General features: G+C 62.0%; 49 protein-coding genes and 6 pseudogenes (2 of these 55 cut by a window edge). 22 read left to right on the top strand and 33 right to left on the bottom strand.

Annotated features, from left to right (window positions below):
* Both E0W60_RS35025 and E0W60_RS35020 read left to right on the top strand, forming a co-directional pair.
* Nucleotides 1-109, top strand: partial view of an enoyl-CoA hydratase/isomerase family protein gene (locus E0W60_RS35025; protein ID WP_135707417.1) — the 3' end only. Its footprint begins 695 nt before the window's first position; 109 of the gene's 804 nt are visible here — the last part of the coding sequence; its start codon lies beyond the left edge, outside the window; the stop codon is at nucleotides 107-109.
* A 102-nt stretch (nucleotides 110-211) separates the two neighbouring features.
* Nucleotides 212-1,171 carry a tripartite tricarboxylate transporter substrate-binding protein gene (locus E0W60_RS35020; protein WP_135707416.1) on the top strand — a complete coding sequence of 320 codons (960 nt, stop codon included), beginning with the start codon at nucleotides 212-214 and terminating at the stop codon, nucleotides 1,169-1,171.
* Between the two features lie 111 nt (nucleotides 1,172-1,282).
* Here the strand turns inward: E0W60_RS35020 and E0W60_RS35015 are convergent.
* Nucleotides 1,283-2,448, bottom strand: a protein-coding gene (locus E0W60_RS35015) for an IS3 family transposase (protein WP_135706549.1) whose coding sequence is annotated in 2 segments (ribosomal slippage) — nucleotides 1,283-2,184 and nucleotides 2,184-2,448 — 1,167 coding nt in all. Because the reading frame shifts where the segments join, the coding sequence is not laid out codon by codon here.
* Nucleotides 2,449-2,620: 172 nt separating this feature from the next.
* Between E0W60_RS35015 and gcvA the strand changes: the two genes are divergently transcribed.
* Complete coding sequence (gene gcvA, locus E0W60_RS35010) at nucleotides 2,621-3,526, top strand: transcriptional regulator GcvA (RefSeq protein WP_135707415.1); 906 nt, start codon at nucleotides 2,621-2,623, stop codon at nucleotides 3,524-3,526.
* A 134-nt stretch (nucleotides 3,527-3,660) separates the two neighbouring features.
* Here gcvA and E0W60_RS35005 read toward each other — a convergent pair whose 3' ends face one another.
* From E0W60_RS35005 to E0W60_RS34990, 4 genes are all read right to left on the bottom strand, one after another.
* Nucleotides 3,661-4,086 carry a PaaI family thioesterase gene (locus tag E0W60_RS35005; protein ID WP_135707414.1) on the bottom strand — a complete coding sequence of 142 codons (426 nt, stop codon included), beginning with the start codon at nucleotides 4,084-4,086 and terminating at the stop codon, nucleotides 3,661-3,663.
* Nucleotides 4,087-4,196: 110 nt separating this feature from the next.
* On the bottom strand, nucleotides 4,197-5,606 hold the full coding sequence (locus tag E0W60_RS35000) for an MmgE/PrpD family protein (RefSeq protein ID WP_167884697.1): 1,410 nt from the start codon (nucleotides 5,604-5,606) through the stop codon (nucleotides 4,197-4,199).
* A 902-nt stretch (nucleotides 5,607-6,508) separates the two neighbouring features.
* Nucleotides 6,509-6,733 carry a DUF2798 domain-containing protein gene (locus E0W60_RS34995; protein ID WP_135707738.1) on the bottom strand — a complete coding sequence of 75 codons (225 nt, stop codon included), beginning with the start codon at nucleotides 6,731-6,733 and terminating at the stop codon, nucleotides 6,509-6,511.
* Between the two features lie 5 nt (nucleotides 6,734-6,738).
* Nucleotides 6,739-7,158 (bottom strand): ester cyclase, encoded by a 420-nt coding sequence (locus E0W60_RS34990; protein WP_135707736.1) that lies wholly within the window; start codon nucleotides 7,156-7,158, stop codon nucleotides 6,739-6,741.
* A 117-nt stretch (nucleotides 7,159-7,275) separates the two neighbouring features.
* On the opposite strand from E0W60_RS34990, the gene E0W60_RS34985 reads away from it, so the two are divergent.
* Nucleotides 7,276-8,151 (top strand): LysR family transcriptional regulator, encoded by an 876-nt coding sequence (locus E0W60_RS34985; RefSeq protein WP_135707412.1) that lies wholly within the window; start codon nucleotides 7,276-7,278, stop codon nucleotides 8,149-8,151.
* Between the two features lie 126 nt (nucleotides 8,152-8,277).
* Nucleotides 8,278-8,584: pseudogene (locus E0W60_RS38495) on the top strand (IS5/IS1182 family transposase); the annotation flags it as partial.
* A gap of 630 nt (nucleotides 8,585-9,214) precedes the next feature.
* On the opposite strand, the gene E0W60_RS34975 reads toward E0W60_RS38495, so the two are convergent.
* The 7 genes from E0W60_RS34975 to E0W60_RS34945 all read right to left on the bottom strand — a co-directional run bounded on the left by E0W60_RS34975 (nucleotide 9,215) and on the right by E0W60_RS34945 (nucleotide 17,648).
* On the bottom strand, nucleotides 9,215-10,384 hold the full coding sequence (locus tag E0W60_RS34975; protein WP_135707411.1) for an iron-containing alcohol dehydrogenase: 1,170 nt from the start codon (nucleotides 10,382-10,384) through the stop codon (nucleotides 9,215-9,217).
* Nucleotides 10,385-10,411: 27 nt separating this feature from the next.
* Nucleotides 10,412-12,043, bottom strand: a complete 1,632-nt coding sequence (locus E0W60_RS34970; RefSeq protein ID WP_240746160.1) for an acyl-CoA synthetase — start codon at nucleotides 12,041-12,043, stop codon at nucleotides 10,412-10,414.
* Between the two features lie 62 nt (nucleotides 12,044-12,105).
* The gene (locus E0W60_RS34965; protein ID WP_135707410.1) at nucleotides 12,106-13,284 is read right to left on the bottom strand and encodes a CaiB/BaiF CoA transferase family protein; all 1,179 of its coding nucleotides are present in this window, start codon (nucleotides 13,282-13,284) and stop codon (nucleotides 12,106-12,108) included.
* A gap of 20 nt (nucleotides 13,285-13,304) precedes the next feature.
* Nucleotides 13,305-14,078 carry an SDR family NAD(P)-dependent oxidoreductase gene (locus E0W60_RS34960; RefSeq protein WP_135707409.1) on the bottom strand — a complete coding sequence of 258 codons (774 nt, stop codon included), beginning with the start codon at nucleotides 14,076-14,078 and terminating at the stop codon, nucleotides 13,305-13,307.
* Entirely contained in the window at nucleotides 14,078-15,250 is a 1,173-nt protein-coding gene (locus E0W60_RS34955; protein WP_135707408.1) for an acyl-CoA dehydrogenase family protein, read from the bottom strand. Before E0W60_RS34955 ends, E0W60_RS34960 begins: the two co-directional genes overlap by 1 nt.
* Before the next feature lie 36 nt (nucleotides 15,251-15,286).
* Nucleotides 15,287-16,360: a phosphotransferase family protein gene (locus tag E0W60_RS34950; RefSeq protein WP_135707733.1), complete on the bottom strand. Its 1,074-nt coding sequence runs from the start codon at nucleotides 16,358-16,360 to the stop codon at nucleotides 15,287-15,289.
* Nucleotides 16,361-16,400: 40 nt separating this feature from the next.
* Nucleotides 16,401-17,648: an ABC transporter substrate-binding protein gene (locus E0W60_RS34945; RefSeq protein ID WP_135707407.1), complete on the bottom strand. Its 1,248-nt coding sequence runs from the start codon at nucleotides 17,646-17,648 to the stop codon at nucleotides 16,401-16,403.
* Nucleotides 17,649-17,846: 198 nt separating this feature from the next.
* Between E0W60_RS34945 and E0W60_RS34940 the strand changes: the two genes are divergently transcribed.
* Nucleotides 17,847-18,605 carry a FadR/GntR family transcriptional regulator gene (locus E0W60_RS34940; protein ID WP_240746158.1) on the top strand — a complete coding sequence of 253 codons (759 nt, stop codon included), beginning with the start codon at nucleotides 17,847-17,849 and terminating at the stop codon, nucleotides 18,603-18,605.
* A gap of 12 nt (nucleotides 18,606-18,617) precedes the next feature.
* On the opposite strand, the gene E0W60_RS34935 is transcribed toward E0W60_RS34940, so the two are convergent.
* Nucleotides 18,618-19,523, bottom strand: a complete 906-nt coding sequence (locus tag E0W60_RS34935; protein ID WP_135707405.1) for a LysR family transcriptional regulator — start codon at nucleotides 19,521-19,523, stop codon at nucleotides 18,618-18,620.
* 185 nt (nucleotides 19,524-19,708) lie between these two features.
* On the opposite strand from E0W60_RS34935, the gene E0W60_RS34930 reads away from it, so the two are divergent.
* The 3 genes from E0W60_RS34930 (at nucleotide 19,709) to E0W60_RS34920 (ending at nucleotide 22,602) form a co-directional block, all read left to right on the top strand.
* Nucleotides 19,709-20,242, top strand: a complete 534-nt coding sequence (locus E0W60_RS34930; protein ID WP_431189938.1) for a 2,4'-dihydroxyacetophenone dioxygenase family protein — start codon at nucleotides 19,709-19,711, stop codon at nucleotides 20,240-20,242.
* Nucleotides 20,243-20,368: 126 nt separating this feature from the next.
* Entirely contained in the window at nucleotides 20,369-21,682 is a 1,314-nt protein-coding gene (locus tag E0W60_RS34925; RefSeq protein WP_346769579.1) for an MFS transporter, read from the top strand.
* Nucleotides 21,683-21,783: 101 nt separating this feature from the next.
* Entirely contained in the window at nucleotides 21,784-22,602 is an 819-nt protein-coding gene (locus E0W60_RS34920; protein WP_135707403.1) for an alpha/beta fold hydrolase, read from the top strand.
* A gap of 25 nt (nucleotides 22,603-22,627) precedes the next feature.
* Here E0W60_RS34920 and E0W60_RS34915 read toward each other — a convergent pair.
* The 4 genes and pseudogenes from E0W60_RS34915 to E0W60_RS34900 all read right to left on the bottom strand — a co-directional run.
* A pseudogene (locus tag E0W60_RS34915) lies at nucleotides 22,628-22,878 on the bottom strand (DUF779 domain-containing protein); the annotation flags it as partial.
* Nucleotides 22,879-23,301: 423 nt separating this feature from the next.
* Nucleotides 23,302-23,949: a 4-carboxy-4-hydroxy-2-oxoadipate aldolase/oxaloacetate decarboxylase gene (locus E0W60_RS34910; RefSeq protein WP_135707402.1), complete on the bottom strand. Its 648-nt coding sequence runs from the start codon at nucleotides 23,947-23,949 to the stop codon at nucleotides 23,302-23,304.
* A 26-nt stretch (nucleotides 23,950-23,975) separates the two neighbouring features.
* The gene (locus tag E0W60_RS34905) at nucleotides 23,976-24,959 is read right to left on the bottom strand and encodes a Bug family tripartite tricarboxylate transporter substrate binding protein (protein WP_240746157.1); all 984 of its coding nucleotides are present in this window, start codon (nucleotides 24,957-24,959) and stop codon (nucleotides 23,976-23,978) included.
* A 31-nt stretch (nucleotides 24,960-24,990) separates the two neighbouring features.
* Nucleotides 24,991-25,665, bottom strand: coding sequence for an RraA family protein (locus E0W60_RS34900; RefSeq protein ID WP_135707401.1), 675 nt, complete (start codon nucleotides 25,663-25,665; stop codon nucleotides 24,991-24,993).
* 86 nt (nucleotides 25,666-25,751) lie between these two features.
* Between E0W60_RS34900 and E0W60_RS34895 the strand changes: the two genes are divergently transcribed.
* Entirely contained in the window at nucleotides 25,752-26,678 is a 927-nt protein-coding gene (locus E0W60_RS34895) for a LysR family transcriptional regulator (protein WP_135707400.1), read from the top strand.
* A gap of 17 nt (nucleotides 26,679-26,695) precedes the next feature.
* Nucleotides 26,696-26,785, top strand: a pseudogene (locus E0W60_RS34890) (AMP-binding enzyme); the annotation flags it as partial.
* 257 nt (nucleotides 26,786-27,042) lie between these two features.
* Here E0W60_RS34890 and E0W60_RS38490 read toward each other — a convergent pair.
* Nucleotides 27,043-27,343 (bottom strand): annotated as a pseudogene (locus tag E0W60_RS38490) (DUF3422 family protein); the annotation flags it as partial.
* Nucleotides 27,344-27,544: 201 nt separating this feature from the next.
* Here E0W60_RS38490 and E0W60_RS34880 point away from each other — a divergent pair.
* Nucleotides 27,545-28,513 carry a Bug family tripartite tricarboxylate transporter substrate binding protein gene (locus E0W60_RS34880; RefSeq protein WP_135707399.1) on the top strand — a complete coding sequence of 323 codons (969 nt, stop codon included), beginning with the start codon at nucleotides 27,545-27,547 and terminating at the stop codon, nucleotides 28,511-28,513.
* Nucleotides 28,514-28,520: 7 nt separating this feature from the next.
* On the opposite strand, the gene E0W60_RS34875 is transcribed toward E0W60_RS34880, so the two are convergent.
* The 10 genes and pseudogenes from E0W60_RS34875 to E0W60_RS34820 form a co-directional block, all read right to left on the bottom strand.
* Nucleotides 28,521-29,453 (bottom strand): LysR family transcriptional regulator, encoded by a 933-nt coding sequence (locus E0W60_RS34875; RefSeq protein ID WP_135707398.1) that lies wholly within the window; start codon nucleotides 29,451-29,453, stop codon nucleotides 28,521-28,523.
* A 33-nt stretch (nucleotides 29,454-29,486) separates the two neighbouring features.
* Complete coding sequence (locus E0W60_RS34870) at nucleotides 29,487-30,671, bottom strand: iron-containing alcohol dehydrogenase (RefSeq protein WP_135707397.1); 1,185 nt, start codon at nucleotides 30,669-30,671, stop codon at nucleotides 29,487-29,489.
* 246 nt (nucleotides 30,672-30,917) lie between these two features.
* Nucleotides 30,918-31,921, bottom strand: a pseudogene (locus tag E0W60_RS34865) (tyrosine-type recombinase/integrase).
* Nucleotides 31,914-32,873 (bottom strand): tyrosine-type recombinase/integrase, encoded by a 960-nt coding sequence (locus E0W60_RS34860; protein WP_135707396.1) that lies wholly within the window; start codon nucleotides 32,871-32,873, stop codon nucleotides 31,914-31,916. The pseudogene E0W60_RS34865 and the gene E0W60_RS34860 overlap by 8 nt, the downstream one beginning before the upstream one ends.
* Nucleotides 32,870-34,102: a tyrosine-type recombinase/integrase gene (locus tag E0W60_RS34855; RefSeq protein WP_135707395.1), complete on the bottom strand. Its 1,233-nt coding sequence runs from the start codon at nucleotides 34,100-34,102 to the stop codon at nucleotides 32,870-32,872. Before E0W60_RS34855 ends, E0W60_RS34860 begins: the two co-directional genes overlap by 4 nt.
* Nucleotides 34,103-35,098: 996 nt before the next feature.
* Nucleotides 35,099-35,656: pseudogene (locus tag E0W60_RS34840) on the bottom strand (tyrosine-type recombinase/integrase); the annotation flags it as partial.
* 50 nt (nucleotides 35,657-35,706) lie between these two features.
* On the bottom strand, nucleotides 35,707-36,858 hold the full coding sequence (locus tag E0W60_RS34835; protein WP_135707393.1) for a CaiB/BaiF CoA transferase family protein: 1,152 nt from the start codon (nucleotides 36,856-36,858) through the stop codon (nucleotides 35,707-35,709).
* A gap of 103 nt (nucleotides 36,859-36,961) precedes the next feature.
* Nucleotides 36,962-38,566 carry a class I adenylate-forming enzyme family protein gene (locus tag E0W60_RS34830; RefSeq protein ID WP_135707392.1) on the bottom strand — a complete coding sequence of 535 codons (1,605 nt, stop codon included), beginning with the start codon at nucleotides 38,564-38,566 and terminating at the stop codon, nucleotides 36,962-36,964.
* Between the two features lie 3 nt (nucleotides 38,567-38,569).
* A complete protein-coding gene (locus E0W60_RS38265) occupies nucleotides 38,570-40,135 on the bottom strand; it encodes an amidohydrolase family protein (protein WP_167884696.1) in 1,566 nt (521 codons plus the stop codon).
* Nucleotides 40,136-40,446: 311 nt separating this feature from the next.
* Nucleotides 40,447-41,433 carry a Bug family tripartite tricarboxylate transporter substrate binding protein gene (locus E0W60_RS34820; RefSeq protein ID WP_135707391.1) on the bottom strand — a complete coding sequence of 329 codons (987 nt, stop codon included), beginning with the start codon at nucleotides 41,431-41,433 and terminating at the stop codon, nucleotides 40,447-40,449.
* Between the two features lie 130 nt (nucleotides 41,434-41,563).
* Between E0W60_RS34820 and E0W60_RS34815 the strand changes: the two genes are divergently transcribed.
* The 9 genes from E0W60_RS34815 to E0W60_RS34775 all read left to right on the top strand — a co-directional run bounded on the left by E0W60_RS34815 (nucleotide 41,564) and on the right by E0W60_RS34775 (nucleotide 49,260).
* Nucleotides 41,564-42,520, top strand: coding sequence for a LysR family transcriptional regulator (locus E0W60_RS34815; protein ID WP_135707390.1), 957 nt, complete (start codon nucleotides 41,564-41,566; stop codon nucleotides 42,518-42,520).
* Between the two features lie 105 nt (nucleotides 42,521-42,625).
* Entirely contained in the window at nucleotides 42,626-43,048 is a 423-nt protein-coding gene (locus E0W60_RS34810) for a Zn-ribbon domain-containing OB-fold protein (protein WP_135707389.1), read from the top strand.
* Complete coding sequence (locus tag E0W60_RS34805; protein ID WP_135707388.1) at nucleotides 43,045-44,208, top strand: thiolase family protein; 1,164 nt, start codon at nucleotides 43,045-43,047, stop codon at nucleotides 44,206-44,208. The genes E0W60_RS34810 and E0W60_RS34805 overlap by 4 nt, the downstream gene beginning before the upstream one ends.
* Before the next feature lies 1 nt (nucleotide 44,209).
* Complete coding sequence (locus E0W60_RS34800; RefSeq protein ID WP_135707387.1) at nucleotides 44,210-45,022, top strand: SDR family NAD(P)-dependent oxidoreductase; 813 nt, start codon at nucleotides 44,210-44,212, stop codon at nucleotides 45,020-45,022.
* A 9-nt stretch (nucleotides 45,023-45,031) separates the two neighbouring features.
* Nucleotides 45,032-46,018, top strand: coding sequence for an NAD-dependent epimerase/dehydratase family protein (locus tag E0W60_RS34795; RefSeq protein ID WP_135707386.1), 987 nt, complete (start codon nucleotides 45,032-45,034; stop codon nucleotides 46,016-46,018).
* Complete coding sequence (locus tag E0W60_RS34790; protein WP_135707385.1) at nucleotides 46,015-47,010, top strand: Ldh family oxidoreductase; 996 nt, start codon at nucleotides 46,015-46,017, stop codon at nucleotides 47,008-47,010. The genes E0W60_RS34795 and E0W60_RS34790 overlap by 4 nt, the downstream gene beginning before the upstream one ends.
* A gap of 5 nt (nucleotides 47,011-47,015) precedes the next feature.
* Nucleotides 47,016-47,462: a MaoC/PaaZ C-terminal domain-containing protein gene (locus tag E0W60_RS34785; RefSeq protein WP_135707384.1), complete on the top strand. Its 447-nt coding sequence runs from the start codon at nucleotides 47,016-47,018 to the stop codon at nucleotides 47,460-47,462.
* Entirely contained in the window at nucleotides 47,459-48,073 is a 615-nt protein-coding gene (locus E0W60_RS34780; protein WP_260154487.1) for an NIPSNAP family protein, read from the top strand. Before E0W60_RS34785 ends, E0W60_RS34780 begins: the two co-directional genes overlap by 4 nt.
* Before the next feature lie 14 nt (nucleotides 48,074-48,087).
* The gene (locus E0W60_RS34775; RefSeq protein WP_135707383.1) at nucleotides 48,088-49,260 is read left to right on the top strand and encodes an acyl-CoA dehydrogenase family protein; all 1,173 of its coding nucleotides are present in this window, start codon (nucleotides 48,088-48,090) and stop codon (nucleotides 49,258-49,260) included.
* A gap of 435 nt (nucleotides 49,261-49,695) precedes the next feature.
* Here E0W60_RS34775 and E0W60_RS34765 read toward each other — a convergent pair whose 3' ends face one another.
* The 4 genes from E0W60_RS34765 to E0W60_RS34750 form a co-directional block, all read right to left on the bottom strand.
* Nucleotides 49,696-51,045, bottom strand: coding sequence for an acetyl-CoA carboxylase biotin carboxylase subunit (locus tag E0W60_RS34765; protein ID WP_135707382.1), 1,350 nt, complete (start codon nucleotides 51,043-51,045; stop codon nucleotides 49,696-49,698).
* 12 nt (nucleotides 51,046-51,057) lie between these two features.
* A complete protein-coding gene (locus tag E0W60_RS34760) occupies nucleotides 51,058-52,590 on the bottom strand; it encodes an acyl-CoA carboxylase subunit beta (protein WP_135707381.1) in 1,533 nt (510 codons plus the stop codon).
* A gap of 21 nt (nucleotides 52,591-52,611) precedes the next feature.
* Nucleotides 52,612-53,571 (bottom strand): Bug family tripartite tricarboxylate transporter substrate binding protein, encoded by a 960-nt coding sequence (locus tag E0W60_RS34755; RefSeq protein WP_135707380.1) that lies wholly within the window; start codon nucleotides 53,569-53,571, stop codon nucleotides 52,612-52,614.
* 104 nt (nucleotides 53,572-53,675) lie between these two features.
* A complete protein-coding gene (locus E0W60_RS34750; protein WP_135707379.1) occupies nucleotides 53,676-54,713 on the bottom strand; it encodes an FAS1-like dehydratase domain-containing protein in 1,038 nt (345 codons plus the stop codon).
* Between the two features lie 19 nt (nucleotides 54,714-54,732).
* Here E0W60_RS34750 and E0W60_RS34745 point away from each other — a divergent pair, with 19 nt between their 5' ends.
* The gene (locus E0W60_RS34745; protein ID WP_135707378.1) at nucleotides 54,733-55,230 is read left to right on the top strand and encodes a MarR family winged helix-turn-helix transcriptional regulator; all 498 of its coding nucleotides are present in this window, start codon (nucleotides 54,733-54,735) and stop codon (nucleotides 55,228-55,230) included.
* A 38-nt stretch (nucleotides 55,231-55,268) separates the two neighbouring features.
* Here E0W60_RS34745 and E0W60_RS34740 read toward each other — a convergent pair whose 3' ends face one another.
* On the bottom strand, nucleotides 55,269-56,534 hold the 3' portion of the coding sequence (locus tag E0W60_RS34740; RefSeq protein WP_135707377.1) for an acyl-CoA carboxylase subunit beta. Its footprint extends 315 nt past the window's final position; the window shows 1,266 of its 1,581 coding nt (coding positions 316-1,581); its start codon lies off the right edge, out of view — the gene reads right to left on this strand; it ends in the stop codon at nucleotides 55,269-55,271.

The following is a 56,534-nucleotide window of genomic DNA, read 5'->3' as shown; positions in this document are numbered from 1 at the left end:
CACCGCTCAGGCGAACCTGATGTGGGGCGTCCTTCGCGACTCGCAAGACCGTATTGAGGGAAGAAGGGCGTTTGCAGAAAAGCGAGTCCCCCTTTTTCACGGGCGATAGTTTTCAATGTTTTGTTAAGTGGGTGGGTGTCAACAGTGTGCTCGCCCATCGGTTTAAAACAGCAGCTAAGCCAAAGCAAGCCCGCTGTGGAGGAGAAAAATCGTGAAAATCCGATGGATACTTGGGGCTGCCGTTTGCATGACGGCTGCGTGCGTCTCTGCTCAGGAAGCTTACCCGAGCCGTCCCATTCGAATGGTGGTGGCGTTTACCGCAGGAAGTTCGACGGATCTGATGGCTCGTATTGTAGCCAATCAGATGTCTATCAAGCTCAAGCAGCCCGTCATTGTTGAGAACCGACCCGGCGCCGGCGGAGCCATCGCTGCTGGATATGTAGCCAAAGCTCCTGCAGACGGGTACACGGTGTTGGTGCATTCAGGCTCCTATGTGATTGCTCCATGGCTCTATAAGAACCTGCCCTACGACTCACAGCGAGACCTGGTCAGCGTAGCTGCATTTGGGGGGTTCCCCGGCGTGGTGTTGACGCCGGCGGGGAAATATAGAAGTCTTTCGGATCTCATCGCGGTCGCGCGAAAGGCTAATGGTGGGCTCAATTTCGCATCGGCCGGTACGGGAAGCTCAACGCACATGAGCGCTGAGAAAATCAACATGGTCGCAAAGATATCGGGTCAGCACATCCCCTTCCGAGGCACGCCGGAGGCGATTACTGATGTGGCAGCGGGGCGATCGCAGTATTTTGTATCGCCTATTAACACCGCCATGGGAATGGTTAAGGAAGGCCGCGTCAGCGCCGTAGCTATCACGTCGAAACGACGCAGTCCTCTCCTGCCGAACGTCCCAACTATTGCGGAAGCTGGATTGCCTGGTGCAGAGTACCCGCTATGGGTGGGTGCCTTTGTCTCAGCAAAAACGCCACCGGCTATTGTTGCGCGGCTGCATCAAGAAATTGCGCGTGCTATTGATTCTACGGACGTGAAGCGACAGTATGTGGCCAACGGTATTGAGGATCTTTCGATGTCCCAAGCAACGTTCGAGCGTTTCATTCGAGACGAGATCGTCTTATCGGGCGAACTTGCCAAACGTGCCAACTTGCAGCCCGAGTAAGTCTTAGATGTGAAGGTCGGCGAGGTTCAGAGTAAACCGCGACACCGCTGCGGCCTCAGGTCCTCCCCGACTACCCGGTGAGGTGTTCTGTCCAGCGCGGACACGTCTGGTTCATGCTGCAGCTAGTCGACTGAGGTAGCTTGCAGCGACTTCGCCTGGCGTTCGGTACCCCAACTTCGAATGGCGCCGTTGGCGATTGTAAAAAATCTCAATGTACTCACGGACAGAGGCCATGGCTTCCAGCCGGGTGGCATACCGATGGTGGTACACCAACTCTGCTTTCAGGCTGCCCCAGAAGCTTTCCATGGGCGCATTGTCGTAGCAGTTTCCCTTGCGTGACATCGAAGCCAGCATGCCGAACTGCGCTAGCAACCTGCGATAGCCGTGAGCACAGTATTGGCTGCCCCGGTCTGAATGATGAATCAGGCCGGGCCGTGGCCGCTTGCTGCGCACCGCCCGGAACAGCGCCTCGCCCACCAATTCCTGTGTCATTCTGGGCCCCATCGCGTAGCCCACGATCTCGCACGTGTACAGGTCCTTGATTCCTGCCAGGTACAACCAACCCTCATCGGTCGCGATATACGTGATGTCTGTCACCCACGCGGCATTTGGCCTGTCGGCTTCAAATTTCTGCTCCAGTAGGTTGGGCGCCACTGGCAGATTATGAGCCGAGCGAGTTGTCGCTACGAATCGACGCTTTTGCCGACACCGAATCCCCATCTCGTTGCGCAATCTGGCCAGCCGATCACGGCCGACCACGAATCCATCGCCAGCCAGCTCGCGCTGCAGGCGCCGCGTACCGTACGTCTGACGCGTGCGCTTGTGGGCTGCCCGGATCGCCAGACGCAGCCGCTCCTGTTCCGGACTGAGCCCGTAAGGTCTGTGTGTCCAGTCGTAGTAGCCACTGCGCGAGACCCCCAATACCCGGCACATCAACTTCACCGGATACACTTCTCGCCATTGACTCACGAACGCGTACCGGGCAGTGATTCCCTGGCGAAGTACGCCGCGGCTTTTTTTACAATATCGCGCTCCAGCCTCGCCTCGGCCAGCTCCTTGCGCAGCCTCGCATTCTCCGCCGCCAACTCTGCCACTGTCACGCCCCCTGGTGCCGCTGCTGTTCCAGGCGCCTTGGCTTTCGACACCCAATTCGTCAACGTGCCCTTCGGAATCCCCAGACGCTGCGCGGCCGACTGCAGCGTCAGTCCCTGTTCCAGCACCAGTCTCACGGCCTCTGCCTGAAACTCTTCCCCGTACGTCTGTCTTGCCTTGCTCATCTGTGCACACTCCTGATCCACGATCTTAATCTAAGGACCAAGCGTGTCCGCCTCGATCAGGCTACCTCACGGTTTGCTCATCACTGGGGCGCTGGCATCCGGTTTGCGGTCTATCCGCCTACAGCCAAAACACCTCTTGATTTCCTTCTTGAAGGGAGTCTTAGATTAGGCCATGGATCATCTTCCTCCCTTAAACTCAGTCAAGGCTTTTGAAGCAACTGCTCGCCACTTGAGCATTACTGCCGCAGCCGAAGAACTCTGTGTAACTGCGGGCGCGGTTAGTCGGCAAATCAAGGCCTTAGAGGAAGACCTGGATCTCCAGTTGCTCGTTCGTGGGCATCGCCAACTTACGTTGACGCGCGAAGGAACACTTTTGTATGAGGCAGCTGCGAGGGCTCTCAATGAAATAAGGGGGGCGTCATCGAAAATCCGTCGTAGTGGTCGACAAAAGCACCTCAATATCCGGGCATACACAACGTTTGCGATGCGCTGGTTAATTCCTCGGCTATCAAGTTTCTACTTAGTCAATCCTGGAATCCAGGTCAACTTGACGACCTCAGTAGACGAGGTTGACTTTCGAAAGGAAGATATCGACGGTGCGATTAGGCTCGGGGACGGAAAGTGGACAGGCGTGCTTGCGCACCGCCTCGTCGAAAATATTTTGATTCCTGTGGCGAGTCCGGATCTTCTTCGTCACACGCCTATTCATCACGTCAGTGATCTAAGGAAACATACGCTCCTGCATTCGGTCGCTCGACCATATGATTGGGAATTTTGGCTTAACAGTGCTGCCAAAAATGTATCGATCGACGCTCGAAGTGGCATGAGCTACCAAAGCTCGGCAATGGCTTACATGGCCGCGATTGGTGGGCAAGGCGTCGCCATTGCACAGCAATTCCTCGTTGAGGAAGATGTAGTAGCGGGGCGCCTAGCTGCCCCGCTGGTTAATGTAGTGAACATGCGCGAATTCACTTACTATTTGCTGGTCCCATCTCACCGACCAGAAAGCGACAACATGCTCGCATTTCGCACTTGGTTATTGTCCGAATTGGAGCTCAAAAGTTCAGGCACTAATTAATGTAGGACTTAAGAAGTGCAGGTATGAACGTAGGAAGAGCGTTTGGCCTATGCAACTTATCCTGAAAGCCATCTCCTCTATGTTGATGTCGGCGAAAGTTGGGAACGGCATAGCCTGACGGTGGAATAAAGCCGTCACGGTCCTGGTTGTACGGCTCGCATGAAGGCACCTTGTGCAGTGGCGATCAACTCCCCAGCCTCATTCACGAGTTCACTCGTTGCAAAATAGATTTTCCTGCCGGCTTTCGTGACGGTGCCAACTGCTCGCAGGGTGCCTCCCGAAGCTTTGCGCAAATAATTGATTGTCAGGGTCACCGTCACAGCGTTTTGAAGGGGCTTCCCAGTTGCCTCGTAGAGCCCAGCGTATCCGCAGGCGGCATCAAGCAGTGTTGCGATCACGCCACCTTGGAGGCTTCCTATCCTATTTCGATGTCGCTCATTCACGTCCAGAGAGAAAATAGCTCGCCCTTCACTAATTTCTTCCAGTCGGATTCCAAGGTGGCAAAGCGACGGATTATCTGCAACGCTCGCAGTGTCTGAATAATTTATAGCTTCCGGCATTCGTCTGTTCTTAATGCATTGGTCGCCGCGATATGCGGGCCGTGTAGCAAAATGCGCCCCGCTGCTTGATGGGGAGTTGTAGGTATATTGAATGGTATCTAAGATGGCTGCTATGTTTCCTTGCGGTCTTGAAGGGACAACGACGTCATCATGTCGGTGATGTTTTTGGAATTATCGATATTTCCGATTTGTCGATGCAGTTCCTTGGCGCGGTCGGTTCCAATGACAGGAGAAACTAATGCAAAAAACTTTCTATCCAGCTTATATTGCTGTGCCACGAGGTCGGTCATTGGCACGCTTGAATCATTTTCCTCAACGATGGAGGTTCCATCTATCAGCTCCACGCGCATCCTCGCCACTGGAACCGGCACATCATGGCAAAGTATAACGGTCACACGGGCCATTAAGTTTTTTGCCACCTCGGCGTTAAGATTCGCTTCCGATATCTGCGTTGGGTCACCTGTTGCGATTCCCAGGAGCGCAAAGGCCACTGCTGCTCGAAGGCTGAACTTGGCCTCGAACGCGTTATTTGGGTCCTGAATATTGCAAATATCGTCACAGTGCGCGTTCACCTCCACAGACACGGAATGTATGGCGTCGACACGCCCGCCAATTCTAGACCTTGCCTTCAAGGCGCATTCGATCGCGGAATGCGTCTCGTAGCACGTGGCGTGATACTTGAACAACGTTAGCTGCAGATGAAATGCCGCATCGGCTTCCTTCGAAAATTCTGGCGACAGAGAAAAATCGCTCACGCTTCTCGGGGCTTCGAGTCCGTATTGCAAGTTATTCCCTCCCCCGTGCGTAGCTGGAAAGCCAAGACGGTGATCGAGAACATCCTTTGTGGAATCGAAGCCTTGTTGCACGAGTAAAGCAGATAGGACGCCGGCCGAAGCAGCGTTACCCGCCTGTAGTGGCTTACAGGAAGTTCCAAAAACGGCCTTTAGCCCGGCCGCTCGAGTTGCCACAACTCCGAAGGTTGACTGGATCTGCTCAAGGTTGAACTTCAATAACTTAGCAGTAGCGGCAGCGGCACCGAAGGAGCCAATCGTCGCTGTTGCATGGAATCCCATGGTGTAATGCGTCGGCGCCATGGCAATTCCCAGCCGACAGCTCACTTCGACACCTGCTACGAATGCCTCAAGAAGCTCTCTGCCGCTAGAACCAATATCTTCTGCTACTGCCAGCGCTGCGGCAAGAACTGGGGCGGATGCGTGACCAGGAATTGCAAAATGAACATCGTCATAGTCAAGGGCGTGGGAACACAGCCCATTCATTAGAGCTGCGCTTACGCTTGGCAAGCGCAAAGCGTGACCAATTGTAGTGCACTTGGCGGCCCCGCCTTGGGCTGACAGGACTCGTGCCATGGAATGCACGAAATCTTCATTTGAGCCCGCCAACGCGACACCGACCCAGTCCATCAATGCCTGTCGTGCGACCGTCTTCACATCTGGTGGCAAGGAGCCGTAGGAAATTTCTTGCGTGATCGCCGCAAGCGCAGGGGTGAAAGCAGAGTTCATTTTCATAATATCGCTAGTGAAGTGCCACGACTGCGGGGGAGGGGCCATGCACGCCCCGTCCCTAGTTAATCTGATCGATCCGTGGCACCGACGATCTCATGACCAGCTATAGCGTCAGAGTTTGTCGGGTACAGTGCCAGTCTTAAGTATTGCACCTGGCTTGACAAGCGAGAATTTGTGGCTCTTGCTTGAGAAAAACGCAATCGTTGCGCTATACAGCGGTGTGCCTTTAGTTGTAAGGCTCTCCGAGCAATTGCACGGCAGTCATGAAGAGCCTCCTGGAAATGTCGCGGATGCCATCATGTGGAACGGAAATTCGCGAAATGTGACATTGTGTTTCAGCTTGAAGAAGAATTGCGCTTTACCGGCCGCAGAAATAAAGCTATCTTGCTAGCCGAAGAAAAAGTTCATATTTTGCTGCGTTTCATTCGACCATGTTTGGCTTTCGCCTTTCTTGGAGCTCCGTTGTTTTTGGGCAGGGTCGCAGCGTCAACGCGACGATCTCTCAGGAATGCGCGGAGCGCATCCAAACGGTGAGCTTGAAATTCCGGGTGCGTGAACGGCGTTACTACTCACTGCTCGTAGACCCGCAGTAACACGCACGACCGAGACCAGGGCGCCGCTAGAAGCACCCTCGCGGCGAGCGAAAGTACCCCGTGGCGCGTGGAACTTGTGGAGCAGGCGGAATACGGTAGAGGTACACCCCGTAGAGGCTGCGGGCGGTGAAGCAGGACTGCTCAGCTACGACAACGCCACAGGCGAGCGACGGACGACGTCAATTTCTGAGATTCCTCCCGATCTCGACGTACAGTCTGAAGGTCGACATCAGCGCGCATCCGACGACAGCTCCGCTTCGGGCTGCGCCGGCGAAGCGTTTTCGCGCAGCTGCGGCAGCCGGAGGCCTAGCGCGTTAGCACATTGACGGCACGTCGAATGGAGGGCGCGACCAGCAGCACGATTGGCAGTATGAGGGCCCACGACACGACGTAGGCGTTCAGCCAGTGCGAGATGAAAGTACCGCTCGCCAGAAAGGGCTCATTGGCGATTGCAGCAGTAATGGCGCAACTGATGGCAGATTGGATCGCGCCGAACACCAAATGGCCGTATCGCCGTGGGATGCCAGACATGTCGGTCAAACGGTTACGCCAGACAGGCTGCGATGGACTTCCAGCGCGCTACGCTCGACCCAGTTGTGCTGTATCAATCCATCCTCGCCTACATGCAGCACGGCGGTGCCGGTCATGCGGATCGGTGACTGGCATGGCGACGAGCCCATAAAGCCGTTGTTCCTGCCACTAACGAGCCAGCGCGACACCACTCGATCACCGCTTTCATTTTGGAACGTCTCGATAACTTCGAAGCGGAAATCTTCAATGCTCTCAAGAAAGGCCGCCACCCATCGCTTGAACTGGGGTCGCGAGCGGATCTCGACGCCGCCAGACGTAATGACGAAGTCTTCAGCAACTAGATCATCGATCGCATCGGGGTTCCTCGCTTGCCATACCTGACGCCAGAAGTTTTCAACAACGGCAATTGAATCTCTGCGGCACATCACATCATTCTCCAGAACAATGGTTGATTTGTTGGTGTACCGATTATTGGCACTTGCAATCAAGAAGACAAACGAATAATGTTTCTTGCATCCATTCGTTAAACTGCTTGATGCACTATGCATGATGTCGAACCTGATCTGCTGAGAGCATTCGTGGCGGTCGCCGAGGCCGGGAGTTTCACCGCTGCTGCGGGCATCATCGGTCGCTCGCAGTCTGCGGTCAGTCAGAAGCTATTGCGACTCGAAGACGCACTAGGGTTACGCGTCTTCGAGCGCTCCAGCCGCTCCCTGGTCCTTACGCGCGACGGAGAGCGGATTCTCGTTGCGGCAAAGCGTTTGCTTGGTCACTACAACTCATTTTTGCAAGAGGTACGGGAAGCGCCCAAACCTGCCCTTTTTCGGTTGGGCATTTCCGAGAACCTTGTGCGGACGCAACTGCCGTCGTTGCTTTCCCGCTTCCGTCAGCAATATCCCGATGTGCAGATCGAACTAAGCACAAGCTCGACCCAAGGCTTGCTGACAGAATACGAGTCCGGCTTGCTCGATGTGGTGATCGCCAAGGCGAGGAATGGAGGAGCCACGGCCCGTGGACGCGTGATTTGGCGAGAACCTCTGGTCTGGCTGGCGGCCGTCGATCACCGCCCCGACCCTCGCCGCCCAGCCCGGCTTGTCATGATGCGGCCGCCATGCGCCTACCGCGAGATCATGACGGACGTTCTCAGGGACGTGCAGCGCGACTGGGTGGCCGCCTGCACCGCTAGCAGTCTTGGCGGAGTCCAAGCAGCCGTACTCGGAGGGTTGGGTGTGACAGTGCTCGGCAAGTCGTTTGTACAGGAAGGCATGCGCATCCTTTCCCCATCGACGCATTGGCCATCTCTGCCAACGGTGGAGGTGTCAGTGATCAGTGGCAACCCTGCGATGCAGCCGATGACGGAGCCGCTGATCACGATGCTGACTGAGGCGCTGCTCGAGAGCAGCGCAAAAGAGCCCTAGCTGCTGAAGTACCTCGACCACAAGTCAGCGTATGGACATGTCGAAGCATGATCTGAGAATTCGACACGAATCAAATTCCCACATCGCAGGCGCGCCTCATACACCTTTACCGAACGCCTGTTCATCATGCGACGGCTGGACGATTTCGTTACAAAGAACCTCCCGCTGCGCTCGATCCGCACCATGGTCAATCAGGCCTTAGCGAAGATGAACCGGCCTCGTTCTGGAGGATGTATGAGGCTGACATCAAGGGCGGTCGTCCGAGCATCGCGCCGGAGAAAGTTCCAAAGGCGATGTTGCTGCAGGTGCCCTACAGCATCCGGTTTTCGCCCCAGAACTGGCTGTCGGGCGAGCACTTTTGCGTGGACGGTTCGCTGATCCGAGCTTGGGCAGGCGCAAGAGCTTTGTTCGCAATGATGGCAGCGACCGCGACGACGAGCGCCATGGTGAGCACTGCTGACGCACACGTCGAGCCGATGCAGTCAAGATCATGCTTAACGATAGCCGACAGCAAGCTGATCGAACAAGGCTTTGGCTGGGTCAAGACAGTCAGACGCATGCGTCAGGTGATGGTGCGTGGACTGAAGCGAGTCGACCAGATGTTGTCCTGAGCATGGCCGCCTACACCCTCGTACGCATGCATTTGCGGGGACAGGCAAAAGTAACTTTACATAGACGCTGGATCTTGGCAGCGTCCTCCAACCAATAAGGTATCAGGTCACGCGCCGGGCCTACGGTAGCGCATCGTTCGCACGGATGCCTGAACAAGCGATACTTTTCATCGTGCCGCCCCTGTGTAGCACCCATTGCCCGCTCGTACAGCGCCAGCCGCGTGGCGCGTGGCTGATCGCTCAGGCGCTGCCATGACTTGCGTGGCTGCTAGCGGCGCGATTTCGACCGTCTCGCAGTAGGTAACCCACCGGCCCATGGCGACAATCTCGGTCGATGGGTGCGCACGCATGGAATCGCCTACGTTCGTCAACACCTCCGCGCAGCGCACCTTCGTCACACAAGGTGCGGAAGACCAGCGATTACGAAACTTCACGCGTGCGATATTGTCGCCTCACCAGGCCGACTGCAAAATATCGACCACCTGCTGGGCGCGGTCGATGCGACGCGGGTTGGCGCGCACCCATTGGTTCTCCAGCGCCAGCTGTGCCAGGGTTTCGAACTGCGCTGGCCCGATGTCGAGTTCCCGCAGCCGCGTCGGCAAGCCCAGGTCATGGATCAGCGCGGACACCAGTCCAGCCGCGTCGGCTCCCTCATGTCCCAGCGCGCGCGCCACGGCCCGTTGCGCCGGCGCCGTCACCCCGAGGTTGTAGCGCATCACCGCCGGCAGCAGCACGCACGAGGTGATGCCGTGCGGAACGCCGAGGGCGCCGCCCAGCACGTGCCCGATCCCATGGCTGGCGCCGTAGCGTACGCGGTTGACGCCGCTGGCGCAAAGCCAGACACCAAGCTGGCAGTCCAGGCGTGCCGCATGGTCCGCCGGATCTTCGCGGTGTCGGCGCAAGGCGGCGACCAGTAGTGCCAGTCCGTGCAGGCAGGTGGCGTCCGTCATGGCTTGCGCATCGACCGAGCAGACCGATTCCACCGCATGGTCGATCGCACGGATGCCGGTGGACAGCCAGAGCTGCGATGGCGTATGCAACGTGATTGCCGGATCCAGGATCACGCTGGCTGGCCCGATGCCATTCGCGGTGACATGATGCTTGCTGCCGCTGAGGGAGTCGGTGCAGCCGGCCAGGTCGCTGAACTCCGCCGCCGACAGCGTGGTTGGCACTGCGATCTGCCGGCACGGCGGCGCAGGGATCTGTGGCACCTGCGGCTGCCCGGCGGCATCGACCCGCACGCGAATGGCATCCATGGCGGCGGCCGTGCGCACGTCCTGCGCCAGGCAAGCCAGCGCGACCTTGACGGTATCGATGGCGGTGCCACCGCCGATGGTGACGACCAGGTCGGGACGCGCCTCGCGCATCGCGCCGGCCAAGGCCATCACGGCGTCGCGCGGCACGTGTTCGACGCAGGCATCGAACAGGCCGACCAGCTTGTCGCGCAGGCCGGCGGTGGCGCCGCTCACTGCGCTGGTGGTGCGGTTCAGGGTGCGGCTGCTGACCACGAACACGCGCGTGGCGCCACGCTGGCTGGCCTCCTCGGCCAGCACTTGCGCGGCGGGGCGGCCGAAATGCACGCGTTCAAGCGGCAGGTAGCGGTAGGTTCCGACTGGCATCATGACTCCGGGGATTGCGGGGGGATTTTTTCATGCGCGCTGGCCGGGCGCACTGTGCGCCGCGTATTCGCGATCGCGCAGCAGGCGCCGCATCAGCTTGCCGCTGGCAGTCTTGGGCAAGGCGTCGACGAAGGCGATCGCGCGCGGATATTTGTAGGGTGCCGTGACCTGCTTGACATGGTCCTGCAGCGCGCGCGCCAACGCATCGTCCGCCGTGAAGCCCCGCCGCAGCGTGACGAAGGCCTTGACGATCTCGCCGCGCTCCGCGTCGGGGCTGCCCACCACCGCGCATTCCAGCACCGCCGGATGCTCGATCAGCGCGTTCTCCACCTCCATCGGGCCGATGCGATAGCCGGCCGAGCTGATGATGTCGTCGCTGCGACCGTCGTAGTACAGGTAGCCGTCGGTATCGGCATGCGCCAGGTCGCCGGTCAGAAAATATTCGGTGCCTTCATGCTGTGCGCGGGTCGTGGCGGTCAGGGCGGGGTCGTTCCAGTAGCCGAGCATCACCTGCGGATGCGGCAGCCGCAGTGCAAGCTGGCCACTGGAGCCGGCGGGCAGCGGGCGCCCCTGCTCATCCAGGATCGCCAGCACCGAACCCGGCAGCGGCAACCCCATCGAGCCGGCACGCGTGGGCACGCCCGGTGGATTGACCACTGTCATCAGCGTTTCGGTCTGCCCGTAGCCTTCGCGCAGTTCCACGCCGGTGGCCTCGCACCAGCGGCGCACCACCTCCGGGTTGACCGCTTCGCCCGCCGAAACGGCCAGCCGCAGCCGGCTCAGATCGTAGTCGGCGAAGCGCGCGTTGACGAGGTGGCGGAACTCCGTCGCGGCGCCGCAGAACACGGTGACTCCGTGGCGCGCGATCAGCGCCAGCCGTTCGGCCGGGTCGAACGGGCCGTTGTAGAACAGCACGGCGGTACCCGCCGACCATGGCCCGAACAAGATGCTGGTGCCGGCCTTGCTCCAGCCGGTATCCGCAGTGCACCACATCAGGTCGTCGGCGCGCAGGCCCTGCCAGTGGCTGGCCGACACGCGCCAGCTGTAGAGCGCGCGGGTTGCGTGCAGTACGCCCTTGGGATTGCCGGTGGAGCCGGACGTGTAGTAGAGGATGGCCGGCTCGTCCGGCGCCAGGTCGGCGCAGGTGAACTCGTCGCTGCAGCCGGCAAGCGCCGCGTCGAAGTCGAGCCAGTCCGGGGCGCCGCCCACGGCAATGCGGGTGCCAATGCCATGGATGCCGTCGAACTTGCCGATGCTGTCGCGATGCGCGATCACGGCGGTCGCGCCGGCATGGCCGATGCGGTAGCCGACGTCCTTGGCCGTCAGCATCTCGATGCAGGGGATCGGCACCGCGCCCAGCTTGAGGCAGGCGATCATCGCGATCTGCCAGTGCGGAATGCGCGGCAGCATGATGATCACGCGGTCGCCGCGGCGCACGCCTGCGCCGGCCAGCAGGTTGGCGCAGCGGTTCGTCAGGGTGCGCAAGTCGCCGAAGGTATAGCGGCGCTCGGCGCCGGTGTGATCGCACCACAGCAACGCGAGCTTGCCGGGCTGCAGCCGTGCGTGAGCGTCCACCACGTCACGGCCGAAATTGAAGCTTGCTGGCAGGCACCAGCGGAAGCGCTCGTAGGTGTAGGCGTAGGCCGTCATCGGGTCGGGCATGTCTTGTCTCCTGCGGCGCTGCGATGGCGCCGCCTGCATTGGCATCAGGTAAAGAATCTGCGCTAGATCACCGCGCGTTCGCGCAGACGAGCGACTTCATCGGCGGAATAGCCGAGTCCGGCAAGCACGGATTCGTTGTGCTCGCCCAGCCGCGGCGGCGGCAGCCTGATGCTGCCAGGCGACGCCGAGAACTTGATCGGGAAGCCCAGTTGCGGGATGCGACCTTCGACCGGATGGTCCAGGTACTGCAGCATGTCGCGGTGGCGCAGCTGCGGATCGTCGAAGGCCTCGGCCATGGCGTTGACGGGGCTGGCCGGGATGTCAGCCTGCGCCAGGCGCTCGACCCACGTATCGCGTGCCTCGGCACCGAAGACCGAGGTCAGGACAGCCTTCTGCAGCAGGGCCTCTTCGCCGCTCGGCCATTGCATCGGCTTGAAGTCCGGGCGGGCGATCAGGTCGCAGAAGCGGTGCCAGAAGTGCGCCTCGATGATGCCGAGCGAGAGGTGACGGCCATCGGCGCAGCGATAGACGTTGTAGCAGGGCGCCTGGCCGATGAAAGGCCGCTCGCCGCCGCGCGGCTCCACGCCCCCGAACAGGTGGTCCGCCGCGTGGTAGCACAGCCAGCTCACCAGACCGTCGGTCATGGCAATGTCGACGAACTGGCCGCGTCCGCTGGCACCGCGCGCCGACAGCGCGGTCAGGATGCCGACCGCCGCCATCAGCGAACCCCCGCCGACGTCGGCGATCGACAACCCCGGCACGATCGGCCCGGTTTCGGGCGTGCCGAACAGCTGCAGCGCACCGGTCAGCGCCATGTAGTTGAGATCGTGCCCCGCCGCCTGTGCGCGCGGACCGTCCTGGCCGTAGCCGGAGATCGCGCAGTACACCAGGCGCGGATTGGCTGCGGCCAGCACATCGTAATGCAGCCCCAGGCGCTCCATCACGCCGGGGCGGAAACCCTCCACCACGACGTCGGCCTCGCGCGCGAGCCGCAGGAACACCTCCTTGCCCTCGGGCGCCTTCAAATCTAGCGTCAGGCTGCGCTTGTTGCGGTTGAGCAGCAGGAACGACCCCGATTCCTGCTTGTGGATCGGGGCGAACTGCCGGTTGTAGTCGCCTTGCCCGGGTTGCTCGATCTTGAGCACGTCGGCGCCGTAGTCGGCAAGCAGCTGCGTGCAGAACGCACCGGGCAGCAGCCGGGTCAGGTCCAGAATCTTCAGTCCTTCCAGCGCGGAGGTCATGGCGGTCTCGCAGAGGTTTGTCAGGTGGCGGTCCAGCCGCCGTCCACCAGCAGGCTGTGGCCGGTGACATACGCGGCAGCCGGCGAGGCCAGGAACACCGCCGCGCCCGGCACGTCGTCCAGGTTGCCGAAGCGGCCCATCGGGATCCGCGACAGTAGCTTCGCGCCGATATGCGGATGCGCGACCACGCCGGCGGTCAGGTCGGTCTGCACGAAGCCGTAGGCAATGGCGTTGACGCGGATGCCATGCTCGGCCCAGTCGTGGGCCAGCGCCCTGGTCAGTTGCTCCACGCCTCCCTTGGAGGCCGCATAAGGCACCTGCCGCTTCAGTCCGATATGCCCGGCGATGGAGCTGATGTTGATGATCGCGCCCTGGCGGCGCGGCAGCATGGCGGCGCCCAGCTCCCGGCAGCAGCGATAGACGCCGCTCAGGTTCACGTCCAGGATCTGGTGCCATTCCGCCGCGGTGGTGTGCTCCATTGAAGCATAGTGCGGATCGATGCCGGCGTTGTTGACGAGGATGTCGATCTGCCCGAAGCGGTCGAGCACTGTTTCGCGCAGGCGTCGGATCTCGTCGTCGCTGGCCACGTCGGCGGTGACCGCCAGCGCCTGGGCGCCCTGGATGGTGATGGTGTCGGTCACGTCGGCCAGCGTGCCGGCGGTGCGTCCGCAGACCGCCACCGCGGCGCCGTGTGCCGCCAGCGCTTGCGCGATCGCGCGGCCGATGCCGCGGCCGCCGCCGGTCACCACCGCAACCTTGCCGCGCAGGTCGAACAGCGTTGCATGGTTGGTCATCAAGCCGCCTCCGTACGCAGCACGCGGCGCGCGATGGCCCAGCGATGGACTTCGGAAGGGCCGTCGTATATGCGGAAGGCGCGCGCCTCGCGGAAGATCTGCTCGACCACCGTGTCGCGCGTCACGCCCAGCCCGCCCAGTATCTGCATGCAGCGGTCCGCCACGCGGAAGATCGCCTCGGCGCAGAACACCTTGGCCATGCTGGACTCGTGCCGCGCATGCAGACCTTGGTCGAGCAGCCACGCCGTATGCCAGATCGACAAGCGGCACAGGTGCATGTCGATCTCGTTGTCGGCGAGCATGAAGCCGACGCCTTCATGCTCGCCGATCGGCTTGCCGAATGCGTGCCGTTCGCGCGCATGCGCGGTGGCGATGTCGTGCGCGCGGCGCGCGGCACCGAGCCAGCGCATGCAGTGCGTGAGCCGCGCCGGGGCCAGCCGTACCTGCGCATAGCGCAGGCCCTGGCCGACTTCGCCGAGCACCTGGTCGGGGCGGACGCGGCAACCTTCGAAGAACACCTCGGCATGCCCGCCGGCAAAGCTCTGGTCGATGCTGTCGATGATGCGGCCGATGCGGATGCCCGGAACGCGCATGTCGGTCAGAAACATGGTCGGTCCGCCGCCCTCGCCAGGCACGTGTGCCATCACGATGGCAAAACCGGCACCATCGGCACCGGTGATCAGCCATTTGTGGCCATGGATCACGTAGCCGTCGCCGTCGCGCTCGGCCGTGGTCTGCAGCAGCGCGGGATCGGAGCCGGCGCCGGGATGCGGCTCCGTCATGCAGAAGCAGGAGCGGATCTCCGCTGCCGCCAGAGGGCGCAGCCAGCGGGTCTTCTGCGCGGGCGTGGCCACGGCTTCCAGCAGGTGCATATTGCCTTCGTCGGGCGCGGCGCAATGCAACGCAAGCGGACCGAGGAGCGAATAGCCGGCTTCCTCGAACACCACCGCGCGGCCGAGATGCGACAGTCCCAGGCCGCCCCATTGCTCGCCGACGTGTGGCGCCAGCAGCCCTGCCTTCCTTGCGCGGTCGTTGAGTGCCACGCGCAGCGCCTCGGTGGGGCCGTGCGCGCCGCGGCCGGGATCGGCCTCCAATGGCAGGATCTCGTCGTGGATAAACGCCGCGGTGCGCTGGCGCAGCGCCTGCAGCGGCTCGGGTAAGCTGAAATCCATCTGGCTTGTCTCCATATTGCGGATGGGGTGTCCGCCTTAGCTCGCGCGTCCGCGCGCGATGTCGTGCGTGAAATCCAGGATCGATTGGCCGATGTGGCCGAAGCGGGCATAGCGGGGCTCGGTGGTGGCGCCTGCGAGATAGCGCGCATGCAACTGCAGGAACACCACGCCGAGCTTGAACATTGCCAGCACGCGATGGAACGGCAGGTCCGACAGGTCGCAGCCGGTGCTGCGGCGATAGGCTTCGACGACTTCCGCGCGCGACGGGAAACCGGGCGCAGTGGTTGGCATCTGGCGCAGTTCGCGCACGGCCTCGGGGTCGCCCGGCTCGGTCCAGTAGCTGAGCAGCGTGGCCAGGTCGAACAGCGGATGGCCACGCGTGGCCATGTCCCAGTCCAGCACGGCGCGCGGGCGCAGGGTTTCGGGATCGAGCACGATGTTGTCGAGCTTGAAGTCGCAGTGCAGCAGCGTCGGCCTGGCGTCAGGCGGGCAATGCGCGCGCAGCCACTGCGACAGCTCGCGCACGGCGATGCGGGGCGCCGCGCCGCCGAGGGCTTCGGCGCGGCGCGTCCAGCCTTCGATCGCGCGGGACAGGAAGCCTTCGGGCTTGCCCAGGTGATCCAGGCCGACCTCGGCGGCGTCGGTGCCGTGCAGCTGCACCAGCAGGTCGACCAGCGTGCGGGCAAGCCGCGGACCGGCGACGCGGCTGTCCAGCCACTGCGGCAGGTCGGCGCCGATGGTCAGGCCCGGGCGGTATTCCATCACCAGGAAATGCGCGCCCAGCACATCGGGATCGACGCAGTACAACAGGCTGCGCGGCGCCTGCGGGAAGCGCAGCCACAGCCGGCTGCTGAGCACGCGGTGCTCGCGCGCCATGTCGTTGGCGCCGGGCGGCAGCGGGCCGGGAGGGGGGCGCCGCAGCACGCATGGCTGCCCGTCCAGGCGGATCAGGTAGTTCAGGTTCGCCAGGCCGCCGGCAAACTGCCTCGGCATCTCCGACAGGTCAAGCTGGTGGCCGAGTCCCGCGAGATACCGGCGCAGCCGGGCCCAGTCGAGCGGCACGGACTGGCTGCGCGGACGGAAGCCGGCCAGTTCCGTATCCGCTTGCATTGGTGGGCGCGGCGTGGCCGGGAGGGTCGTCGCCACGGCCTTACTCCTTGCGCGCGCCGGCGCAGGTCGATCGGGCGAGCGGCAGGAAGGCCTGGTCGCCGGGGATGACCTGCCGCACGTGGTAGTAGTCCCATGGGTACTTCGACTCGGCGGGCGCCTTCACTTGCAGCAGGTACATGTCGTGCACCATGCGTCCGTCTTCGCGCAGCTTGCCATTGCGAGCGAACATGTCGGCGACGGGCAGCTCGCGCATCTTCTTCACCACGGTCATCGAATCGTCGCTGCCCGCGGCCTGCACTGACTTCAGGTAATGCAGCACCGCGGAGTAGACGCCTGCCTGCGCCATTGTCGGCATGCGCTTCTGCACCGCATGGAAGCGCCTGGACCATGCGCGGGTCTGCTCGTCCAGGTCCCAGTAGAAGCCTTCCGTCAGGAACATGCCCTGCGCCTTGTCGAGGCCAAGGCTGTGCACGTCGGTGATGAACATCAGCGTCGCGGCCATGGTCTGCTTGCGCGTGATGCCGAAGTCCGCCGCCTGCTTGATGGTGTTGGTGGTGTCGTTGCCGGCATTGGCCAGCGCGATCACCTTGGCCCTGGAGGCCTGCGCCGCCAGCAGGTAGGACGAGAAGTCCGAGCCGGGGAACGGGTGCGTCGAGCGCCCGACGACCTTGCCGCCGCCGGCGATAACCACCTCGGATGCGTCTTTCTCCAGCGCGCGGCCGCCGGCGTAGTCGGCGGTGATGAAGTACCAGCTGTCGCCGCCGCGCTTGAGCACGGCGCGGGCGGTGCCGGTCGCGAGCGCATAGGTGTCGTAGGTCCAGTGCAGTGCCGTGGGGGTGCAGTCCTCGTTGGTGATGCGCGTCGAGGCACCGCTGGACACGATCACGAGCCGCTGCTTTTCCCTGGCCAGCTTGACCGCGGCCAGCGACGCCGAGGACGCGGGCAGGTCGACGATCATGTCGACCTTGTCCTCGTCGAACCACGCGCGCGCCTTGGTCGATGCGATGTCGGGCTTGTTCTGGTGGTCGGCCGAAACCAGGCGGATCGCGAACGATGGCCTGGCGCTGGCCTTGAAGTCTTCCACCGCCATTTTCGCGGCCAGCACGGAGCCCGAGCCGGACAGGTCGGAGTAGATCCCCGACAGGTCGGTGAGGACGCCGATGCGCACCTCTTGCTCGGAAATCGCGGATGAAGGGGCGGGCGGCGTGGCAGCCTTTTGCGCCAGCGCGGGCGGCATGGCGAGCGCCAGCGCCCACGCCACCGCCGTGGTGAGTGGTTTGCGTTGCATTTGTCTCCTCTCCTGGCCGTTATAGCGGCCGGTGGGTGTGGACCGAAATTCTGTCGGTTTGTCTGACAATCAGAATAGCAGCCACTTTTCCGTTGTCAAGCGCTGGCGAGATTTGACAGCGGGGAAGTGATTGAATAGTCTGATGGTCAGACAATGAGACCAGCCGGTGCACACGCCGGCCCAGACAAGGACACTGCGTTGGAAGCCGCATTCGAAAAGATCCGCACCGTCCCGGCCTACCGGGTGCTGGCCGAGGCCATGATCGAACGCATTCTCGACGGCAGCCTGCGCGAAGGCGATCCGCTGCCGACCGAGGCGAAGCTGTGCGAGATGTTTGGCGTCAACCGCTCCACCGTGCGTGAAGGCATCCGCGTTTTGGAGGAGGCCAACCTGGTGCGCCGCGAGCATGCCAAGAAAATGGTCGTGACGCGGCCCTCGGAGGCCGAGGTCGGCAAACAGCTGGAGCGCGCGCTGGTGCTGCACGAGATCGTCTTCGACGAACTGTGGCAGGCGATGTCGGTGCTGGAACCGCCGATGGCGCGGCTGGCTGCGGCGCGCGCCACGCCCGAAGCGCTGGAGCGGCTGGACGACAACCTGCGCAGGACCGAACTGGCACTGAAGGCTGGGGACAGCCTGGTGGAACTGGACATCGAGTTCCATGGCATCGTCGCCGGCATGAGCGGCAACCGCGCGCTGGTGCTGGCGCGCGAACCGCTCAGCCGGCTGTTCTATCCGGCGTTCGCCGCCGTGATGACACGTGTGCCGGTGGCGGGCAAGCGGCTGCTGGACGCGCACAAGGCCATCGTTGCCGCGATCCGCGCCGGCGATGAGGCCGCCGCCGAAACGTGGATGGAGAAACATGTGCAGGACTTCCGGCGCGGCTACCAGGCCGCCAAGCTCGACCTGCAGTCGCCGGTGGCGTCGCCACACCGGGTGGCGGGGGCGCGCGGGGAGTGATGCTGCCGGGCGCTACCGCGCCCAGGGCTGTGCCGCCAGCCGTTCCGTCAGAAAATCGCAGAAGACCTTGACGCGCGGGCTCAGATGCTTGCGGTTGGGGTAGACCAGGTAAAGCGGCTCCTTGGACGGGTCCTGGTAGGACTCCAGCACGGGCACCAGGCGCCCGGCAAGCAGGTCCTCGCCGATATGGAACTCGGCCAGGCGCACGATGCCGAAGCCGCCGAGCGCTAGGTCGCGCGCAATCTCGCCCTGCGTGGTGTCGACCACGCTGGCCGGCCGCACGCCGTAGGTCGTGCCGTCCATGGCGCGGAACGGCCACACATTCCATTCGCTGACAAAGCTGAAGCCGACGCAGGTGTGTTGCTGCAGCTCGTCCGGTGTCCGCGGGGTGCCATGCCGTTCCAGATAGGCGGGCGCGGCGCAGACGATCCACCGGCTCGACGCGATCTTGCGCGCCACGCGCGATGAGCTGGGCAGGGCGCCGCTATGGATGGCGATATCGACGCCCCGGTCGAACGCGTCTTCATACTGCGGTGCGATATGGAATTCCACCGACAGTCCCGGGTGTGCCTGCAAAAACTCCGGCAACCACGGCACGATCTGGTGCCGCGCGAACGTCAGCATGGTATGGACGCGGATTTTGCCGCGCAGCGTCTCGCCAAGCGCTTCGCCGTGCGCTTGGGCATCGGCCATTGCTTCCACCACCATCTCGGCGCTGGACAGATAGCGCTGGCCCTCTTCGGTCAGTGCCACCGTGCGTCCCTGGCGCACGAACAGGCGCACGCCCAGCCGCGCCTCGAGTCGCGCCACCAGCTTGCTGACCGCCGACGGCGTGAGGTCGAGATTGCGGGCAGCCGCGGAAAAGCTGTGGCTGCGTGCCGACTGCAGGAATGCGACGAGCTCTGAGTATCTGTCCACGGTCCTGTTGCCCCTGCCTGCATCCTTCTCGTTAGCCGGCATTGTCGATGCATTGCGGCAGCGCAACTGTGCCGGCGTGTCACAGTGGCTATTCCGCCGCGGTGCTGGTTCGCGGCGTCATCGCGAAACACAATGCCCTCAACCCTGCCTGGACAGGGTCCGGTACCCACTCAAAGGAGCTCGCTGTGCAAGTGTATTCGCGCAAATTCCACAATCCCCGTGGCGTGCAGGCCGCGGTGAATCCGCTGCCGCCCGATGCGCGCCCGGACATTTTTTTCGGCAACCTGACCGACATCGACGACGTCCGCTGGATTCCGCAGGCCGACGGCGTCTCGTTCCTGCCGCTGTGCCTGGGCGTGACGCAGGGATATTACGTCAATCTGCTGCGCGTCCGTAAGTCCGGCGTGCTGTCCTGCCACAAGCACTTCGGCGCGGTGCACGCCGTGGTCCTCAAGGGGCGCTGGTTCTACCTCGAGCACGAAGAGATGTACACCGAAGGCTCCTTCATCATGGAGCCGCCCGGCGAAACACATACGCTGGTGGTGCCGGACGACGTGCCGGAAATGGTCACATGGTTCCACGCCATGGCGGGCTACATCTATCTCGAGGACGGCAGCATCATCGGCCACGAGGATGTCTTCACCAAGCTCGACGCCGCACGCCGGCACTACGAAGAGAACGGCCTGGACCAGCGCGACCTCGACAAGCTGATCCGCTGAGGCGCGCATCGCCGCCTGGCATTGCGAAGGCCTCCCTGCGGCATCACGACAGCACCGCGCGGCGGCGGCCGCGCGCGACAACACAGAGGATCTTGCCGACCCCGAGCAACGACCCGCGGAGACAATATGGAAATGCAGACCAGCCAGGCGCAGGACCTGGCACAGGCCCCGCGCGCCCCCGCGCGCCGCACAGCCGTGCGGACCATCTTTGCCGGCAGCATCGGCAACACGGTCGAATGGTTCGACTGGTCGGTCTATACGGTATTCGCCGTCTATTTCAGCAAGCAGTTTTTTCCCGGGCAGGACAGTACTGCCGCCTTGCTGTCCACTTTTGCCGTGTTCGCGATCGGCTTCTTCATGCGCCCGCTGGGCGGCTGGCTGATCGGCGCGTTCTCCGACCGCTACGGACGGCGCAGCGCGCTGACGCTGTGCATCATGATGATGGCTGGCTCGTCGTTCGTGATCTCGGTCCTGCCGACGTATGCGCAGATCGGCATCTGGGCGCCGGTGCTGATGACGGTCGCGCGCATGGTGCAGGGGCTGTCGGTTGGCGGTGAATACGGCGCGGCCACGACCTACCTGACCGAATCGGCGCCCGCGGCAAGGCGCGGCTTCTATGGCAGCTTCCTGTATTTCAGCATCGCCGCCGGGCTGCTGCTGGCGTCCGGGATGGCCTGGCTGATGACGCGCTACATGACGCCCGAGGCCTTGCATGAATACGGCTGGCGCATCCCGTTCTTCCTCGGCGGCTGCGGCTCGCTGTTCGGCTTCTGGCTGCGTCACGGCGTCGACGAGACGCAGGCATTCACCCGGCTGAAGGCGGCGGGAGAGATCCGCCGGCGCTCGTTGGGCTGGGTCTGGCAGCACCACCGCGGCGCGATGCTGCGGCTGATGGGCAGCACCGTGTTGCCGGCGTTCAGCTTCTACCTCTTTGTCAGCTATATGCCGGTGTACGCCATGCGCAAGGGCGGCGTCACGCCCGAGGTCGCCTTCCAGGCAAGTGCGATCGCCATCGCGCTGTTCATGCTGGCGCTGCCGCTGTGCGGAGCGCTGTCGGACAGGCTGGGGCGGCGGCCGCAGCTCATCGCCTTTGCGCTGGCCAATCTGCTGTTCCTGTACCCGGTCGTGTCGATGCTCAATGCGGACTTCCGGACGCTGCTGCTGATCGAGTGCTTCGGGATGCTGACGTATGCGCTGTATGCGTCGATCGCGCCGTCCATTATGGCCGAGTGGTTCGATACGCAGGTCCGCGGCGTGGGCATCGGCGCCGCCTACAACCTGGTGGTCGCGCTGATCGGCGGCACTACGCCGTACCTGCTGACGTGGCTGTCGTCGCGCGGGCATGAGGGCTGGTTCTTCCTCTATGTGGGCTGCGGCGCCTTCGTCACCCTGGTGACGTTCTGCAAGATGCCGGAAACACGCGGCGTGCCGCTGCGCTAACCGCCGCAAGCGCGGACGGGCTGCCGCCGCTGCGGGCTGCCTGTTGTTCCCGGCGAAGCCGGAGCACAATCCTTTTCAACCTCAAGAAGCGAGGCAACGACATGCAAAGACTGACGATCGACGTTGACGGCGTCGCCACAAGCTATCTCAGCGCCGGGAATCCGGCCGATCCCGTGGTGCTGATGATCCACGGCACTTTCTGGAGCCGCGTATGGCAGCCGGTGCTGGACGATGTGGCCGCGGCCGGACTGTATTGCGTGGCCGTGGACCTGCCCGGACTCGGGCACTCCGAAGGCGAACTGACGGTTGAGACCGCATCGGTCCCGGCGCTGGCGGCCTGGGTGGAACGGTTTGCGCGCGCGCGTGGGCTTTCCGGCCCGGTCGGGGTGGCGGCGCACGACATCGGCGGCGGCATCGCGCAGCACATGGTGGTGCAGGGCAACCTCGGTGTCAGCCGCCTCGCGCTGCTCAATGCCGTGATGTATGACTCGTGGCCCGTGCCCGCCGTGGCGCGCTACCGCGACCCCGCCGTAGCCGCCGCCACCACGCATGAGGAACTGGTCGCGGCACGGCGCACTGCCATCACGCGCTGCCTCGACCGCGCGGCGACGCCAGAGCGGGTGGAGGAATACCTGGCGCCATGGCTGCAGGCGCGCGTGGCGCGGAACTGGATTGCGCTGGCCGCTGCTGCGGATAACCGCCATACGCAGGCATTGGTGCCGGCGTTGCGCGAGTCGCCGATCCCCAAGTTGCTGGTCTGGGGCGAAGACGACCCGTTCCAGCAGATCGGGCATGCCGAACGCTTCGCGCGGGAGATGCCGCACGCGCAGCTAGTGCGGATTCCGCATGCGTGTCATTTCCCGGCGGAGAACGATCCAGACGCGGTGGCGAAGGCTTTGCGGGAGTTCTTCCAGCCCTGACGTGGCGCGCGGCGGGGCGGGGCTGCAAGCCCGGCTGCGCGGCCAGCCTCGTCGCTTCCTCATCACTGAACAGCTCCGACCGCGTCAGGAACCTCGGGCCCGTCGGCCCCTCCAGCGAGAACATCCCTCTCGCGCTCCGGCAACACGTCGATTACCAGCCGCGGGTGTTGCCAGTACTCGAACTGCGCGCGTCATGTAGAACGGCGCACCACCGAACTCGCCCACCCGTACATCGGCCGGTCCGACCAGCAGTTCGCCGTCGGGGTAGCACAACGGCTTTTGAGGGAAGCCGTTAAAGACCGACGGTCACGTCAACCGGCTCAAGTTCCTCAAGCGCCAGATGTATGGCCGGGCAACCATCGAGTTCCTGCGGCTGCGGGTATGGGAGAGAGCCAAACTGAACACCGGCCAGCTTTGCCTGACAAGACGAGTCCGTTCGCCATCGTCGAGGGTGGCGGTGTTCATCAGTTGGCTCAACAGCCTTCTCGACGCGGAGACGACGGCTGGAAGCCCGGTACATAGAGCTGGGCCGTTCTGGGAGCGCTGACCGCCTCGTGTTACAACGGATCGGGGTCATAGAGCTAAGGGACGCGCTCATTGGTAATGCGTCGCCATGATGGAAGCAAGCCGGAAGGCTGTCATTTTGTCCATCTGACTGTTTTCCGACTCATTGCCCTCAGGTTCTAGTCGGAAAGTTCGTCACCGCAGGCCGTATGAATCGAGCGTCGCCTGAAGCCCAAGAAGCTCGACCATCGTAGTCCCTTGCTCCAGTTTCTTCCTCATGCCGGCTTCTTTCTCCTCTCGCGCTTCGCCTGCGTCGATAACCGATTGGAGTTCCTCTGCTGCTACGACGACGAGTCCATCACGGTCGCCAACTATTATGTCGCCGGGATTGATTGGAGCGCCACCGACTACGACCGGTACGTTTAACCGTCCGGGCTGAACTTTGTTGGTTCCTCTGATGCAGAGGCCACGACAGAACACCGGGAAGCCCATCGCCACGATGTTTGTCGCATCGCGAACGGCGCCGTCGATAACCAGGCCTGCGATGCCAACCTTCCGTGCGGCAAATGTCAGCACATCGCCCCATGGACCAGCATTGACGAACTGCTTGGCATCGACGACGAGCACGTCCCCCGGCCGCGCTTTCGTCAGCGCATAGTGAATCATCAGGTTGTCCCCAGGCCGGATGTCGAGAGTCAGTGCGGGGCCGGCCAGCCGCATCGCAGGGTCCAAGGGCGCAATTGCCGAATCCACGGCGCCGCGCTGGCCCTGAGCTTCGTGAATGGTGGCGGTGCCCAAGCGATTGAGTCGCTCGAGCTGGTCTGCGGTTGCAGGATGGTTCATGTCGATAAATTCCGAATTCGTGTTGCTTAGTCGACCTTCGCGCCGGACTGCTTCACCAACGATTCCCAGTACGGCATCTCCTTCGTGATGAACGCACGGAATTGAGCCGACGTACCGCGCACGTCGCCGGAGCCCATATCGTTCAGTTTCGAGGCGACGTTGGGTTCAGCAAGGACGGCATTGAGTTCCGTATTCAGCCTCTGGACGAGCGGAGCGGGTGTTTCGGCGGGCACGAACAGGCCATACCAGTTTTCAATGACGAAGCCCGAAAATCCGGCTTCCTGCATCGTCGGGAGGTCGGGTAGCGTGCGCGAACGCCTTGCACCGGTGGTGGCCAGCAGGCGTAGTTTTCCCGACTTGATTTGCGGTGCGATTGCAGTCGTCGTTTCGAACGCAATGGGTACCTGGCCCGCGATGACGTCGCTCAGCGCGGGGCCTTGACCACGATACGGGACGTGCACCATGTCAAGCTGCCGATCGAGCTTCAGCATTTCGCCGGCCAGATGCTGCGGACTGCCGCTCCCACCGGATGCATAGCTGTATTTCCCCGGCGCGGCCTTGGTAAGGTCGACCAGTTGCCCGACGGTTTTCACGGGAAGCGATGCATTGACATAAAGAACGAGGGGAACCGAGGCAACTTCGCCAACCGGGACAAGCGCTTGAGTCGGATCGAGTTTCAGCTTATAGAGGTTCCGGTTTATGACAATCCCGGTATTGTTTCCAAGCAATGCCGTACAGCCATCCGGCTTGGCACGCGAGACAAACTCGGTACCGATGTTGCTGCTGGCGCCGCCTTTGTTGTCGACAATAACTGTAACGCCAAGCCGCTTGGACAGCCCAGGCGACACGATGCGAGCCAGGATGTCCGTTGTACCACCAGGCGGGTACGGCGATACGAGACGCAGGGTCTGGCAGGGATAGGCTTCAGCAGCCGCGACAGTTCCAGAGGTCACCGCGCAGGCTACGGTAGCGGCCGTCAATGCGGCCAGCGGATGCATCTTCCAGTTCATGTTGTTTCCGTTGTCCTTTGTCGTTGTGGTGTTAGTAGCCAGTGCGCTGCAGCGTGTGATAGCCAAACTGGCGTCGTGCCTCACCAAGCGCGGTGCCGGCCAGTGCGGCTCCGAGAATTTTTCCTTCCACCTCCCGGGTGAGAAGAGCGCGCTCAAACACCTCCGCGGCACGGGCTTCCGGCACGACCAGCACACCGTCGGCGTCCGCAATGACGAAGTCGCCAGGCTTCACGCGGACATCGCCCAGGCTGATGACTTTGCCCACGGCGCTGACCTGGACGCGGTCTTTTCCGGTTCGCATGAATCGCCCTCGTGCGTAAAGGGGGTAGTTGGCTTCCTGCGCTTCCGCAGTGTCACGACAGACGCCATTGATAACGGTGCCGGCAATGCCGCGGTGCTCAGCAATTTTGCTCATAATGCCGCCCCATACGGTGCAGTCGACTCGACCAGAGTTGTCGAGGACAGCAACTGCGCCGTTGGGGACGTCATCCAGGTAGTCGCCCACGGTCCCTGGCGTCGCGGTGTCGACTGGCACAAATGCGACCGTAAAGGCTTGGCCAAAGATGCGCGGCTTGCCTGCCTGATGTCCGATGCCGAGTGCGCTACCAGGCAGTTTGAAGTAGTCGAGCGCGTCCGAAATTTCGGCTGTGCTGAGGGTGCGAGCTGCGTCAAGCAGACTTTTCGCGGGGGTCGAGGCACCGTCCATTGCATAACTCCATGTGTGTTCGGCAGAGTTTCGAGTAAAGTCTGGCCTGAATCAAACGCCGAAAATTGGTCTTACATTAAGAAAAAATGAACTTGAAGCAGCTGCGGTACTTCTGTGAGGTAGTGGATGCCGGGAGCGCAGTGGCCGCGTCCAGTCGCCTGTTCGTCGCGCCAACGGCAATCAGCATGCAGATTTCGCAGCTTGAGTCGCTGCTTGGCGCGCCAGTGTTCGACCGGTCCAACCGGCCGATGACCCTGACATCCACGGGGAGATTCCTCTATCCGAGGGCGAAAGAGTTGCTGTCGCAAATGCGGCGGCTCGATGAGGAGGCAAGGGCGGTCGCAGCTGGCAATCTGGGTTGGCTCGGAATTGGATTCACGCGGTCCGCAATCTTCTCCATCGTGCCCGAGGCTGTGCGGCGCTTTCGCGAGAAGCTGCCAGGCATTCAGTTGGACCTGGTAGAGCAACTATCCGAGCATCAGCCCGATTCGCTGCGAAGTGGCCGAATCGACGTCGGCATCTCGCGCTACATTGGCGAGTTCGATAGGGCCAACGACCTTACCTACGTAAAGCTGTTTGACGACCCCTTCGTTGCAGCGGTGCCAATTCATTCGCCGTTCGCGAAGCGCAAGGCGGTTCGGGCTTCTGAACTAGATGCGCTGGCGCTCATCCAGTATCCGAAAGACCCTCAGAGTCGGTACGCTAACCAGATGGTGGATGCACTTCGTCAGGCCGAAGGCAATCCTCGCGCGGGCCATGAAGCCATTGAAATTCACACGGCGCTAGGCTTAGTCGCTGCCGGACTAGGGTTCACGCTGGTTGGCGCCTCGGTTGCTTCGGTTGAGAGACGTGACGTGGCATTTGTTCGTATTGCAAATATGCGAACGAAAGCGACCTTGGTGGCCGTGACACGAGCTGACGATGAGGGTCCTGTTGTGCAAGAGTTTGTTGCTACCTTGTCGCAGGTGCGTCCCGATGTCGCCGCTTATCAATCAGTCGCGCCGAGAAAGTAGCGCCCAACATTCCATAAAATATGGCTTCGTCGGAGGGGGAAGACGCGCTCCTGCAGCATCCAGCGGTGGCTGAATGTGGCGTAATTGGTGTGCCGGATGAGCAGCAAAAAGCGCCACCGGATTTGCCGAGAAGCGGGAGATGTCTAGCGTTCCCTGGTGGCAGACGTTCGCTTCGCTCTACGCTTGTGTACGAGCGCATCCTCGCCGATCCGCAGCCCGCCTCCCGTTGGGTGCGATCCGATGGAAATTTCGCCGCAATTCACGGAGCCTGTTGCGCTCGCCCGCCCCGCTGGCGCGCACCGGCTTGAAGCTTTCAGCCCGAAGCTGGGAAGACGGCTGACGTTGCCAACCACTTCGTCAGAGCTCAAGGTTGCAAAAACAGGGGCGACCATAGATTTTTTTTGCCCGGCATGCTTGCTGCGCGGGTGGCGCGCAACACCAGGAACACCACGGGAAGAATGAACACGCACGCACATGATCAGATCCGGGTCCAGCGGGAGGTGCACCGCATGCAGAACCTTTAGCCCGGTGCCCGCGAGTGACTACACGTAGTAGGAGATGGCCGCAACCGACAGGCCCTCGACAGCATGCTGGAGTCGCAACTGGCTGCGCGCAGTCTGGTCCATACCCTCTAGCAGAAGCGTGGTGTCCTGCTCTGCGTGAAGAGGAGTTCCGTGAATTCGGCGATGGTCGGTACGGCTCATCAGTGCTTTGGACGCTCAGCAGCTGATATGAATTCAGCAACTCGCATCTGCCATCTCGATCCACGATGATGCAATGTTGAACCGTTGCTTTGCAACGGTTGGCCTATCCCGCACTATGGAAACACCAGGCTTCAATGTCCTGGCAATTTTCGAGGAGACACCATGAAAATTATAAGGACCCGCTGGCTGGCAATGCTCGCGCTGGGCTTCGCAACAGCGGCCGGCGCACAGAACACATACCCCGCCAAGCCGGTAATGGTAGTAGTACCCCAAGCCCCAGGCGGCGCTAACGACGTGGTCGCCCGTATACTGACAACAAAGCTTGCCGAAAGGCTTGGCAAGCAAGTGGTGGTTGAAAATCGCCCCGGCGCCGGTGGCAACATAGGCACTGCATACGTGGCAAAGGCCGCAGCTGACGGGTATACGCTGCTATTCACGGTTAGCAGCGCCCATGTGATAAATCCCGCGCTCTACAAGCGCACGGGGTTCGATCCGGTGCAGGATTTCGTACCTGTTGGCAGCGTGGCAACGGCAGGCTATGTGCTCGTTGCCAATACGTCTTTCCTTCCTGGCAGCGTGCGCGAACTGGTAGCTCTAGCGCGTAAGAAGCCTGACACGGTCACCTTCGCCTCGGCGGGAAACGGAACGCTGAACCATCTGATTGGAGAGATGATCCAACATAGCGCTGGAATTCGGCTGGTGCATGTTCCATATAAGGGAGCCGCGGCTGCGGCGGCAGATGTGGTGGGAGGGCAGGTGACGCTTTCGGTGCAGAGCTTGCCATCAGCGCAGGCGTTCATTCGTGCCGGCAAGCTTAAGGTCCTTGCTGTGACCAACGAAAAGCGCCTACCATCGATGCCAGACGTTCCAACCGTCGGAGAGACGCTTCGTGGAGTTGGCGCAACACCCTGGTATGGCCTGTTTGCGCCTGTAAACACGCCCCCTGCCGTCATTGCCCGGTTGCGGGCGGCGTTGAGGAAAGTACTGGAGGATCCGGAAGTGCGGGAGACCTTGGAACGCCAGGGATGCGAGCCGTTTGTCTCCGAGCCGAGTAAGTTCGAGGCACTGATCCGCAGCGACCTCGCCCGCTGGTCCGAAGTTGTCAACGCCGCGGGGGCAACTATAGACTAGGCAGGAGTCAAGAGTGGGCGCGTATCGCGCCCGCGTCAGCAGCGAGCACCTGCGCAGATGGGCATAAGTGGTCGACCAGCTGGCGCGCAGCCACTGGCAATCCTTCGTAGGAACGGACGCAAAGGTTGAGCTTGCGATGTGACCATGGCGCATCGAGCGCGATCATGCGCACGCCAAGTATTCTTGAATAGCGCCGGGCCAGGCGCTCGGGAAGAATGCCGATACCCATTTTCGACTCCACCATCAGGCAGACGGCATCGTAGCTGTTGACCTGCATGCGGAACTTCACCGGCTTTCCGTGCTCGCTGGCCAAGCGCGACAACTGCAGATTAATGTAGCTGCCCGTTTGTAGTCCGATCATGTAGTGATCGAGCAAATCTGGTGTGGTCAGCTTCTTTCGCGAGGCCAGAGGGTGGTGCCGAGGCACAACGACGACCAGGTCGTCCTCGCGATATGGCAGGATCAGCAGGCCATGCGGCGCTTTACCCAGATCGGCAAAGCAGCCGACGTCTGCCTCGTTCTCCGACACTCCACGCAAGATCGCGGTGCTAATGTGCTCATGGAGTTGGACTTGCACGTCAGGATACTTCTCGATAAAGCCATGAAGATCATTCGGCAGGAACTGGGCGATGGAGGACACGTTAGCATAGATGCGAACCAGGCCCCGGGTCCCGCTGGCGTAGTCCTGCATCATCGTCGCGACATTGTCAAGGTCGTTGACGATGTTGCGCGACAGCCCTTGCAGGGCGATACCTGCCGGAGTCAGCACGATACCCTTGTTGCTACGCTCCAGCAATTGCGTGCTCAGGGCATCTTCCAGATCGCTGACGCGCTTGCTGACAGCGGAGGCCGTGATGTGCTCCCGTTCCGCGGCGGCGGCAATGGTACCGAGTTCGGAAACCGCAAGGAACAGCCGCAACGAAACGGGATCGATCTTCATGGCATCAGGAGGGCGGGCTGAGACTAAATGGCATTATGCACGCCATGCCAACTCCAGAACAGCGCGCAAGTCTGCTTCCGTCTCGATCGGCCGAACATTATTGCGGGTCACCATCGGATGTTTAAGTGCTGGGCCGATCATTGCGTCGACCTGAGTGCGCGTGAGGCCCAGGTCGTCGAGTGTGGTCGGCATACTCAAACGCTCCAGCAAGCCGTGAAGTATGGCGTGAAACGGCTTGTCAGGTTGGCCGATGGCGGCTCGCAGGCGTGCATGCTGCGGCGTGACCCACCCCTCGAGCCATTTCGCTTGGGCAAGCATCAGGACGCACGCCGCATCGCTATGCGCGACGCCACCGTACGGGCCTATGATATGGACCATCCAGTGGCTGAAGCCGTGCGGCACCGACATCTGACCCATGCCGGTGTACCAGGTGGCTAGCTGGCACTGAATGAACGAGTCGGTCGAGGTGACGTCGCTCAGATTTGGCAGGTGATCTACATACAGCGCGATAGCTTTCTCTGCCAACAGGCTTGCAAATGGATGCGGCGACGACGAGCAGGCCGTGTTGATGGCATGGTCCAGACCCCGAATACCAGTAGACCACAGCAATCGCACAGGCGTCTGCTGCAGCAGGTCAGGGTCATAGAGGATTGCTTGGGGCGAGCCGTCGGGGACCACGAAACGAGCTTTCAGTCGTGTCTCATCGTCGATCGGCGTGCTGACCGGCGTCCATTCGGATGTGGCAAGCGTGGTGGGGATCGCGATCTGCCTGATGGCAGCCGGCGCCTGCGATGTCGTCAGCATCTCGGTGCCATCTTGAGACAGGACGAACTGCAATTTTAGAAGGGAATCCCGGTCGTAGGTATTCTCCGAAATGCACAATTGCATGGCCTTGCACATGTCCATTACCGAGCCGCCACCGATAGAGACGATGACGTCGGCATGGGCATCGCGCGCTTGCCTTGCCGCGTTTAGGACGTTGGACAGCGGAGAATGTTCGCCCACATCATCGGTAATCCCGACGATCAAGTTGCCAAGCCGCGCCTGTAACCGGTCGATCCAAGTGGTCTTCCTGCGTATCGTGCGGGAGCAAACGACGAAGACGCGCTGGTATCCGAACAGCCCCAAGACCTCAGGCAGCGTCTCGATTGCCGAAGCATTGTGAAAGACGCGCTCATGTCCGGTAAATCGGTAGCGCTTAGGTTGGATGGGTTCCATCTGATGTCCATATGACTGTGATAATTACTTCAGATGATGCCGACAGATCCGTCGGAAGAAAATCAACGAGTCGAGAGCATGCCATCGCGGATCGAGATGGCAGGGACCAAGCACAGACTTGAGGCCTTCTTCGTCGCTGTGCTGGGCGCATCTAATGCGAACAGCGTTTTTATGCCGATCCTGCCAAGACGAGTGAGGCGCCGCGCTCCATTGGAGGCGCGGCGTGTGCTCATTCGATTCACATAATCATAGCGACTTCAGGAATTGCAGAAGCGTCGCGGGTGGCTGGTACCGAGCTCGTTTCACAATTGGCGGATTCAACCGAGCGAGCGCGCGCTCCTTCATCTTAAGGTCCGCCTCGACATACATGTGCGTCGTCGTCGGGCTCTCGTGACCGAGCCATAACGCAATCTCAGTGGGCCATACACCGGACTGCAGCATCGCCATGGCGGTCGAATGCCTGATACGGTGCGGTGATACCTTGACGTCAGCGAGTTCGGGATGTCGTTCCGACGCTGCCTTGGTCGCCAGCTTCAGCCGTTGACAGACCGTGGCTCGGTTCATTGCATTGCCCTGACGGGTGGGCAGCAGCGGCGATCGCTCGGTCAGTTGCGGGTTGCGGCCAAGCCAGTCACGAATATCTCGGACTGCGCTCTTCCAAAGCGGCAGCGACCGCTGCTTGCGTCCCTTTCCATGCAAGTGAATGAAAGATGTCGGGCCAAGGATGACGTCACCGACCTGAACACCAACGATCTCCGATACTCGAGCGCCAGTGTTGTAAAGCAAGGTCAAGAGCAGTCGGTCTCGTTGACCGAGCCAGCTTGCCGTAGAAATGTCCATGAGGGCCAACATCTGCTCCTTTGAGAGGAACCCGATCATCGGCCTGTCGAAGCGTTTCATTGGGACCGCCAGCGCCTGCTCAAAGACACGCAGGTTCGCGAGGTCGCGACGAGCCGCGAATCGCAGGAAGACCGTATAGCCGCCAGCCGGATATTGCGGCTACGGACGGTGTTGTGCCGGTCTTGTTCGAGGTGCTCCAGAAAGCTGGCCAGGAACTTCGCGTCAATGTCAGCCAATCGCAAGACCGACGGCGGTTTTCCCAAATGTTGCTCGGCAAATCGCAACATGAGCAAGAAGGCATCGCGATAGGACGCGACGGTACAAGGACTGAGCGCTCGCTGCTGCACCATGTAGTCGGTGAAAAACTCCTGCACCAAGCCGCCGAAGGTGGGTGAAGTTGAACTATGCATGGCGCACCTCCTCCAGTGCAAAACACTCGAACTTCGCACCCACCACTGCCATCAGTTCTGGCGTGCCGCTGAGGTACCAGTAAGTGTCCGAGATGCTGGCATGACCAAGGTAGGTGCATAACCAGAGCACGGCGTGATCGACGGTCTCTCCTGTCTCATACCATCGTAGCAATCGAGCCACGGCGAAACTGTGGCGCAGGTCTTGAATGCGCGGATGCGGGTAGTCCCCGCGTGCCTGCCACGCCAATTGCCGACGCAGTTGGACGAAGACGTCTTGAACCGTCCTCTTCGGCAGGGCGCATCCCGATTGCGACACGAAGAACGGCATGTCCGCACGGGTTTCGATACGCCGATCACGGAGTTGCCGGTATTCGTTGAGCGCTTGTACTGCACTGCTGTGCAACGGCAGGCAACGCGACTTGTTAAACTTGGTGTGACGCACGGTCAAACAAGCACGTCGCAAATCGACGTCCCCATCACGAAGGTTCAATGCTTCTGAGAGCCGAAGGCCGACGGTGGCGATAAGGCCGAACAGCGTCCGGTAGGTCGCGGGTCGTAGTCCGTCCAACGGGGGCAGGCGACCTGCCTGCTCGAGCAAATCGCACACTTCCTGCCTGGTGTAAATGTGCGGCGCTAAGCGCCGATGGCCTGGCCCGAAGGTGTGTAAGTCAGGGATCTCGGTGTCCGGCTGGAACTGACGGTAGTATGCCGCGAAAGGTCGAACGACTTCCAACCTGCGAGCCCAGGTCACAAGTCCGGTGCGCTTGACATGCTCGCGCGCCCAGTCGAGTTGCAGTTTGAGTGTCAGCGGCCCTCGATGCCCACGGGCATCCGCGTACCGGGCGAAACGCATCAGTTGCTGGCCGGTGAAACTCAGTTCGAAGCCAAGTCGTCTGCGCTGATTCAGATATCGTTCGACAGCAAGCTGTACAGTGTTGTTGGTAGTGCTCATCTCACACCTCCCGGCCAGGGCATTGCAACGGCCGATAGGTGAACCATGTCGACCTTGGTGTAGATCATTGACGTGTCGAGCTCACGATGACGCAGCACGTCGGCGACTTCCTTGAGGGTGCTTCCGCTGGCGAGCATCCGACTCGCCAGCGTATGGCGCAATATGTGCACCCTCGTATAGGGAAGTCCGCCGCGCCGATATGCCTCGCGCACAATCTTGCGTAGCACCTCCGGACCGATCGGGGCATCAACCGGCGCAACATGGCGAACAAAGACTCGCCTGCTCGCCGTCGGAGGTCGCTCCACTTGTAGATAGGTTGCGATGGCCTGGCCCGTGGTCTGGGGCAACGGCAGCACGTCTACTCGACGCGACTTATTCTTGGCGATGCGAAGGGTTCCCGCTTCCCAGTCGATGTCGTCCAGATCGATGGTGACAACTTCGCCGGCTCGCAGGCCCAGATCGACGAGGCACCGGACCATGGCGTAAGCGCGATGCCTGGATGGCAACCCTTGTGGAAAGGCGTCAAGCAGCTGCAAAACCTCCTGCTGCGACAGCGTCTGCGGTAATACCGCCAAGCGTCTGTTCGCGGGCGATGCGATGACCGGCAGCAAGTGCGCCACCGCGTCCCTCAATGTTGCTCGATAGCGGAGATACGCGCGCAGCGTGCCCGCAACAACCTGTGCGCTGCCCGGACACAGTCGCCGAAGCTGTCTGCCGATGAACCGGCGCAGTTCGCCCTGGGTAGGAGAGCCAGCACCGTGGCTCTGTTGCAGGAAGGATCGTAGGATGCTGAGACGTTGCATTCGCGTGCTTCGCGCCAGTCCGCGTGCGCGGTTCATGTAATCATCAAAGCGGCGAAGTTCATCATCAATCGCGGTGAAAACCTGGCTCTTACGCAGCAGCCCGGCTTCATCCAGTGCGATGAGCAGATGCCGCAGTGCCGCACGGACCGTGCGCCCGTGCCTTCGCACTGGCGGTGGGCAGGTACAGCGCGGGAGGTGTTCAGTGATGAACCGCCGAACTACATCGTCTGTAAGGTCGCACGCGGCAATCCGACGGCGTCGTATCCAGCGGGCGAAGTGTGCGACACAATACAGGTACATTCTTACGGTGTGATCGGCGTAGCCTCGCCTGACAAGGTACTGACAATAGCCACCAATGTACGGAGCGAGAACGCTGTCGCGCAGCCACGAAGCCGGTGCAGCGTGAAGCGAAGGAAGGGTATCCATGAATGGCTCCTGAAGTGGGACAGCCACTACAGGAGACCTGCTTTTTTATGTGAAGTCCAATTTCGCCTGACTTGGCCGAGGACCACTCTCAGACTGCCACGTCCGCTGGACCGCATCGCTCGACGTCGCATAAAAACGCTGTTCGCATTAGACGCGTCATGCCAACATACGCATGACGCATCGAATTACACATACGCATGCGCTACCCGGGGGCAGACCACCGCAGACTGGATCGGGGGAATGGTCTGCGCGATGGAATACGCAGGCGGCGTGCCCGAGCTGCCTTACGGCTAAGTGTTCTTCTTCTATGCTTGCCGGAGAGTAGAAGAACAATGCTCCACGATGTTGACGATGGCGCGCCTTTGCTGCGCCATGCGTTTGAGATAATTTCCACGGGTGCTACCTCTTGCTGTTCCAGCCGATTCGATGCCGTGCCTGCGTGGCCTCGTGCCGGGCATCCTCTTCGCTGTGCGAGTAGTCCCTCGCCGTCGAGACTAACTGATGCGCGGAATCATCCCGCACGCAGCGCTGGTCGAGCTGCTGGTTGGACATGTGCGAGCCGGCAGCATGGCGCAGCCCCGGGGCCGAGGCACTGACCGGCAGCGCTGCCTGCGCCTCTCATTCGGGCCGGCGCGCGCGAAGATTGGCGGCCGACCCGGCCGAACACTTCCTTCAGGATCAGGTGCAGTGTGCCGCGTGACAGGCCCGGGTTGCGATCTCTGAGGGCGACGCACGAATTAGCATCGCTAGCAATGCCTGTGTTCACGTTGAACCGGCCGAAGTGCGTATTTCGGGGCGCGTGATCAGCAATTTCGGGGGAACGTGATCACCTGTTTTGGCGGGAAGCTGATCGCTGGTTTCGGCGCAACTTCGCGCGGATTTACACTGCGCCAAAAACGCAATTAACCACCTGGATCAACAGCAAACCAACCCATTAGCTTTGCAATAAGGGAGGTCTCCATAGATTCACGATCACGAAATAACCCTTCCGGCCGGCTATTTCTTCGTACCCCAGCCAATCCGGTGCCGCGCCTGCGTGGCCTCGTGGCGGGCGTCCTCCTCGCTGTGCAGGTAGCCGCTCGTCGTCGACAGTGAGCTGTGCCCGAAGTTGTCGCGCACAAAGCGCAGGTCGACCTGCCGGTCAGTCATGTGCGAGCCAGCGGTGTGGCGCAGCCAGTGCGCCGAGGCGCTGGCCAGCACCGCGGCTTGCGGCTCCCATTCCGGCCCGAGCTCCGCAGGCGCGCCGCGCATGCCAAACACCACTTTCAGGATCAGGTGCAGCGCGCCGCGTGACACGGGTTTCTCACTGCCCGCTCTTCCGATCACCGGCAGCACCAGCGGACGCGTCTCCCCGAACTGCGGGGCAGGCGGCAACGCGTGGGCGCGGCGGTATCGCGCCAGTTCGGCAATCAGCTCGTCGGTCGCCGGCACCAGCCGGGTCTTGTTGCCCTTGCCGGTCACCTCCAGCCACCAGCGCTCGATGCCCTGGGCATCGCGCCGGCAGAAGAACGCGCCAACGGTGGCGGTCGGCAGCTCGGATGCACGCAAGCCGCCCTAGAGCATTGTCAACAATAGCGGCCAGCGCGCCGCGACGCGATGACAGTTCATATCACGCCCGCATCCCGCAGCCAATCGACGCGTTCCCGATCGATGCTCCAGTCGTTCAGGATCTCGACACCATGCTCCCCAGGCAGGTCCGGTGGACGGCTGATGCTAGCAGGCGTGCGCTGAAAACGCGGGGCGGGCGCCGGCTGCACCACGCCGGCGATCTCAATGAAGTTCTCCCGCGCTCGGTTGTGGGGGTGCGCCGGCGCCTCGTCTAGATCGAGCACAGGCGAGAAGCAGGCATCGGTCCCTTCCAGCAGCTCGCACCACTGGGCGCGCGTGCGTCCGCGGAACACAGCGGCCATCTTTACCTTCAACTGCGGCCACTGTTCCACGTCCTGAACGTGGCCGAATTGCGGATCCTCAACGCCGCACAGCCGCAGCAACAATGCAAGGAACTGCGGCTCGATTGGCCCGATCGCGATCCACTTGCCGTCCGCACACTCGTACGTGTCGTAGTAGGGGGCGCCACCGTCAATCCAGTTGCGGCCTCGTTCTCCGCTCCAACCGCCCATGGCATGGAAGCCGTAGATCATGGCGCTCATGAGATTGGTGCCATCAAGCATGGCGGCATCGACCACCTGACCTTCCCCGGTCCGGCGGGCGTGCAGAACGCCGCTGACGGTCCCGAAAGCCGCCATCATGCCGCCAGCACCGAAATCGCCGATTAGGTTCAAGGGCGGTGGAGGTGGTGAACCGGGCCGGCCCATGGAAGGTAGCACTCCGCTGAGCGCGATGTAGTTCAAATCGTGTCCGGCCGCGCTGGCAAGCGGCCCTTCTTGGCCCCAGCCGGTGACGCGGGTGTAGACGAGACGCGGATTTCGCTCCAGGCTCACGTCTGGGCCAAGGCCGAGCCTTTCCATCACACCAGGGCGAAAGCCTTCCAGCAGAACATCGGCTTGTGCCACCAAATCGAGCGCCAGCATACGTCCCTCCGGGTGCTTGAGATCTAGCGCTAGCGAGCGACGGCTTCGAGCCATTACGTCGTACCGCGTGCCCAGAACGGGGTAGGGGTTGGGCACGCCGGGAAGCTGTTTCCGCTCGATGCGGATCACGTCAGCCCCAAGGTCGGCAAGCAGCATGGCGGCAAACGGGCAGGGCCCCAAGCCGACGAATTCCAATACTCTGAGCCCCTGCAGTGGACCAGTCATCTTCGTGACTCCCCGCCATTCTTCCCAGCGAAAGGCAAAAAGGAGCCTTTCATGACCGACATGGTTCGGCCAACCCGGCGCGCCAGCAACTTGGAGGTCTCGGTCATTCTGTCGGCTCCGGCTGGAATAAGGTCTGGAGACGTAGGCGGTGCACCTTGCGGGACGCGGTCTGGGGCAGTTCGTCCATGGTGGCGAACCGCATTCGCCGGGGTACCTTGTAGGCGGCCAGTTGCTCCCGACAGTGTCGCGCTAGCTCTTCCTCTGTCACCCGCATGCCGCTGCTCAGAACGATTACGGCGGCGACGATCTGGTCGCGCACGGGATCGGGCAGGCCGCAGACGAAGGCCTCCTGTACCGCCGGGTGCTTTAGCAACACTTCCTCGATTTCGATAGGCGCGACATTGATACCGCCGGTCTTGAGCATCTCCTTGTAACGCCCCATGAACAGCAGGTATCCCTCGTCGTCAATCTGGCCGATATCGCCGGTGCGGAACCAGCCGTCCTCGTCGAAGGCGGCAGCGGTGGCATCAGGATTTTTGTAGTAGGCTTTCATGATGCGACCTCGTAGCCTGATCTCGCCTGACTTGCCCGGGCCGAGGGCTTCGCCTGTCTCGGGATCGACGATGCACATCTGGAATCCCGGCATGATGCGCCCTTCGGTGCGCGAGCGCTTGTCGATCGGATCCGAGGCATCATGCATGTTGGAGAAGCCATGCGTCTCCGTCAGCCCGAAGCAACGGATGCCCAGCGGCATGACGGTTTGCAACAGCTTGAGGGTCATCGGCGGCGACCCAATTGGCGTTCCCTTGCGGACCGAGGATAAGTCGAAGCGGTTCGCCTCTGGATGTTCGAACACGGCATGGACGATGTTCGGCGTCCCCGGGAAGACGGTGCAGCGGTAGCGCTGGATGAGATTCAGTGCTTCAAGGGGATCGAAGTGTTCCTGTAATACGATGTGCGCCCCGTGGGCCCAGGGGCCAATTAGAAAGTTCATGCAGCCCATTCCCCAGAATAGCGACAGCGGCATGAACACCACGTCATCGGGCGTGAAGTGCATCCGCACGCCGATGTCGTACATGTTCTCCACCAAGTGCCGATGAACCAACAATACTCCCTTGGGATGCGAAGTCGAGCCCGAGGTGTAGAGCAGGTAGGCAGGCTCCTCAGGGTCGATGCGGCGCTCGATCGCAAGAATTTCCTCGTCGGCGACGCCCGCGCCACTGGCTAGGAAGCGCTCGTAGTCGACTGCGCCGCCGCAACGCCGCTTCCCCAGCATTACCACGGTGCGCAACTTCGGGCAGGTGACGGAGAACGGCTGCAGCGCGTCCAGCATGCTGGCGTAGTCGTACTTGAGCAAGCTATCAGCGGCGAGCAGCAGCTTGATGTCGGCATGCTCCAGTACGTATGCCAGTTCGCGCTGGGTATACCAAGTGTTCATCGCGACCAGCGTGGCGCCCAGGTACTGAATGGCGAAATTGGACACCACCCATTCGATCCGGTTGCCCATGAGTACGCCGACCTTGTCGCCGGCTCGCACGCCCTGCGCATGCAGCGCCTTCGCGCAATCGAGCGCGCGGCGACGAACCTCCGCGAAATCCAAGGTCTCCTCGCGGTAAGTCAGGGCCGGCCGGCCGGGGTGGCTCTTCGCCCTTTCCTCCAGCAGCCCACCAAGCGTCTTGGCGGCGGGGCGTGGCAGCATTTCGGTCATTTGTCAGATCTCCCAGCGGTAAGCACGGCGCGCCGTGCGTCCAAGCACCCCAGCGCGGTCGTCCTCGGACAGCCCCGGGTGATCACGCACGAAAGACAGCAGCTCACTCCAGCTGGCGTTCGATTCCTCGAAGCTCACGTCGCCTGCCCACATCACGCGGTCTGCCCCGAAGGCCTGCACCGCATCGACCAACGCCCGCTGGCGTGCCTGATGTGGTTGGGCATGGCGGCGAAAGGCGCGATGGGCGTGGCTCCACTTCAGGAGCACGTTGGGCAGGCGCGCCAGTTCCAGCACTTCATGCCAGTGTTGCGGCGAGCGCGGCCAGCCGCAGTGGTCGACCACCAGCGCGAGCGCTTCAAAGCGTTGCGCCACCGGCGACAGCAACCGGCCGGCATCCTCGGTCATTACGGACACCGGCAGTCCATGCCGTTGCGCCAGCGCCAGCGCCTGATCCCAGGCGCCCGATTCAAGGCGTCGGCGGTCTGCTTCCGTGTGCAAGTTAATGCGCAAGCTGCGGCAGCCCGGCATGTCAGCCAGGAGTGGGATACGGGACAAGAGCAGTGGGTCGTCCAACTCAATTCGCTGAATGAAGCCGAAGCGTTCCGGATACTGTAGCGAGGCGGCGATGCCGAGCGGGCTGAGCGAGCGCCAACCACCCCCGGGCAGCAGCGCGCAAGGTTGCGGCACGCCGTTAGCATTGAATCCCCACAGTTCGTCCACCATGGCCGAGCGGATGCCCAGCGCGTCCATTGCGGCCAGGCTCTTCTGCACATCGTGCAGCGGGCCGATATGGAATTGGGTGTCGACGATGTCCAAGCTGCCGCGGCCATCGAAGCCGACTGGCTGGCGCCTGTCCTGTGGCCGGACCGAAGAATTGGCGGCCAGCTCGGCTCTGTGTTCGGTTTCGCGCTTCGCTCGCCAGGACCCGAGTGGCACCTCGACGCCGCGCTGCGCCGAGGCGAGCGCCTCCGACAGTTCCGTGCTACTCAGCGGGACACAATAGCAAGGCATGGAGCGCTCGAAGCGCCAGCTTTCTGCCAGCGTGCCTGCGTCGAACGCGTCGAAGCCGAACTGATCCACCAGCTGTGCGACCACACGCTTGGCCGCCACGTCGTCGCTGGCGATCGGCAGTGCGCGCCGGTCGGGCGCACCGGCCGGCCGAGCATCCTTCTCGATGTCGTCCTGCAAGATGGCGTTGAAAGCCTTCACTATCCGGGCGCCCGGCAGCCGTTGCGTCAGCAAGCCGCTGGTGGTGGCCTTGTGACCATCGAGTTCGGGGATGTTGCCGTCGCGCTGAGGGTAGTAGTTGTTGGCGTCGATGATGATCTTGCCGTCGAAGGGCGCCGGGTCAAGGCTGCCGACTGCGTGCAGGGGAATCGCCAGCACCACCACTTCGCCGAAGCGCGCCGCTTCGGCGGCCTCGCCCGCTCGGCAATGCAACGCGATGGCGGTGCTGTGAAGCGTCTGTGGGCCGCGCGAATTGGCGATCATCACCTCGTGGCCGTTGGCCACCGCTACCCGTGCCAGTGCCCGACCAATAAAGCCTGCGCCGATCACTCCGATCTTCATAAGGTTCCTTTCGCGCTGGCGACGATGCCAGCATCATGTTGACGGTCAACTTTCGCCCAGTGGAGTACGAGTACTTCATGCTGGACCCGGTTCGTGTGTGCGCCTAGCAGTGGCGCGGCCATGGTCGGCTGTGGCACCCCACTTGCCAAGTGGGGACGGCGGCGGTGCGGGCACTGGCCTCGTACGCGCTATCGCGCGCTGGCACCACACAGGAATCGATGAAGAAGGTTCCGCGTGTGTACGGCAGGCCAGGGGCAGTAATGGATGGATAGATTGTGCTCATAGGCTTTGTCCGACAAATTGGCCCATGCTCATTCCAGCGTGATCTTGCCTGCCTTGACCAGCGGTAAGAAGCGCTCGTCTTCGTGCCGCAGCCGCGCAGTCGCGGCTGCGGGAGAAACGTTTTGCGGGACCGTGGTGCCACCCAGCGTCTTATATTTGGCCTGGTAACTCTCCTTGGCCTGCACAGTATTGATCGCCGCGTTGAGCTTGGTCACCACGTCCGGCGGCATGCCCTTGGGGCCAATCACGAAATACTGCAGGGTGGCATCGAATCCCTTGAGCCCCTGTTCGTCCAACGTGGGCATGTTGGGATGATCGGGATCACGCTTCGCGCCTGCGAAGCCCAGCCCCTTCATCTTGCCGGACTTCACCATTTGCAACTGCCCGAGCGGCAGGATTGTGTACTGCACAACGTTGTTCGAGATGTCTGGGATGATCGGCGGAAAGCTCTTGTACGGCACGTGGACGCTTTGGATGTTCGCGTCGCGGTTGAACTGCTCCAGAAACATGTGCATCGGAGTGCCGACCCCGGCAGAACCGAACATGTATTTGCCGGGGTTTGCCTTCAGCAGCGCAATGAACTCCTTTAGGTTGTTCACTTTGAGTTGCGGGGAGACAGCCAGAAACCCAGCGCTTGACAGCGAATGGGAAACGACAGCGAAGTCCTGGTTGCCTGAGAAGTTCTGCCCCTTCAGTAGATGGGGCGCGATTACATTAGGCATCACCGAAACCATGAGCGTATGGCCGTCCGGCGTCGCGCGCGCCAGCAAACTGCTGGCAATGACCTGGCTGGCGGAGGGCCGATTGTCCACTACCACGGGTTGCTTAAGGATCTGCGCAAGTTCCTCTCCGAGGGCGCGTGCCACGAGGTCCTGGATAGAGCCGGCCGGTTGTGGCACAAGCATCGTGATGGGCCGGTTTGGCCATTCATGTGCCGAGGCGAGGCCTCCCGCACCGAGGGTCACGGCGGCCGCGAGTGCGCTCAAGATGAACCCGCGCTTTGAGGTGATGGACATACGTTGTCTCCTTGTGGATTATGGCGGCTTCGGTGGCGCGCTCGATAGGTGCTACTTTAGGAGGCCGTCCCCTTTGGCGACAACGTCCGGCCAAGTTATCTTTGGTATGACATGAGATGATGGAGTGCGCATGAAACTGGAGACCGAACTGGACTTGGCCGACCTGCGGGCGGTTCTAGCCGTGTCGGACACCGCGAGCTACACGCGCGCGGCGCAGAAACTCGGCATCACGCAGCCCGCGATCAGTCGCCGCATCAACGCGTTGGAACAGTCGCTCAATGCACGACTGTTCCGTCGCGAGGGCGGTGGCTTCGTCCTGACCGAGGCTGGTACTGCCTTTTGCGAGAGAGCGACTCAGGTGCTTGAACTGATGGAGCAGCTGCCGCAGGCGACAAGCCAGGCCGCGAGCAGTCCGCGCGGGACTGTGGCCATTGGAGTGCCGCCAACAACAGGCGAAATCCTCATCCAACACCTCATTCCCGAGTACCGCAGTGCCTACCCGGGAGTGTTCGTGCGAATCGAGCAGGGCTATGTCAACGATCTGTTTGACATGCTAATGGATAAGCAGATCGACATCGCGCTACTCAACGGCCCCTTCAATCCATCCGCGGTCGATTTGGAGCCTTTGTTCCACCACCACCTGGGCATCGTCTATCCGATCGCCTGGAAGGAGAGCAGCCCGCTTGACGGCAATCCGATGCCGCAGTCGCTGACACTCGCGCAGGTGGCGCAACTGCCGCTGCTGGCGGCCAGCCAAAACCAGAGCATCCGTCACCTCGTCGATTCGGAATTCCGTGCAGCAGGACTCAAGCCTAACGTGGTCATGGAAGTCAACAGCTTCGTGCTGCAGCGCAGCTTGGTCAGCGTCGGCGTGGGCTGCATGTTTATGAGCCGCACGGTCGTGCGTGATGAGCACTGCGAGAAACTGGCCTTCGTGCCTATCTCCGACAGCAAGATCATCTACACCCTGTACCTAGCGACGCGGCGTGCGGGCCAGCCGACGCTGGCGGCCAAGCTGATGGGGCGGATGATACGCAAGTCAATGGAGCGGGTGGTCGACTGGCTAAACGCCCCGCTCGGCGAATAGCCGCATGCCCGCAGGGCATGGCAGATATAAGCCGCGCGGCACCCGCCTCCATTTAGAGTCTCCTCCACCGGGCGCAGAAGTGTCCCGGCCCATACGGAGACACCCATGCCCGAGATCCCGCCCCTACAAGAGGGCCTTTACGCCGATGTTGACGGCGTACCGCGGTTGCTCGCCAGCCGCTGTGATGCCTGCGATCGCCTGTTCTTTCCGCGACGTCAGTATTGCGGCCGCTGCAGCTCGCCCGCACTGCGAGACCTGGCGCTGTCGGCGCACGGTACCTTGCATGCCTGGAGCCTGATCGATCGCAGGCCGAAGCTGGCGGTAATTGACTCGCCCTATGTACAGGCTGAAGTGGCCATGCCGGAAGGTGTCCACGTCTTTACTGTGCTGCGCGATTGCGAGGCTGCGCAGCTGCGCACTGGTTTAACCGTGGAAATGTTCGTTGGCGAAATCCCTCGGCCTGGGGGGGAGGGCAAGGTGCACGCCTACATGTTTCGGCCCGTTGCAGGCAAAGGAGGGCAGGCATGAAGCACGAAGTGGTCGTCACTGGCATCGGCATCCACCCGTTCGGCCGCTGGCCCGACAAGTCAACCATTCAACTGTCTGAAGTTGCGATCCGCCAGGCGCTGGCAGATGCCTGCATCACGTTTCCCCAAGTGCAGGCTGCGTGGCTTGGTGCCGAGTTCGCCGGATTCACAGAAGCGCGGCAGATCGTCCAGCACTTTGGTTGGACCGGGATTCCCATCAGCCAGATGCAGCAGGCTTGTGCCAGCGGCTCCGCTGCCTTTCGTGAGGCATACCTCGCCGTGCAGTCCGGGTGCTATGACACTGTCCTCGTGCTCGGCTACGAGAAGATGGAAGGCGGCCTGCTTTCTGGTGGTGATCCCGCGCTCGATCACGAGTTCCACCTTCACCACATGGGCCTCGACGTGACGCCGGGTCGAATCGCCATGGCGTTGCAGCGGCGCATGCTGGCCTACGGCGAAACTCCGCAGATGCTCGCCGCAGAGGCCGTGCAGTGCTACGCCTATGGTGCGAAGAACCCAAACGCGAAGAACCGTAAGGCCTTCACGCACGAAGAAATCCTGGCGGCGCCGGTAATCTGCTCACCGCTCACAAAGTACATGTGCTGCCCTTCCACTGACGGCGCCGCCGCAGTCGTCATCACCACGCGCGCCAAGGCTCAGCAACACGGCAGCGTTTCCCGGAGCATTACGATTTTGGGTCACGGTGTCGGCAGTCCCAGCGACGAAGACCTGCTCGGCGGACCTGGCCCGCACATCGGTGGCGACTTTCGCGCCGGCTCACTCACCCATCGTGTCGGCGGGCTGGCTTATGAAGCCGCCGGCGTCGGCCCGCAGGATGTCGATGTCGTGCAATGCCATGCACCGTTTGCTGGCGGCGGTTTCGTTTGCGCGGAGGCACTGGGCTTCTGCGATGAAGGCGAGGGTGGTCGCTTTTTCCTCGAAGGCAAGGCGGCGCTGGACGGACAGGTTGCATTCAACACAGATGGCGGGCTGCTCGCTCGCGGCCACCCCCTCGGGGCAACGGGCATCGCCGAAATCTATGAATTGGTGCGCCAGCTACGTGGTGAAGCTGGCGAACTGCAAATGCCGAGGCGGCCGAAAATCGCAGTGGCCCACAACACAGGCCTCGGCTGTCTGAACATGCACATCCTGGGGCGCTAACATGCTGAACCTCCAATTGGATGACAAGGTGGCACTGGTCACCGGCGCGGGTCAGGGTGTGGGGCGCCGCATCGCGATCGAACTGGCGGCGCAGGGGTGCAAGGTGGGGGTGAACGACCTCTTTCCCGACCGTGCTGAGGCCGTGGCTACCGAGATTCGTGCTGCGGGGCATCTGGCGATTCCACTCACGGCAGACATCTGCGAGCCGCAGTCGGTGGGCGACATGTTCCACCGCCTGCTCGATGGCTTTGGTCCGTGCGACATACTTGTCAACAACGCGGGTGTGCCGCCGACCTTGCGCGAGCCGGGCGCAAAGCGGCCGAACTTCGCAGAGACCACCGTGCATGAACAGCACGCGCAGATCGCACTCAACGTGAATGGCACCATGTACTGCTGCCGCGAGGCGCTGCGGCAGATGGACGGCCGGCGCGGGCGCATCGTCAGCATCGTGTCGGAAGCCGGTCGCCGGGGCGAGGCGCGGCTGGCGGCATACTCCGGCGCCAAGGCGGCGATTGTCGGCTTCACGATGGCGCTGGCCCGCGAGTACAGCCCGCTTGGCATCACCGCCAATTGCATCGCGCTCGGTGCGGTCGTGCACGAAGGGATCCGCAGCGGCCCGCTTAGCTCCAATTCCGGCCCCGAACTCGCCGAGACCCGTGCGCGCATCTTCAGGACTTACCCGGCGGCGCCAGGTCTAGGGCGCCTTGGAACGCCGGAGGATGTCTCTGCCGCAGTGCTCTTCCTGTCATCGCCGCTTGCGGCATTCATCACAGGCCAGACGCTCGGCGTGAGCGGCGGCTACCACATGCAATAGGAGAATCGAATGGCTACTCTGGTCACCGGAGGCAAAGGCTTCATTGGCGCACGGTTGGTGCGCAGTCTGGTCGAGCAAGGCGAACCGGTCGTCTGCCTGGACCTGAAAGGCACGCCCGGCCGCCTGGTCGATATCTCCGAGCGCATCACCTTCGTCGAGGGCGACGTGTCCCGCTACGAGGATATCGAGAACGTGCTCCGGGAGCACGATATCAGCCGGATCGCGCACAGTGTGTTCTTCTCCGCCGAGGAGCGCGGCGTGGCTGCACGGCCTGAAGACGCCGAGCTGCTCTATCGGCAGCAGATGGTCATGACCACGGGCACCTTTCACTTGTTCGAGGCCGCGCGCCGTGCCGGAATCCGCCGCGTCCTGTACCCGAGCTCCGTGCAGTACCACGGCCTCGATGAGCCATGGACTGAGACGGAGCCCGTGACGGAGTACTCGCCCGCGCGTCCCACCTCGCCCTATGGCATCGGCAAGCACTTGTGTGAGCGCCTTGCTCACGAGTACAACCGACTGCACGGCATGGAGATTGTGAGCATCCGCGTGTCTGGCGCCTACGGTCCGGGGGTGCGGTTCGGCGCCCGCGGCATCAACCTGATCGGAACCGACGGTGCTCTGGGGCAGCGAGTCGATTTTTCCTACTCCCGCGCGCAGCGGGTGGTGCTGGCACACGTCGACGACATCGCCGAGATTTTCGCCCGCGCGCTGGTTAGCCCGAAGCCACCACACGACGTTTATCACGTCGGCGGCCACGCCGTGTCCTATGGGGAGTTGGCGGCGATCGGCCGCGGTCTGTTGCCCGGGATGGAGGTCACGTTCCGCGACGACGTGCCGTTGCAATGTAGCTTCGCCATCGACTCTAGCCGCATGACCCGGGAGCTGGGTGTGAGTCACCGAAGTCTGGAACGTGGCTACCTCAACCTCATCAATGAAACCCGGGGGCAGCACGGCCTGGAGTTGATCGCGGAGCCTGCCGCAACGGAGACGCCATGACCATTCTCAGCATCGAGGAAGCCCGCGAACTCGCCCACGCGAGCATGGTGGCATGTGGTCACACGGCGGCTGAAGCTACCATCATCGCCGACCACTTAATCGACTGCGAGCTACGCGGTCTGGGGTACGGCGGCTTGGCGCGGTGCGTGTCGCTTGTGGAATACTTGCGCAAGCCGGACTTGCGCCGCGAGCCGATGCGTGTGGCTCAAGAAACCGCCGCCTCGGCCCAGATCGAAGGCGGCAACCAGGTCGGCTACCTGGTGGCAAATAAGGCAACCGACATCGCGATCAGCAAGGCCCGGCGTCAGGGAGTTGCGGTGGTCGGCGCCGCCCGTACTTGGCTGACCGGCATGTTTTCCTACTATCTGGAGCGGGTTACTGCCGCTGGCTTTGTCGGCATGATCGCCGGCAGTGGCAACCAGTTGGTCGCGCCGCACGGCGGCACCGAGCCGCGCTTCTGCACTAACCCGATCGCCTTTGGTTTTCCCTCGCTTGACGCGCCGGTGATCTGGGACACCGGAACGTCGGCTATCACCTGGGCTGAGGTTGTCTTGGCGCGCCGCCTCGGGCGGCCGCTGCCTGAGGGCACGGCCTTCGATCCCGATGGCGTACCTACCACGGATCCTGCAGCGGCACTGGTCGGCGCGCTGGCCGTGTGGGGCGGACACCGCGGTTCAGGCCTCGCGCTGTCGATTCAGCTACTAGGGATGTTGGCCGGCCAGGTAAATTCGCGCGGGCCGGCTTTCGACTGCGGGTTCCTCATCCTGGTTGTTGACCCGGATCTGTTCGGAGAGCCTGGCGAATTCCGCCGGCGCGTCAGCGAGTTCGCGCGGGAGTTGCGCGCCACGCGGCCGCTCGACCCAGCGGTGCCGGTGCGGGTGCCCTTCGAACGTTCCGCCGTAGAGCGCGAGCGCCGGCTTGCGACCGGCGTCATCGAAGTCGAGAACGTGGTGGTACGCACGCTGCGCGAGGCCTGCGCCATGAAGGTTTAGCGCCGATGAGTTTGCATTTCGACGACGTGGCAGTCGGCACTCAATGGCAAACGCCCAGCATCAACGTCTGCGAGGAAGAGATCATGCGGTTCGCGCGCGAATGGGACCCGCAGCCGTTCCACCTGGATAAGGAGGCCGCAAAAGCCTCCGTCTTTGGGGAACTGTGCGCGAGCGGGCTGCAAACTCTACTGCTGTCCTATCGCCTGTTTCAGCAATTGAAGCTATTTGAAGGCACCACGCTGGCTGGGCTGGGCATGGACCACCTGCGCTTCCACGCGCCGGTGCTGGCCGGAGACACTATTTACGTTCGCGTCGTAGTCGAAGAGGCCGTGGTGACCAGCAAGCCCGGCCGTGGCCTTCTCAAGCTGCGTTTATCCACCTACCGAATGGACGAGCTCTTGGCAGATCTGCAAATTCTGCTGTTGGTGAAACTTAGCGACAAGGACTTATGATGCTCTACGAACTGGCCACCCTCTCCCCGCATCCGCTGCACGCCCACCAGGTCGCAGCCAATGCCCGCGACTGGGTGGAACATCGCGAAGCGTCTGGCATCCTGCTTGGTTGCTGGCTCACAGATATCGGTCCCCTCGGCCGCGTGTTGTTGTTGCGCGGCTTCCACGATGCGGGGGAGTTGGCGCGGGAGCGCCAGCGAACGCTGCATCATGAAGACCCCTTCGGCGCGGACGGGCTTGTCACCTCCATGCAGATGGATAGCTACGAGCCGTTCCCGTTCCTGCCACCGGTACGGACAGGGGAGCTTGGCAAGGTGTACGAGTTTCGCACCTACCTGCTTCGGCCGGGCGGCCTGCAGCCCACGATGGCCGCCTGGGAAGCCGCCATGCCTGCGCGCAGCCTGCTCTCACCACTGGTTGTCAACATGTTTGCCCTTGATGGCCAGCCACGCATCACCCACATCTGGCCTTTCGCTAGTGCCGACGCTCGCGCCGAAATCCGGGCGAAGTCCTATGCGGACGGCATCTGGCCTCCGAAAGGTGGACCGGATCAGTTCTTCGATGCCGTCTCCGTGCTCGCCTATCCCACCGACTTTTCGCCACTGCGCTGAACTTGTAGAAAAACATGAGTACTTCTTCCGACGAAATCAGACCTGAGCTATGCGAGTTGCGCGATGCCGTACGGGCGTTTGCTGATCGTGAGGTGGCGCCCATCGCCCATAAGCTTCATCTGGCAGGCGAGCGAATCCCAGATTCGCTAGTGGACAAAATGATGGACATGGGCATTTCCGGCGTTGCCGCACCGGCCAACTTGGGCGGGCTCGGTATGGGCGCGATGGGTGCCGCATTGGTTACGGAGGAACTGAGCCGAGCCTGGATGAGCGTCGGCTCGGTGCCGCTGTACAACTGGTCGCTAGTCCAACTGATTCTGCAGGCTGGTACCGAGGCCCAGCGTCGCAAGTGGCTCCCCGGCTTGATTTCCGGCGCCATCCAAGCTGCGCATGCGGGTACCGAGGCACAGGCGGGGTCCGATGCCGCGGCCATCCAGACGAAGGGGCAGCGCAAAGGTGGCCAATATGTGGTCTCCGGTTCGAAACTATGGTGCACGCATGCAGACCGCGCGGATGTCATATCGCTGCTGTGCCGCACCAGTCCTGAGCCCGGGCACAACAGCATTAGCTTGTTGTTGCTGGAGAAGCCGCGCGGTGATTGTTTTGTGCCGCCTAAGCTGACGGGCAGCCACATCGAAACCGTAGGATTCCAAGGACTGCATAGCTATGCGCTGTACTTCGATGGCTACGAGGTTCCGGAGGAAAACCTGGTGGGTGGCGTCGAAGGCCGCGGTTTCAAGCAACTCATGAGCGTATATGAATTCGCGCGAATGCACTCCGCCTTCTCGTCGATCGGGGTGGCCCAAGCCGCGTACGAAGCGGCCCTCGACTACAGCAAACAACGGGTACAGTTTGGTAAGCCGATTTGCGATTTTCAGGCCATCCGCCACAAGCTTGCCGATATGGCGACGCGCATCACGGCGGCACGCCAACTCGGCTTTTTAGTCGCGCGCCGCATCGACGCGGGCGTGCGTGCGGACCTCGAGGCTGGTATGGCAAAACTGTTCGCAAGCGAAGTGGTGCAACAGGTCTGCCATGAAGCGTTGCAGATTCACGGCGGGATGGGATTTGCGGTCGAGACGCCAGTCAACCGCTATTGGCTCGATTCGGCCATGGCGAGCATCGGCGACGGTACTAGCGAGATCCAGCGGGAGGTCATTTCACGCCGCTTGCTCCGGGATGGATGAAAATCTGTTGAAGAACAGCTGAGGAGAGGAGGAACAGCGGGATAGAGGAAGCAAGCGTGCACTGCGCGCTTCGCTCCATCGCAACACCTCGCTGTTGACAGCGCCCGTCAGGCCTCGTCTTGCTGGTGCCCTCGCTGCCGGGGCAGGGCGCCGGGCTCAGGCGACGTAGTGGACCCAGCCGAGCGCGCCAGTTCGGCAATCAACTCGTCGGTAGCCGGTGCCCGCCTTGTCTTTTTGCCTTTGCCGGTTACTTCCAGCCACCGCCCTCGATGCCCTGGGCACCGCGGCGGCAGAAGAGCGCGCCCATCGTGGTCGCGGTTAGCTCCGACGGCACCGCTTCGTTAAATGTTAAAGGTTTGACGCGATCGTGGCTGTGGTTGCGGCAAGGCGAGGCATTCTCAGTGCCTCGCCTCCTTGCCATTTTTCACGTCCCAATCAAGCCGTCGGAGATGCGAGCAGGTCCTGCACCAAACCAGTATGCAGTTCACCCGCGAGCCAGGGAGCGTAAGTCAACATGCGTTGAAGTAGTGGCACGTTGGTCTTGACTCCAACGATGTCGGTTGCAGACAGCGCCTCTTTTGCCAATGTAATGGCTGCCTGCCGGTCCGAAGCATGCACGATGATCTTTGCGATCATGGGATCATAGTAGGGGCTCACCGTGTTGCCTTCTGCATAGCCGGTTTCTATACGGATGCCCGACCCCGACGGCAGACGAAATACCTGCAGTGTGCCTGGCGAAGGGAAGAAGCGCACTGGATCTTCGGCATAAATGCGCAGTTCGATGGCATGGCCTTCTACCCGTACCGGATCGGATAGGACATCACGCAGGTACTCCCCGGCAGCCAGGCGGATCTGAGCCTCGACAAGGTCGAGGCCGGTAACCGCCTCAGTCACAGCGTGCTCGACTTGCAAGCGGGTGTTCATCTCGAGGAAACTGTAGCTGCCATCGCTGCCGCGCAGCATCTCCACCGTACCAATGACGTCGTAGCCCAACTTGCCCAGCAAGCGGGCCACCCGGTTGCCGATCTCATCCGCTTCACCGAGGGGCAAGGCTGGCGCACAGGCCTCCTCGATGACTTTCTGGTGACGGCGCTGGACCGAGCAATCGCGCTCAAAGAGATGACGTACGTTGCCATGCCGGTCGGCTAAAATCTGGAATTCGATATGCCGGGGCCGCTCGAACAACTGTTCGAGATACACGTCGCCGTTGCCGAAGCTGCGTTGCGCCAGGGCCCGTGCCCGCGTTACCGCCTCGATCAGCGATGGGGCATCCTGAGCCGCAACCATGCCGATGCCGCCTCCGCCGCCGGCGGGCTTGACCAGTACCGGGTAGCCAACGGCTGTGCCGGCTGCCTCGATTTCTCGGGGATCTTCCCCGATGATTTCGGAGGACCGGCACATTGGCATGCCGTGCTCGGCCATCAATGAACGCGCGCGCGTCTTATGGCCCATGGCGTCGATCCAGCGGGGGCTTGGGCCGATGAAGGTCAGGCCGGCGGCTTCGACGCGGCGCGCGAAGCCTGCATTCTCGGACAAGAAGCCATATCCGGGATGCACGGCATCTGCACGCGAGCGGCGCATGATGTCGAAGAGGGCGCTTTCGCTCAGATAGCTTTGCACCGCCGGCCCGGGGCCAATGCAGTAGGCTTCGTCCGCCTGCCGCACATATGGCAGATCGCGGTCGGCTTCGGAATAGACTACGACCGAGCGCAGCCCCATGCGTTTCAGGGTGCGCAATACACGGGCAGCGACGGCTCCCCGGTTGGCAATTAGTACGGTTCGCATAGATAACGCTCCTCAGTAGCTGGTCGGCCAGGTTCGCATGAGGTGCTGTCCCACGCCGTTGGTGAGTCGCAGTCGGTGCACGTCGAGCAAACGAGACAGTGTCTGGCGCGTGTCGACCGGATTGATGACCATGTGAGCCGAGTAGGCGGCGCCCATGTCCCAGGCGGAAGTGTCGCGCTCCATGTTCTGGAGAAGCGCGGCATATCGCTCGGGGTCATCTTCTTGCTTCACGCCATGCACGATGGTGACGCCAGAGCGTGGATCCATAAAATTGACCTCCGCGGATACCCAGGCGATCAACTCGTCCGCATTGCCGGCACCGCCCATGTTGAGCACGGCTTGGCCATACGTCTTGCGCATGATGATGGCGATTTTCGGCACGGTGACCAGCGAAAGGGCGTTCATCCAGTTCATCACCCTACCAACAGCGCCGCGGCGTTCGCCCTCAATGCCGATCAGAAATCCAGGCTGGTCGGTCATGAACACCAGTGGGATATTGAACGAATCGCAAAGCACCATGAAGCTGGTTGCCTTGTTGCAGGCATCGACATCGATAGCACCACCTTTGGCGATCGGATTATTGGCGATGATCCCGACGCTGCGGCCATCAATGCGGGCTAGTGCAGTCACAACCGATTTTCCGTAGCGGGCCTTTAGCTCGAATGTGCTGCCTTTGTCGACGATCAGGGGAATGATCTTGCGCACGTCATAGACCTTGGTGCGCGATTCAGGCACGATGTCGAGAATGCGGTGTGCCTCGCTACCTGAGCCAACCGGCACCGGGTGCAAGGGCGGAGCCTCGTTGTGGTGACTTGGGAGGTAGGAAAGAAAGCGCTTGACCGCGTCCAGCGCTTCCTCGTCTGTATCGACAGCCATGTCGACGAGGCCCGATACGCCAGTCAGAATTTCCCATCCACCGAGGGCCTCAGGGTCGACTTCCTCGCCGATGGCCATCGAGGTAAGCTTGACACTGGATACGGCCATGACGGCGCCTTTTCGCATCACCGCGAAGTCAGCCAGTGCCGCATACCAGCTTGATGAGCCATAGCAATGGCCCAGCACTGCCGACGCCCACGGAGTTTCGCGCGTACGCAGGTATTGCGTTGGCCGGTCGCCCGAGCCGATCCCGCGCGCACCCATGGTGTCAGGCATGCGGGCGCCGGTCGACTCACCGAGAAACACCATTGGCAGCCCACGCCGGGTCGCGACAGCTTTCATATGCGCGACCTTGTTGCCATTGACAGTGCTGCTGGACGCGCCTAGCACCGTGAAGTCGTTTGAGACTACGGCAACCTCACGTCCATCCACGCGCGCGTAGCCGGCAATCTTGCCATCGGCAGGGGAGCGGTCGCGGTCCTCCGGCCGGTACGAGGTGGCGAGCAAGCCAGACTCCAGGAAGCTATCCCCGTCTACCAGGTAGTCGATGCGCTCCCGTGCATTCAGGACCCCTGAAGCCTTGCGGTGCGCCAGCTTTTCCAGGCCCCCCATTTGCTTGGCGCGCGCCTCGCGCTTTGACAGTTCGTCGATCAACGATTCGAATCCCATTCCTATGTCTCCCCTCTGTCGCTATCGTTTGAAAAGTGCCTGATTTGCTGCGACGAACCGGTTCGCAGAGGCACCTTCGGTAACCAGCAACGCGCCCAACTCCGCCGGCGTCGACGCCTCAAGCTGGTAGCCCTCGCTGGTCAGTTGCTTGTTGATGGCAGGATCCTCAACAAACTGCCGTGACAGGGTTGCCATGCGCGAGATGATTCGCTCCGGTGTTCCAGCAGGAGCAAATACGCCATACCAATTCGAGAACACGGCATCCGACATACCGCTTTCCTTCAGCGTTGGGACATCTGGAAACGCAGCGCTACGCATTGCCGAACTCACCGCAAGGGGGCGCAACTTGTTGCCACGCACGAAAGGGGCGAGCACCGGCACATTGGCGATTACCATATCCACTTGTCCGCCCATGGCATCGCCAGAAGCTTGCGCGCCACCTTTGTAAGGAACATGGTTAAGGCGGATCTTCGAGCCTGAGTTAAGCAGGCCAACCTGTAGCACCAACGAGGCGCTGGAGATCGAGTAGCGCTCGGGATTGCTGCGGGCCAGCGTGATCATTTCGGCGATATTTGACGCCGCGAAATTGTTGTTGGCGGCGATCAAGCAGGGCACGCGCGTCAGCAGGCTCACCGGCGCCAGTTCCTTCTGCGGGTCAAATGTCGGGACGGGTCCGGTAAACCGGTTGGTAGCCAAGCCGTCGATGCCGATCAGGAAGGTATAGCCGTCCGGCTCTGCCTTGGCGACGAGCTCGCTGCCGATGTTGGTCGAGGCGCCCGGGCGATTTTCCACCACTACGGCCTGCGCGAGCCTTTTACGCAGGAACTCCGCATACTCGCGTGCCAACCTGTCATTGGTCCCGCCCGGTGCGTATGGCACGACAAGGCGAATGGGTTTCGCCGGCCAGTCTTGCGCGGCTACGTGTCCCGTTGCCAGGCTGGCAACGAGCAATGCCGCAATTCCCCAGAATCGCATCCTCATGTTGATGTCTCCCAGATGGTGAAGGCCAGCGTAGAAATTGCCTTTGGTAATGTTAAGTTACTTGACTAATATCGCGCGAGTTTTCTGATGGCACGGCGAGTTGGCTAAATCAACCGATGCAAAATGGTCTGGTGCTCATGCACCAGTAGTTGGCCGGCTGTCGTTTGGTAGCGGTTTTCGGTATCAAAGACCAATATTCGTTCGCCGTGACGGCCTGTCTTGCAGCGCACGCCGGCCAGCCGACTGCTTGCCTTGACAGTGTCGCCTGGCCTGGCCAAGGCGTAGATGCAGACGTTAGTGCCACCATTAAGTAATCCCTGGGGCGGCAAACCGAAACGTTTGGCGAACGCACGGCCTACTTCGCATACCGCCTCCCGACCTAGTGCAGTGGGCTCGGTGTCGAGTTCGTGCGTGTCTGCTGGCCAGGACATCGCATGCAGCGGGAACAAAGGGGGAGCGACCAGGCCGCCATGGACACTGCTGCGCGCGGCGTGCGTGTCATGGTGATACGCGGGAAGGCCCATCACGGCATCGGCAAAGAGGCGGAGTCGGCCGGCCTCGACGGTGTTGAAGGAATCTATGTGCTCGATCTCGGTGCCGATGTGGCGACGGATCGATGCAGGGACATTCTCATCGAGTCCACGCGGGGTCACATCGGTTGTCTGTGACGCGGCTGGCTCGATATACCGTGACGGAACCTCATGCGGATTGTCTGCGTCGCTGACGGGCAGCAGGACTACGGCAGAGCCTTCGGTGGTCGCGCTGCCGATATCCACATTGAACAGGTGCAGGTCGAGATGAAGCGCTGTCACGTTCGCCTGATAATCCACTGTTCTGATCCAGCCTTCGCCGCGCAGCCGCTGGCCGACCAGATCCGGGCCGCGAAAGCGGCAAGTCAGCCGCCAAAGCCAACTCCGTTCACCAAAGGCTTGTGTGGCCAGCTGGGATAGGAATTGCTGCTTCAGCGCGCCGTTGATGACGGTATCAGGAAGGCCAGCAACGTTCTGGGCATAGGACCTGTCATAGTGAATCTTGTCCCAGTTTTCCGGTGCGGCGCACCAGCGGACGATGTGGCTTGATGTGAGCGCGCCCTTATCGAGCGGGGGGAGGGCGGTACCCGGACGAAAAAGTTCTGAGGACATTCTGTCAACCTGCTTTACCATGAGCACGCATCATTCGGTTTCCGGAGATTCGATGATCGGTAATAAGCAACTCGCACAGCTTCAACGCTCACGGCAGCGCGGCTTGAGCCGCCTGCTTCTGCTGGCGCGGCGCAACTTCCTTGCCCGCGTGTCTGCTTCCCTCGAGGCCTGCGACCTACCAGCCGTGCCCGATGCCTGCGTGATGGTGCTGCCCTATATTGACCTGGAAGGCACACGCAGCACCGTGATCGCCCAGCGCGCCGGCACGACGCGCCAGGCCGTCTCGCAGGTCGTGGCCGTATTGGAGCAACTCGGCCTGGTCAGCAAGCAAGTCGATGAGGCAGATGCGCGCGCATTGATCGTTGCCTTCACGCCCGCTGGTCTGGACTACCTTGTGCAGATGCATGCCGTGATTGATCAGATTGAGCAGGAGATTGCCCAGAGTATCGGGACTGCCGAGATGGAAATCGTGCGTCGTACACTTGAACTGATGGCGTACGGCAGGCAGGGCGGATGACAATCGCCCTGCCTGCGTGCCGCACACCAATCGGCGCGCTAAGGCCGTACCCCCATTTTCAACTTGGGGCCAAGCGTCGTCTTTAGTGTAATCTGCGCCGCGTCAATGAACCGACTCAGGGTATAGCGGGTTTCGCGCGGATCGATGATGTCTTCCACGCCAAACGCTTCTGCCGTGCGGAAAGGCGAGGCCAGTTGGCGCAGCCGATGCTCGATCTCCCGCTCCTTGGCCGCAGGATCCGGAGCGGCGGCGATCTCACGGCGAAATGCCGCAGCCACGCCGCCTTCGATCGGCAGAGATCCCCATTCCGCAGTCGGCCACGCCAGCTTGAGACCAAGACCGTTCTTGTCGGTGGCGGCCATGCCAGCCATGCCGTAGCACTTGCGGATTACCACGGTAGCGATCGGGACGGTGGCCTGCAGACTCACGAAAACGCTGCGCATGCCGTCTCGCAACGTTCCTTGTGCCTCGGCATCACGGCCCACCATGAAGCCTGGCACGTCCACCAGGAACACCAGGGGAATATGGAAGGTGTCGCAGAGTTCAATAAAATGCGTTTGCTTGCGGGCCGCCTTGGCATCGATGGCGCCACCATAGGCCATCGGGTTGCTGGCAACCACGCCCACCACTTTGCCATTCAGCCGGGTCAGGCACGTAATGACAGCTTTGCCGTAGGTGGGCTGGATCTCAAAGACAGAGCCGCGGTCGAAGACCATGCGAATAACCTTGCGCATGTCATAGGCCTTGCGGCGGTCGGTAGGCACGATCGTCGCGAGTGCCTCCTCCCGCCGGTCGGGCGGGTCGTCGCAGGCGGTCACGGGCGGCAATTCCCACACGTTCTGCGGCATGTACGACAGGTAGCGCCGGATCATGTCAAAGCAGTCCGCCTCGCTCTCGACGGCATTGTCGACGGATCCGGCCACATCGACGGCAAGCTTCGCGCCCCCTAGTTCGTCCTTGGAAATGTCCTGGCCAAGCGAGCGCTTCACCACCGGCGGGCCAGCTGCGAAGATCTGGCTAGTGCCATTGACCATCACGGACCAGTGCGAAAGGATGGCTCGCCCCGCCGGGCCGCCGGCGGCGGTGCCTAGCACGGCGCATACCACCGGGACCTGGCCAAGCAGCGCAGCGGAGGTCTCAAAGCCATGAACGCCTGGGAACACCGTATGGCCGCGCCGCTGCGCGGAGGTGACACTGCCACCGACGCCGTCGATGAGATTGATCAGCGGAATCTTGTAGTGGAGGGCGAGTTCCTCCACGAAGCCGCCTTGCCCGCCTTTCTTGCGGTCTCCGCTCCAGCTGGC

This window comes from Cupriavidus oxalaticus (assembly GCF_004768545.1).
In the GTDB taxonomy this organism is placed as follows: Bacteria; Pseudomonadota; Gammaproteobacteria; order Burkholderiales; family Burkholderiaceae; genus Cupriavidus; species Cupriavidus oxalaticus_A.
Note: the sequence above shows the minus strand (reverse complement) of the source record. Positions and strands in the feature narration are given on the sequence as shown.

Bases quoted from the DNA above. Each gene is read 5' to 3' on its own strand.
- gcvA (WP_135707415.1), top strand. From the start codon at position 2,621: ATGGATCATCTTCCTCCCTTAAACTCAGTCAAGGCTTTTGAAGCAACT.
- E0W60_RS35005 (WP_135707414.1), bottom strand. From the start codon at position 4,086: ATGCCGGAAGCTATAAATTATTCAGACACTGCGAGCGTTGCAGATAAT.
- E0W60_RS35000 (WP_167884697.1), bottom strand. From the start codon at position 5,606: ATGAACTCTGCTTTCACCCCTGCGCTTGCGGCGATCACGCAAGAAATT.
- E0W60_RS34995 (WP_135707738.1), bottom strand. From the start codon at position 6,733: ATGTCTGGCATCCCACGGCGATACGGCCATTTGGTGTTCGGCGCGATC.
- E0W60_RS34990 (WP_135707736.1), bottom strand. From the start codon at position 7,158: ATGTGCCGCAGAGATTCAATTGCCGTTGTTGAAAACTTCTGGCGTCAG.
- E0W60_RS34985 (WP_135707412.1), top strand. From the start codon at position 7,276: ATGCATGATGTCGAACCTGATCTGCTGAGAGCATTCGTGGCGGTCGCC.
- E0W60_RS34975 (WP_135707411.1), bottom strand. From the start codon at position 10,384: ATGATGCCAGTCGGAACCTACCGCTACCTGCCGCTTGAACGCGTGCAT.
- E0W60_RS34970 (WP_240746160.1), bottom strand. From the start codon at position 12,043: ATGCCCGACCCGATGACGGCCTACGCCTACACCTACGAGCGCTTCCGC.
- E0W60_RS34965 (WP_135707410.1), bottom strand. From the start codon at position 13,284: ATGACCTCCGCGCTGGAAGGACTGAAGATTCTGGACCTGACCCGGCTG.
- E0W60_RS34960 (WP_135707409.1), bottom strand. From the start codon at position 14,078: ATGACCAACCATGCAACGCTGTTCGACCTGCGCGGCAAGGTTGCGGTG.
- E0W60_RS34955 (WP_135707408.1), bottom strand. From the start codon at position 15,250: ATGGATTTCAGCTTACCCGAGCCGCTGCAGGCGCTGCGCCAGCGCACC.
- E0W60_RS34950 (WP_135707733.1), bottom strand. From the start codon at position 16,360: ATGCAAGCGGATACGGAACTGGCCGGCTTCCGTCCGCGCAGCCAGTCC.
- E0W60_RS34945 (WP_135707407.1), bottom strand. From the start codon at position 17,648: ATGCAACGCAAACCACTCACCACGGCGGTGGCGTGGGCGCTGGCGCTC.
- E0W60_RS34925 (WP_346769579.1), top strand. From the start codon at position 20,369: ATGGAAATGCAGACCAGCCAGGCGCAGGACCTGGCACAGGCCCCGCGC.
- E0W60_RS34920 (WP_135707403.1), top strand. From the start codon at position 21,784: ATGCAAAGACTGACGATCGACGTTGACGGCGTCGCCACAAGCTATCTC.
- E0W60_RS34910 (WP_135707402.1), bottom strand. From the start codon at position 23,949: ATGAACCATCCTGCAACCGCAGACCAGCTCGAGCGACTCAATCGCTTG.
- E0W60_RS34905 (WP_240746157.1), bottom strand. From the start codon at position 24,959: ATGAACTGGAAGATGCATCCGCTGGCCGCATTGACGGCCGCTACCGTA.
- E0W60_RS34900 (WP_135707401.1), bottom strand. From the start codon at position 25,665: ATGGACGGTGCCTCGACCCCCGCGAAAAGTCTGCTTGACGCAGCTCGC.
- E0W60_RS34895 (WP_135707400.1), top strand. From the start codon at position 25,752: ATGAACTTGAAGCAGCTGCGGTACTTCTGTGAGGTAGTGGATGCCGGG.
- E0W60_RS34880 (WP_135707399.1), top strand. From the start codon at position 27,545: ATGAAAATTATAAGGACCCGCTGGCTGGCAATGCTCGCGCTGGGCTTC.
- E0W60_RS34875 (WP_135707398.1), bottom strand. From the start codon at position 29,453: ATGAAGATCGATCCCGTTTCGTTGCGGCTGTTCCTTGCGGTTTCCGAA.
- E0W60_RS34870 (WP_135707397.1), bottom strand. From the start codon at position 30,671: ATGGAACCCATCCAACCTAAGCGCTACCGATTTACCGGACATGAGCGC.
- E0W60_RS34860 (WP_135707396.1), bottom strand. From the start codon at position 32,873: ATGAGCACTACCAACAACACTGTACAGCTTGCTGTCGAACGATATCTG.
- E0W60_RS34855 (WP_135707395.1), bottom strand. From the start codon at position 34,102: ATGGATACCCTTCCTTCGCTTCACGCTGCACCGGCTTCGTGGCTGCGC.
- E0W60_RS34835 (WP_135707393.1), bottom strand. From the start codon at position 36,858: ATGACTGGTCCACTGCAGGGGCTCAGAGTATTGGAATTCGTCGGCTTG.
- E0W60_RS34830 (WP_135707392.1), bottom strand. From the start codon at position 38,566: ATGACCGAAATGCTGCCACGCCCCGCCGCCAAGACGCTTGGTGGGCTG.
- E0W60_RS38265 (WP_167884696.1), bottom strand. From the start codon at position 40,135: ATGAAGATCGGAGTGATCGGCGCAGGCTTTATTGGTCGGGCACTGGCA.
- E0W60_RS34820 (WP_135707391.1), bottom strand. From the start codon at position 41,433: ATGTCCATCACCTCAAAGCGCGGGTTCATCTTGAGCGCACTCGCGGCC.
- E0W60_RS34815 (WP_135707390.1), top strand. From the start codon at position 41,564: ATGAAACTGGAGACCGAACTGGACTTGGCCGACCTGCGGGCGGTTCTA.
- E0W60_RS34810 (WP_135707389.1), top strand. From the start codon at position 42,626: ATGCCCGAGATCCCGCCCCTACAAGAGGGCCTTTACGCCGATGTTGAC.
- E0W60_RS34805 (WP_135707388.1), top strand. From the start codon at position 43,045: ATGAAGCACGAAGTGGTCGTCACTGGCATCGGCATCCACCCGTTCGGC.
- E0W60_RS34800 (WP_135707387.1), top strand. From the start codon at position 44,210: ATGCTGAACCTCCAATTGGATGACAAGGTGGCACTGGTCACCGGCGCG.
- E0W60_RS34795 (WP_135707386.1), top strand. From the start codon at position 45,032: ATGGCTACTCTGGTCACCGGAGGCAAAGGCTTCATTGGCGCACGGTTG.
- E0W60_RS34790 (WP_135707385.1), top strand. From the start codon at position 46,015: ATGACCATTCTCAGCATCGAGGAAGCCCGCGAACTCGCCCACGCGAGC.
- E0W60_RS34785 (WP_135707384.1), top strand. From the start codon at position 47,016: ATGAGTTTGCATTTCGACGACGTGGCAGTCGGCACTCAATGGCAAACG.
- E0W60_RS34780 (WP_260154487.1), top strand. From the start codon at position 47,459: ATGATGCTCTACGAACTGGCCACCCTCTCCCCGCATCCGCTGCACGCC.
- E0W60_RS34775 (WP_135707383.1), top strand. From the start codon at position 48,088: ATGAGTACTTCTTCCGACGAAATCAGACCTGAGCTATGCGAGTTGCGC.
- E0W60_RS34765 (WP_135707382.1), bottom strand. From the start codon at position 51,045: ATGCGAACCGTACTAATTGCCAACCGGGGAGCCGTCGCTGCCCGTGTA.
- E0W60_RS34760 (WP_135707381.1), bottom strand. From the start codon at position 52,590: ATGGGATTCGAATCGTTGATCGACGAACTGTCAAAGCGCGAGGCGCGC.
- E0W60_RS34755 (WP_135707380.1), bottom strand. From the start codon at position 53,571: ATGAGGATGCGATTCTGGGGAATTGCGGCATTGCTCGTTGCCAGCCTG.
- E0W60_RS34750 (WP_135707379.1), bottom strand. From the start codon at position 54,713: ATGTCCTCAGAACTTTTTCGTCCGGGTACCGCCCTCCCCCCGCTCGAT.
- E0W60_RS34745 (WP_135707378.1), top strand. From the start codon at position 54,733: ATGAGCACGCATCATTCGGTTTCCGGAGATTCGATGATCGGTAATAAG.